50 protein-coding genes and 1 pseudogene (2 of these 51 cut by a window edge) are annotated in these 55972 nt (G+C 74.2%); 17 read left to right on the top strand and 34 right to left on the bottom strand.

Going from position 1 to position 55972, the window contains the following annotated elements; all coding sequences use genetic code 11:
* The 9 genes from ACLQ22_RS07925 to pcaF all read right to left on the bottom strand — a co-directional run.
* Positions 1-77 carry the beginning of a SpoIIE family protein phosphatase gene (locus ACLQ22_RS07925; protein WP_425691666.1) on the bottom strand. 3592 nt of this gene lie to the left of the window's left edge, so only the first 77 of its 3669 coding nucleotides appear in the window; its start codon is at positions 75-77; the stop codon falls past the left edge of the window.
* A gap of 317 nt (positions 78-394) precedes the next feature.
* Entirely contained in the window at positions 395-1108 is a 714-nt protein-coding gene (locus ACLQ22_RS07930; protein ID WP_425691667.1) for a gamma-glutamyl-gamma-aminobutyrate hydrolase family protein, read from the bottom strand.
* Positions 1105-1872: a 3-oxoacyl-ACP reductase gene (locus ACLQ22_RS07935; protein ID WP_425691668.1), complete on the bottom strand. Its 768-nt coding sequence runs from the start codon at positions 1870-1872 to the stop codon at positions 1105-1107. Before ACLQ22_RS07935 ends, ACLQ22_RS07930 begins: the two co-directional genes overlap by 4 nt.
* A 4-nt stretch (positions 1873-1876) precedes the next feature.
* Positions 1877-3232, bottom strand: coding sequence for an aldehyde dehydrogenase family protein (locus ACLQ22_RS07940; protein WP_425691669.1), 1356 nt, complete (start codon positions 3230-3232; stop codon positions 1877-1879).
* A gap of 78 nt (positions 3233-3310) precedes the next feature.
* Complete coding sequence (locus ACLQ22_RS07945) at positions 3311-4672, bottom strand: glutamine synthetase family protein (RefSeq protein ID WP_425691670.1); 1362 nt, start codon at positions 4670-4672, stop codon at positions 3311-3313.
* 690 nt (positions 4673-5362) lie between these two features.
* Entirely contained in the window at positions 5363-5863 is a 501-nt protein-coding gene (locus ACLQ22_RS07950) for a DUF456 domain-containing protein (RefSeq protein WP_121396062.1), read from the bottom strand.
* The gene (locus tag ACLQ22_RS07955; protein ID WP_425691671.1) at positions 5860-8034 is read right to left on the bottom strand and encodes a putative bifunctional diguanylate cyclase/phosphodiesterase; all 2175 of its coding nucleotides are present in this window, start codon (positions 8032-8034) and stop codon (positions 5860-5862) included. The genes ACLQ22_RS07950 and ACLQ22_RS07955 overlap by 4 nt, the downstream gene beginning before the upstream one ends.
* A gap of 4 nt (positions 8035-8038) precedes the next feature.
* Positions 8039-8857 (bottom strand): SAM-dependent methyltransferase, encoded by an 819-nt coding sequence (locus tag ACLQ22_RS07960; RefSeq protein ID WP_425691672.1) that lies wholly within the window; start codon positions 8855-8857, stop codon positions 8039-8041.
* A gap of 330 nt (positions 8858-9187) precedes the next feature.
* Positions 9188-10390, bottom strand: a complete 1203-nt coding sequence (gene pcaF, locus ACLQ22_RS07965; RefSeq protein WP_425691673.1) for a 3-oxoadipyl-CoA thiolase — start codon at positions 10388-10390, stop codon at positions 9188-9190.
* Between the two features lie 107 nt (positions 10391-10497).
* On the opposite strand from pcaF, the gene ACLQ22_RS07970 reads away from it, so the two are divergent.
* The 4 genes from ACLQ22_RS07970 (at position 10498) to ACLQ22_RS07985 (ending at position 14860) form a co-directional block, all read left to right on the top strand.
* Positions 10498-11463 carry a glutathione S-transferase family protein gene (locus ACLQ22_RS07970; RefSeq protein WP_425691674.1) on the top strand — a complete coding sequence of 322 codons (966 nt, stop codon included), beginning with the start codon at positions 10498-10500 and terminating at the stop codon, positions 11461-11463.
* The gene (locus ACLQ22_RS07975; RefSeq protein ID WP_425691675.1) at positions 11456-12091 is read left to right on the top strand and encodes a DUF998 domain-containing protein; all 636 of its coding nucleotides are present in this window, start codon (positions 11456-11458) and stop codon (positions 12089-12091) included. The genes ACLQ22_RS07970 and ACLQ22_RS07975 overlap by 8 nt, the downstream gene beginning before the upstream one ends.
* 260 nt (positions 12092-12351) lie before the next feature.
* Complete coding sequence (locus ACLQ22_RS07980; protein WP_425691795.1) at positions 12352-13656, top strand: dicarboxylate/amino acid:cation symporter; 1305 nt, start codon at positions 12352-12354, stop codon at positions 13654-13656.
* 136 nt (positions 13657-13792) lie between these two features.
* Entirely contained in the window at positions 13793-14860 is a 1068-nt protein-coding gene (locus ACLQ22_RS07985) for an NADH:flavin oxidoreductase/NADH oxidase (protein WP_425691676.1), read from the top strand.
* A gap of 170 nt (positions 14861-15030) precedes the next feature.
* On the opposite strand, the gene ACLQ22_RS07990 is transcribed toward ACLQ22_RS07985, so the two are convergent.
* The 9 genes from ACLQ22_RS07990 to ACLQ22_RS08030 all read right to left on the bottom strand — a co-directional run bounded on the left by ACLQ22_RS07990 (position 15031) and on the right by ACLQ22_RS08030 (position 25632).
* Complete coding sequence (locus tag ACLQ22_RS07990) at positions 15031-18633, bottom strand: ATP-binding cassette domain-containing protein (RefSeq protein WP_425691677.1); 3603 nt, start codon at positions 18631-18633, stop codon at positions 15031-15033.
* Between the two features lie 205 nt (positions 18634-18838).
* On the bottom strand, positions 18839-19678 hold the full coding sequence (locus tag ACLQ22_RS07995; protein ID WP_121396071.1) for a DUF4081 domain-containing GNAT family N-acetyltransferase: 840 nt from the start codon (positions 19676-19678) through the stop codon (positions 18839-18841).
* A 93-nt stretch (positions 19679-19771) separates the two neighbouring features.
* Complete coding sequence (gene ispG / locus ACLQ22_RS08000; protein WP_425691678.1) at positions 19772-20944, bottom strand: flavodoxin-dependent (E)-4-hydroxy-3-methylbut-2-enyl-diphosphate synthase; 1173 nt, start codon at positions 20942-20944, stop codon at positions 19772-19774.
* 9 nt (positions 20945-20953) lie between these two features.
* A complete protein-coding gene (locus tag ACLQ22_RS08005) occupies positions 20954-22204 on the bottom strand; it encodes a M50 family metallopeptidase (protein ID WP_416605511.1) in 1251 nt (416 codons plus the stop codon).
* The gene (gene dxr / locus ACLQ22_RS08010) at positions 22204-23418 is read right to left on the bottom strand and encodes a 1-deoxy-D-xylulose-5-phosphate reductoisomerase (RefSeq protein ID WP_425691679.1); all 1215 of its coding nucleotides are present in this window, start codon (positions 23416-23418) and stop codon (positions 22204-22206) included. Before dxr ends, ACLQ22_RS08005 begins: the two co-directional genes overlap by 1 nt.
* A 43-nt stretch (positions 23419-23461) precedes the next feature.
* A complete protein-coding gene (locus ACLQ22_RS08015) occupies positions 23462-24043 on the bottom strand; it encodes a Uma2 family endonuclease (protein WP_425691680.1) in 582 nt (193 codons plus the stop codon).
* A gap of 137 nt (positions 24044-24180) precedes the next feature.
* Positions 24181-24546 (bottom strand): hypothetical protein, encoded by a 366-nt coding sequence (locus ACLQ22_RS08020; RefSeq protein ID WP_425691681.1) that lies wholly within the window; start codon positions 24544-24546, stop codon positions 24181-24183.
* Positions 24547-24832: 286 nt separating this feature from the next.
* Entirely contained in the window at positions 24833-25264 is a 432-nt protein-coding gene (locus ACLQ22_RS08025; RefSeq protein WP_425691682.1) for an SRPBCC family protein, read from the bottom strand.
* Entirely contained in the window at positions 25261-25632 is a 372-nt protein-coding gene (locus ACLQ22_RS08030) for an ArsR/SmtB family transcription factor (protein WP_425691683.1), read from the bottom strand. The genes ACLQ22_RS08025 and ACLQ22_RS08030 overlap by 4 nt, the downstream gene beginning before the upstream one ends.
* Before the next feature lie 46 nt (positions 25633-25678).
* On the opposite strand from ACLQ22_RS08030, the gene ACLQ22_RS08035 reads away from it, so the two are divergent.
* A complete protein-coding gene (locus tag ACLQ22_RS08035; RefSeq protein WP_425691684.1) occupies positions 25679-26137 on the top strand; it encodes a DUF1579 family protein in 459 nt (152 codons plus the stop codon).
* Positions 26138-26269: 132 nt separating this feature from the next.
* Positions 26270-27586: a family 43 glycosylhydrolase gene (locus ACLQ22_RS08040; RefSeq protein WP_425691685.1), complete on the top strand. Its 1317-nt coding sequence runs from the start codon at positions 26270-26272 to the stop codon at positions 27584-27586.
* A gap of 86 nt (positions 27587-27672) precedes the next feature.
* Here the strand turns inward: ACLQ22_RS08040 and ACLQ22_RS08045 are convergent, their stop codons facing one another.
* Positions 27673-28227: a GNAT family N-acetyltransferase gene (locus tag ACLQ22_RS08045; RefSeq protein ID WP_425691686.1), complete on the bottom strand. Its 555-nt coding sequence runs from the start codon at positions 28225-28227 to the stop codon at positions 27673-27675.
* 51 nt (positions 28228-28278) lie between these two features.
* Here ACLQ22_RS08045 and ACLQ22_RS08050 point away from each other — a divergent pair, with 51 nt between their 5' ends.
* The gene (locus ACLQ22_RS08050) at positions 28279-29154 is read left to right on the top strand and encodes a YhjD/YihY/BrkB family envelope integrity protein (RefSeq protein ID WP_425691687.1); all 876 of its coding nucleotides are present in this window, start codon (positions 28279-28281) and stop codon (positions 29152-29154) included.
* Here ACLQ22_RS08050 and ACLQ22_RS08055 read toward each other — a convergent pair.
* Positions 29058-31256 carry an MMPL family transporter gene (locus ACLQ22_RS08055; RefSeq protein ID WP_425691688.1) on the bottom strand — a complete coding sequence of 733 codons (2199 nt, stop codon included), beginning with the start codon at positions 31254-31256 and terminating at the stop codon, positions 29058-29060. The two genes, ACLQ22_RS08050 and ACLQ22_RS08055, sit on opposite strands and share 97 nt — an antisense overlap.
* A gap of 103 nt (positions 31257-31359) precedes the next feature.
* Here ACLQ22_RS08055 and ACLQ22_RS08060 point away from each other — a divergent pair, with 103 nt between their 5' ends.
* Positions 31360-32088, top strand: a complete 729-nt coding sequence (locus ACLQ22_RS08060) for a TetR/AcrR family transcriptional regulator (protein WP_425691689.1) — start codon at positions 31360-31362, stop codon at positions 32086-32088.
* Between the two features lie 55 nt (positions 32089-32143).
* Here ACLQ22_RS08060 and ACLQ22_RS08065 read toward each other — a convergent pair whose 3' ends face one another.
* Positions 32144-32470: a hypothetical protein gene (locus tag ACLQ22_RS08065; RefSeq protein ID WP_425691690.1), complete on the bottom strand. Its 327-nt coding sequence runs from the start codon at positions 32468-32470 to the stop codon at positions 32144-32146.
* Between the two features lie 527 nt (positions 32471-32997).
* Between ACLQ22_RS08065 and ACLQ22_RS08070 the strand changes: the two genes are divergently transcribed.
* Positions 32998-34593, top strand: a complete 1596-nt coding sequence (locus ACLQ22_RS08070) for a phytoene desaturase family protein (RefSeq protein WP_425691691.1) — start codon at positions 32998-33000, stop codon at positions 34591-34593.
* Here the strand turns inward: ACLQ22_RS08070 and ACLQ22_RS08075 are convergent.
* Both ACLQ22_RS08075 and ACLQ22_RS08080 read right to left on the bottom strand, forming a co-directional pair.
* Positions 34574-35215 (bottom strand): TMEM175 family protein, encoded by a 642-nt coding sequence (locus ACLQ22_RS08075; RefSeq protein WP_425691796.1) that lies wholly within the window; start codon positions 35213-35215, stop codon positions 34574-34576. The genes ACLQ22_RS08070 and ACLQ22_RS08075 overlap by 20 nt on opposite strands.
* A gap of 112 nt (positions 35216-35327) precedes the next feature.
* The gene (locus ACLQ22_RS08080; RefSeq protein ID WP_425691692.1) at positions 35328-36920 is read right to left on the bottom strand and encodes a Rieske 2Fe-2S domain-containing protein; all 1593 of its coding nucleotides are present in this window, start codon (positions 36918-36920) and stop codon (positions 35328-35330) included.
* 272 nt (positions 36921-37192) lie between these two features.
* Between ACLQ22_RS08080 and ACLQ22_RS08085 the strand changes: the two genes are divergently transcribed.
* Positions 37193-37414 carry a DUF2631 domain-containing protein gene (locus ACLQ22_RS08085; protein WP_121396083.1) on the top strand — a complete coding sequence of 74 codons (222 nt, stop codon included), beginning with the start codon at positions 37193-37195 and terminating at the stop codon, positions 37412-37414.
* Between the two features lie 100 nt (positions 37415-37514).
* On the opposite strand, the gene ACLQ22_RS08090 is transcribed toward ACLQ22_RS08085, so the two are convergent.
* The 8 genes from ACLQ22_RS08090 to ACLQ22_RS08125 all read right to left on the bottom strand — a co-directional run bounded on the left by ACLQ22_RS08090 (position 37515) and on the right by ACLQ22_RS08125 (position 46492).
* Positions 37515-38918: a DivIVA domain-containing protein gene (locus ACLQ22_RS08090; protein WP_425691693.1), complete on the bottom strand. Its 1404-nt coding sequence runs from the start codon at positions 38916-38918 to the stop codon at positions 37515-37517.
* A gap of 31 nt (positions 38919-38949) precedes the next feature.
* Positions 38950-40101: a 23S rRNA (adenine(2503)-C(2))-methyltransferase RlmN gene (gene rlmN, locus ACLQ22_RS08095; protein ID WP_416605528.1), complete on the bottom strand. Its 1152-nt coding sequence runs from the start codon at positions 40099-40101 to the stop codon at positions 38950-38952.
* Between the two features lie 104 nt (positions 40102-40205).
* The gene (locus tag ACLQ22_RS08100) at positions 40206-41408 is read right to left on the bottom strand and encodes a phosphatidate cytidylyltransferase (protein WP_425691694.1); all 1203 of its coding nucleotides are present in this window, start codon (positions 41406-41408) and stop codon (positions 40206-40208) included.
* Positions 41409-41702: 294 nt separating this feature from the next.
* On the bottom strand, positions 41703-42260 hold the full coding sequence (gene frr / locus ACLQ22_RS08105; protein ID WP_089001534.1) for a ribosome recycling factor: 558 nt from the start codon (positions 42258-42260) through the stop codon (positions 41703-41705).
* Positions 42261-42336: 76 nt separating this feature from the next.
* Complete coding sequence (gene pyrH, locus ACLQ22_RS08110) at positions 42337-43104, bottom strand: UMP kinase (protein WP_091096741.1); 768 nt, start codon at positions 43102-43104, stop codon at positions 42337-42339.
* Between the two features lie 160 nt (positions 43105-43264).
* Positions 43265-44095 carry a translation elongation factor Ts gene (gene tsf, locus ACLQ22_RS08115; protein WP_425691695.1) on the bottom strand — a complete coding sequence of 277 codons (831 nt, stop codon included), beginning with the start codon at positions 44093-44095 and terminating at the stop codon, positions 43265-43267.
* A 135-nt stretch (positions 44096-44230) separates the two neighbouring features.
* Positions 44231-45154 carry a 30S ribosomal protein S2 gene (gene rpsB / locus ACLQ22_RS08120; protein WP_425691696.1) on the bottom strand — a complete coding sequence of 308 codons (924 nt, stop codon included), beginning with the start codon at positions 45152-45154 and terminating at the stop codon, positions 44231-44233.
* A gap of 426 nt (positions 45155-45580) precedes the next feature.
* A complete protein-coding gene (locus ACLQ22_RS08125) occupies positions 45581-46492 on the bottom strand; it encodes a hypothetical protein (protein WP_425691797.1) in 912 nt (303 codons plus the stop codon).
* Positions 46493-47209: 717 nt separating this feature from the next.
* On the opposite strand from ACLQ22_RS08125, the gene ACLQ22_RS08130 reads away from it, so the two are divergent.
* From ACLQ22_RS08130 to ACLQ22_RS08140, 3 genes are read left to right on the top strand one after another with little or no spacing between them, the layout of a single operon-like run.
* The gene (locus ACLQ22_RS08130) at positions 47210-47569 is read left to right on the top strand and encodes a YraN family protein (RefSeq protein ID WP_121396090.1); all 360 of its coding nucleotides are present in this window, start codon (positions 47210-47212) and stop codon (positions 47567-47569) included.
* A gap of 43 nt (positions 47570-47612) precedes the next feature.
* Entirely contained in the window at positions 47613-49133 is a 1521-nt protein-coding gene (locus tag ACLQ22_RS08135) for a YifB family Mg chelatase-like AAA ATPase (RefSeq protein ID WP_425691697.1), read from the top strand.
* Positions 49043-50338, top strand: a complete 1296-nt coding sequence (locus tag ACLQ22_RS08140) for a DNA-processing protein DprA (protein WP_425691798.1) — start codon at positions 49043-49045, stop codon at positions 50336-50338. Before ACLQ22_RS08135 ends, ACLQ22_RS08140 begins: the two co-directional genes overlap by 91 nt.
* 26 nt (positions 50339-50364) lie before the next feature.
* Here the strand turns inward: ACLQ22_RS08140 and ACLQ22_RS08145 are convergent, their stop codons facing one another.
* Complete coding sequence (locus tag ACLQ22_RS08145) at positions 50365-50700, bottom strand: hypothetical protein (protein WP_416605534.1); 336 nt, start codon at positions 50698-50700, stop codon at positions 50365-50367.
* Between the two features lie 494 nt (positions 50701-51194).
* Between ACLQ22_RS08145 and ACLQ22_RS08150 the strand changes: the two are divergent.
* Positions 51195-51398, top strand: a pseudogene (locus tag ACLQ22_RS08150) (site-specific integrase); the annotation flags it as partial.
* Complete coding sequence (locus tag ACLQ22_RS08155) at positions 51381-52325, top strand: tyrosine-type recombinase/integrase (RefSeq protein ID WP_425691799.1); 945 nt, start codon at positions 51381-51383, stop codon at positions 52323-52325. The pseudogene ACLQ22_RS08150 and the gene ACLQ22_RS08155, both read left to right, overlap by 18 nt.
* 124 nt (positions 52326-52449) lie before the next feature.
* Here the strand turns inward: ACLQ22_RS08155 and ACLQ22_RS08160 are convergent, their stop codons facing one another.
* On the bottom strand, positions 52450-53034 hold the full coding sequence (locus tag ACLQ22_RS08160) for a GNAT family N-acetyltransferase (protein WP_425691698.1): 585 nt from the start codon (positions 53032-53034) through the stop codon (positions 52450-52452).
* 146 nt (positions 53035-53180) lie between these two features.
* Between ACLQ22_RS08160 and ACLQ22_RS08165 the strand changes: the two genes are divergently transcribed.
* Positions 53181-54362, top strand: coding sequence for an aminotransferase class V-fold PLP-dependent enzyme (locus tag ACLQ22_RS08165; RefSeq protein WP_425691699.1), 1182 nt, complete (start codon positions 53181-53183; stop codon positions 54360-54362).
* Here ACLQ22_RS08165 and ACLQ22_RS08170 read toward each other — a convergent pair.
* Positions 54250-54978 carry a murein hydrolase activator EnvC family protein gene (locus ACLQ22_RS08170; protein ID WP_425691700.1) on the bottom strand — a complete coding sequence of 243 codons (729 nt, stop codon included), beginning with the start codon at positions 54976-54978 and terminating at the stop codon, positions 54250-54252. The two genes, ACLQ22_RS08165 and ACLQ22_RS08170, sit on opposite strands and share 113 nt — an antisense overlap.
* A 261-nt stretch (positions 54979-55239) precedes the next feature.
* On the opposite strand from ACLQ22_RS08170, the gene ACLQ22_RS08175 reads away from it, so the two are divergent.
* Positions 55240-55972 carry the 5' portion of a sulfite oxidase gene (locus ACLQ22_RS08175; RefSeq protein WP_425691701.1) on the top strand. It continues 374 nt past the right edge of the window, so 733 of the gene's 1107 nt are visible here — the first part of the coding sequence; it begins with the start codon at positions 55240-55242; its stop codon lies beyond the right edge, outside the window.

A 55972-nucleotide genomic window follows, 5' to 3' on the forward strand; every position in this document is an offset into this window, starting at 1 on the left:
AGCATCGGGGGGAACTCGACGCTCTGCCCTCCCTCGGACGGGCAACCCTCGTCCACGCCCCCCTGGGCCGAGCTCATAGTTCCTCCCGCTCCGGCCATCACCGCCTCGGCCCGGTGATCCGACCGGCCGTGCCCCGCTTGGTACCCCGACGGACGAGCAACGTAACGCATACCGCCCACCGTGCGCTGTTCATGTCCGCCACACCCGGTCGCCGCTCCCCGGCGGCGGCGTCGCGGGGCGGGATCCACACGGGACGGCCGGTCACCCGAATCCGGACCAGCGTGGCATTTCAGTCCCGTGCACGGGACGATGCGGCGCCGGTCAGGCGCCACCCGGCGGGCGACTGTGATCTGCGACACCTCCCTCGCCCGCCGGAACGGTGCGGGGAGGGGTGTCACCGACGCGCCGGGGCGGACCGGCCTTCCTGGGCGGCCCGGACCAGTGCGGCGATCGGCCGCGGGTCGGGCTCGTTCTCCGGGTGCCACTGCACGCCGAGCAGGAAGGGCCGGCGCGGATCCTCGACCGCCTCGACCACCCCGTCGTCGGACCAGCCCGTCGCCGTCAGCCGGCCCGGGTCGGCCACCGCCTGGTGGTGGTACGAGTTGACCCGCCCCACCCCGGCCATCACCGTCGCGGCCAGGCTGCCCGGGGCGAACCGCACGCCGTGCCCGCCGTAGACGCCGGGGGCGGGACGGTGCAGGTCGTGCCCCACCAGGTCCGGCAGGTGCTGGTGCAGCGACCCGCCGGCCGCCACGGCGAGCAGCTGCATCCCCCGGCAGACCCCGAGCACCGGCAGGTCCGTGTCGAGGGCGGCGGTGAGCAGGGCCAACTCGCCCGCGTCGCGCTCCGGGCGGCTCTCGGTGCGGGGCGCCGGAAGCTGGCCGTACCGGGCCGGGTCGACGTCCGCGCCGCCGGCCAGGACCAGGCCGTCGAGCACCCGCAGCACGTCCGCGTCACGGTCGTCCGGGGGCAGCACCACCGCCCGGCCCCCGGCCGCGGTAACCGCCCGGACGTACGCCTCGGGCACCAGCACCGCCGGCACGTCCCGCCACACCCCCCAGCCGACCGGCTCGACGTACGCGGTGATCCCGATCAGTGGCCGGCTCACAGCGGGGTGACGTACGCGCCGGTGATGCCGCCGTCCACGACGAACTGCGCGGCGGTCATGAACGACGAGTCGTCGCTGGCCAGGAACGCCACCGCCGCGGCGATCTCCTCCGGCTTCCCGAACCGCCCCATCGGCACGTGCACCAGCCGGCGGGCGGCCCGCTCCGGGTCGGCGGCGAAGAGTTCCAGCAGCAGCGGGGTGGCGACCGGGCCGGGGCAGAGCGCGTTGACCCGGATGCCCTCCCGGGCGAACTGCACGCCCAGCTCCCGGGTCATCGCCAGCACCCCGCCCTTGCTCGCCGTGTACGCGATCTGCGAGGTGGCCGCCCCCATCAGGGCCACGAACGACGCGGTGTTGATGATCGAACCCCGGCCCTGCCGGCGCATGTGCGGGATGACGTGCTTGCAGCAGAGGTAGACGCTCGTGGTGTTGACCCGCAGCACCCGCTCCCAGGCGTCCAGCCCCGTGGTCAGGATGGAGTCGTCCTCCGGCGGGGAGATGCCGGCGTTGTTGAACGCCACGTCGATGCGCCCGTGCCGCTCGGCCACCCCGTCGAACAGGTCCCGTACGGCCGCCTCGTCGGCGACGTCCGTGGCGACGAACTCGCCGCCGACCTCCTCGGCGGCCCGCCCGCCCGCCTCCGGGTCGACGTCCACGCAGACCACCCGGGCCCCCTCGGCGGCGAACCGCCGCACGGTGGCCAGCCCGATCCCGCTGCCCGCTCCGGTGACCACGGCCACCCGGCCCTCAAGACGACCCAGCACCTGATCACTCCTCCGTCGCGATGAACACGTTCTTGACGTCCGTGAAGGCGTGCAGCGCGTCCGGGCCCAGCTCGCGGCCCAGCCCGGAGCGCTTCATCCCGCCGAAGGGCGTCCAGTACCGCACCGAGGAGTGCGAGTTGACGCTGAGGTTGCCCGCCTCCACGGCCCGCGCCACCCGCACCGCCCGGCCCACGTCCCGCGTCCAGACCGAGCCGGACAGGCCGTACTCGGTGTCGTTGGCCAGCCGGATCGCGTCGGCCTCGTCGTCGAACGGGAGCACGGAGACGACCGGGCCGAAGATCTCCTCGCGCCAGTGCCGGTCCGCGGGCGAGTCGGCGAGCAGCACCGTCGGGGCGTACCAGAAGCCGGGGCCGTCGGGGCGGGAGCCGGCGAAGGCCACGTTCGCCCCGTCGACGTACCCGGCCACCCGGTCCCGCTGGGCCGCGGAGATCAGCGGCCCCATCTCGGCGGTCTCCCGGGCCGGGTCCTCCACCCGCAGCGCGCGCACCGCCGGTTCGAGCAGCTCCAGGAAGCGGTCGTACGCCGGCCGCTGGACCAGGATCCGCGACCGGGCGCAGCAGTCCTGGCCGGCGTTGTCGAAGACGGCGTACGGGGCGGTGGCCGCCGCCCGCTCCAGGTCGGCGTCGGCGAAGACGAGGTTGGCGCTCTTTCCGCCCAGCTCCAGGGTCAGCCGCTTCACCTGCGCGGCGCAGCCGGCCATGATCCGGGTGCCCACCTCGGTGGAGCCGGTGAAGCAGACCTTGCGGACGGCGGGATGGGTGACGAAGCGCTCCCCCACCACCGACCCGGCGCCCGGCAGCACGGTGAACACGTCGTCGGGCACGCCCGCCTCGCGCGCCAGCTCGGCCAAACGCAGCGCGGTCAGCGGGGTCAGCTCGGCGGGCTTGAGCACCACGGTGTTGCCGGCCGCGAGCGCCGGCGCGAACCCCCAGGCGGCGATGGGCATGGGGAAGTTCCACGGCACGATCACCCCGACCACGCCGAGCGGCTCGTGGAACGTCACGTCGAGGCCGCCCGGCACCGGGATCTGCCGCCCGGTCAGCCGCTCCGGCGCGCCCGCGTAGTAGTCGAGGACGTCGCGGACGTTGCCCGCCTCCCACCGCGCGTTGCCGATGGTGTGCCCGGAGTTGCGCACCTCCAGCCGCGCCAGCTCCTCCAGGTGTGCGTCGACCACCGCCGCGAACCGCCGCAGCACCCGCGCCCGCTCCCCCGGTGCCACCCCCCGCCAGCGCCGGAAGGCCGCGTCCGCCCGCGCTATCGCCGCATCGACCTCCCCGACCGACGTGGCGGGCACGAACCCCACGACCTCCCCGGTAGCCGGATCCACCACCTCACTCAAGCCCACCCCTCCCCTCTCCCTGCCGCCCCGCGGCGCCTGCGGCGTCGATCATGCAGTTGTGGTGCCTCACGGTGGGGGTCAGAGGCGTTCGAAGCCACGGATCAGTTCCCAGTCCGTCACGGCGGCGTCGAAGGCCGTCAGCTCGATCCGTGCCTGGTTGGCGTAGTGGGCCGTCACCTCGTCGCCGAACGCCTCGGCGGCCACCGTCGAGCCCTCCCAGAGGGCCAGGGCGTCGCGGAGCGTGGCGGGGACCCGTTCGGCGGCCGGATCGTCGTACGCGTTGCCGGTGCACTCCTCGCCCAGTTCCAGCTCCCGCTCGATGCCGTGCACCGCGCCCGCGACGAGTGCCGCGATCGCCAGGTACGGGTTCACGTCCGCTCCCGGCACCCGGTTCTCCACCCGCATGCCCTGCCCGTGCCCGACCAGCCGCAGCGCGCAGGTGCGGTTGTCGGTGCCCCAGCGCAGCGCGGTGGGTGCGAACGACCCGAGCTGGTAGCGCTTGTACGAGTTGATGTTCGGGGCGAACAGGAGGCTGAACTCGCGCATCGTGGCCAGCAGCCCGGCCAGCACCCGCTGCCCGGTCGTCGACAGGTGCGCCGGCCCGTCGCCGAGCATCGCCGAGCGGCCGTCGGCGTCGCGCAGCGAGAAGTGGATGTGGCAGGAGTTGCCCTCCCGCGCGTTCGGCTTGGCCATGAAGGTGATCGACATGCCCTCCTGGGCGGCGATCTCCTTCGCCCCGTTCTTGTAGATCACGTGGTGGTCGGCGCAGGCCACCGCCTCGTCGTAGCGGAAGGCGATCTCGTGCTGGCCGAGGTTGCACTCCCCCTTCGCGCTCTCCGGGGTGAGCCCCGCGCCGGCCATCTCCCGCCGGATGCGGCGCAGCAGCGGCTCCACCCGGGCGGTGCCGAGCAGGGAGTAGTCCACGTTGTACTGGTTGGCCGGGGTCAGGTCCCGGTAGCCGCGCTGCCAGGCGTCCTCGTACGAGTCGCGGAACAGCACGAACTCCAGCTCGGTGCCGGCGTACGCGGTCAGCCCGTGTGCGGCCAGCCGGTCGAGCTGCCGACGCAGGATCTGCCGGGGCGAGGCCACCACCGGGGACCCGTCCAGCCAGGCCAGGTCAGCCAGGAGCAGCGCGCTGCCCGGCTGCCAGGGCACCCGGCGCAGCGTGTCGAGGTCCGGCACCATGGCGAAGTCGCCGTAGCCGCGTTCCCAGCTCGACATCGCGTACCCGTCGACCGTGTTCATGTCGACGTCCACGGCCAGCAGGTAGTTGCAGCCCTCGCTGCCGTGCGCGGCCACCTCGTCGAGGAAGTAGGGCGCGTGGAACCGCTTGCCCTGCAACCGGCCCTGCATGTCGACCAGGGCCAGCACCACGGTGTCGATCTCGCCCTCGGCGACGGCGACCCGCAACTGTTCCAACGTGAGCGGAGCTTTCCTCATCGGCGGGCCTCCATCACCAAGGTCTACTGGCTAACCGGTTGACCGTCAATGCCCTGCCCGGCATCCCGGCAACCGCCCCCGGGGCGCCGGGTGTTGCCGGCAGCCCCTGTCGAGCTGCCCCGTCCATGAGACCGGCGCCCACCGTACGAGCCGGGCCGCAACAGTACAGACCAGAACGGGCCGGACCGGAACAGTACAGACCGGACCAGGCGAAGCCGGACCGATCCGGGCGGGCACGCCGGGAGGCGCGCACGGCGTCGGGCCGAGCGCCCCACCCGACGGGGCAGCTCGACAGGCGGTCGGCGGGTGCACGGCCCGCGACCGACCCGCCCGGCCCTCCCGTCGACCGACCGACCGGGCGGGCGAGCGGGGCGGGGCGGGGCGGGCGGGCGGGCAAATTGCGTTGCCGTGCCGGCGCGTGCGCCGCATGCTTGAGCCCGTGACCAGGCCCGATCGCGACGGGCCACCCGCCGGGCGCTCGGACCGCCCGGCACGCGGCGGCGCGGGGCACGTCACCTCTCTCTCACCTGTACGGCGCTGCGCCGTACCCGACGTACGCCCCGCGCCGCCGCCTCCCACCGCCCTGACCCGCACCACCGCGACCGCACCGCCGCGACCGCACCGCCCGACCCCACGCCGCCCTGGCCCGCACTGCCCCGCAGCGCACCGGCCCGGCCCGGCAGCACCGTCTCAGGTGAGCAGCAGGCCGGCGACCCAGAGCGCGGCGACGAGCAGACCGGCGAGGAACTCGACCAGCATGGACAGGCCGGCCGCCGCGACCGCCTGCTTCGTCGCCGGCCAGGCCAGCCGGGAGTCGCCCAGCCGCAGCCGCTCCGCCGCCCACACCCCGCCGACGAAGCCGAGCACCAGCCCGATCACCGGGATCACGAAGAAGCCGACCAGCCCCAGCAGGCCACCGGCGAGCAGCGACGAGGTGGGCACCCCGGTGCGTTTCAGGTTCCGCCCCGGCCAGGCGTACTTGACGACGGTGCCGCCGGCGGCGACCACGGTCGCGGCGGCGAGCACCGCCCAGCGGCCGGGCCCGGCGCCGCCGAAGATCGCCCAGACCAGCACCCCGCCCCAGCACAGCGGCAGCGCCGGCAGGCCGGGCACCACCACCCCGGCGAGCCCGGCGAGGATCGCCAACCCGGCGAGTACGGCGACCGCCGCCTCGCTGTCCGTCAGGCTCATGCCGTCGCTCCCCGCTCGTCGTCGCGCAGCCGGGCGGTGATCTCCGCCGCCGGGGCGGGCGGCCCGAAGAACCGCCCCTGCCCGGTGTCGCAGCGCAGCGCGCGCAGCCGCTCGGCCTGCACCCCGGTCTCCACCGCCTCGGCGGTGACCCACAGCTCCAGCGCGTGCGCCAGCCGGACCAGCGCGTCCACGATGCGTTCGTCACGGTGGTCGGGCACCGCCTCGGCATCCTCACCCCGGATGCCCTCGACGAACGGCCCGGCCAACTTCAGGCAGTGGATCGGCAACCGGCGCAGGTACGCCAGATTGGAGTAGCCGGTGCCGAAGTCGTCGATCGCCATCCGTACGCCGAGGGCGGCGAGCCGGTGCAGCGACCGCAGCGGCTCCCCGGCGGTGCCCATCACCGCGCTCTCGGTCAGCTCCAGTTGCAGCAGATCCGCCGGCAGCCCGGTGGAGGCCAGCGCGTCGGCGACGGTGTCCACGATCCCCGGGTCGTCGGCCTGCCGGGCGGCCAGGTTGACGCTGACCACCAGCTGCGCCCGGGGGAACTCGCGTCGCCACGCCTCCGCGTCCCGGCAGGCCTGGCGCAGCACCCACTCACCGAGCCGGACGATCAGGCCGGTCTCCTCGGCGAGCCCGATGAACCGGTCCGGCCCGATCAGTCCCAGCTCCGGGTGCTGCCACCGGACCAGCGCCTCAACGGCCAGCATCGAGCCCTCCAGCAGGGACACGATCGGCTGGTAGTGCACGACGAACTCGCCCCGGTCCAGCGCCGCCGGCAGCCCGGCGGCCAGGGCGGAACGGGCGATGTCCCGGGCGCCGCGCTCCGGGTCGTAGACCGCCCACCGGCCCCGACCCTCCGCCTTCGCCCAGTAGAGCGTGGTGTCCGCGGCCTTCATCAGTTCCGAGGCGCTCGTCCCGCCGACCGGGCACTCGACGATGCCGACGCTCGCCGACACCGCGAGCTGCTGCTCGCCGATGCGGACCGGGGCGGAGACCGCCGCCAGGGCCTCCTCGGCGACGCGTACCGCGTCGTCGATGCCGGCGCCGTCGTCGACCAGGATGACGAACTCGTCCCCACCCATCCGGGCGACGAGGTGGCCGCGGCCCGCGACACAGTCGGCCAGCCGCTTGGCGATCACCACGAGCAGCCGGTCACCGAGGTCGTGGCCGAGGCTGTCGTTGACCGCCTTGAAGCCGTCCAGGTCGAGGAAGCAGACCCCGACCCGCCGGGCCGCGTCGGCGACGTCGAAGACCCGGCCCAGCGTCTCGAAGAACAGGGTCCGGTTGGGCAGGCCGGTGAGCGGGTCGTGCAGCGCCTGGAAGCGCAGCCGCTGCTGGAGTTCGTGCCGCTCGGTGATGTCCTCGATCATCGCGACGGTGAACCGTGGCCGGCCGTCGTCGTGGCGGATCAGCGAGACGGACAGATCCGTCCAGACCACGCTGCCGTCCTTGCGGTAGTAGCGCTTCTCCACCCGGGCCCGGTCCTGCTTGCCCTCGATCAACTCCTGGTAGAGCTCCCACATCCCGGCCGCGTCGTCGGGGTGGAACAGCGCGGCCACGTTGGTCTGCCGCAGTTCCTCGATGGAGTAGCCGAGCATGTCCGCGAACGCCTGGTTGACGTCGATGATCTGGCCGTCGACGCCGGCGATGCCGATGCCCGTGGCCGCTCCCACGAAGACCGCCCGGAACCGGGCCTCGCTGTCCCGCAGGGCCTGCTCGACGTCGTCGCGGGCCTGCCAGGCCGAGCGGGCGATCCGCTCCTGCTGGGCGAAGGTACGGTCGCGCAGGGCGCGGGCGAAGCCGGCGGCGAGCCCGCCCTGCAACGCCGCGACCCGTTGCGCCGTCTCGTCCCGGTGGGTCCGGCCCGGCACCACCCGGGCGGGGAACCGGTCGCCGAGGGCCCGCACCGACCAGTCGAGCACCCGGGGCTCGGTCAGGTGCGCCTCGACCAGCGCGCGCCCCACCTCCTCGGCCGGCAGGGCCGAGAAGGGCTCGGCGAGCAGGGCCTGGGCCAGCCGGACGGTGTGCAGGTGCAGCAGGCGCTCGGTCTCGGCCGCGCTGAGCGGCACGAAACCGAGCCGGCGCACCGCCCGGGCCCACTCGGCCGCGTACCGCTGGGCGCCCGACCGGCTGAGGTCGTCGCCGCCGGGCTCCGGGACGGCGGCCATCGGCTCAGGCGGTGGGCTGGTCGTACCGGGCGACGCCGCCGAAGGCGCCGAACCGCTCCGGGTGCTCGTCGACGTCGGAGGGCGAGTCGGGGCGCCACAGCGGCATGTGCACCACGCCCGGCTCCAGGAGCGTCCAGTCGCCGAAGAAGCTCGTCACCTCGGCCCGGGAGCGCAGCGTGATCTCGGTGTCGGTACGCGCCGAGAGCCGCTGCGCGTCGAGCATCTCCTGCGGCTGGTCCTCGAACGTGGAGTGCGAGATGACCAGGTGGCTGCCCGGGGCCGCGGCGGCCCGGAGGGTGGCCAGGACGTCACCGGGGCGGTCGGCGTCCCCGACGAAGTGCACCACCCCGGCGAGCAGGATGCCCAGCGGCCGGTTGAAGTCGAGCAGCCCGAGGTCACGGGCCGCGGCCAGGATCCGCTCCGGCTCGCGCAGGTCGCCGTGGATCACCCCGGTCAGTTCGTCGCCGGCGAGCAGCTCCCGGCTGTGCGCCACCGCGACCGGGTCGATGTCGACGTAGACCACCCGGGCCTTCGGGTTGGCCGTCTGGGCGACCTCGTGCACGTTGCCCACGGTGGGGATGCCGGAGCCGATGTCGAGGAACTGGTCGATGCCGGCGTCGAGCAGCGTGCGTACGGCGCGACGCAGGAACTCCCGGCCGGCGCGCATGGTCGCCGCCAGGTTCGGGGTCATGCCGGCGATCTGCTCGGCCAGCTGCCGGTCGATCTCGAAGTTGTGCGCCCCACCGAGGAAGTAGTCGTACACCCGGGCCGCGCTCGGCCGGGAGAGGTCGATCTCGGCGGGAAGTCCGTCCGGCATCTGCACTGCTGCACCTCATGGTCGTCGCCGCGGTGCGGGAGGGAACCGGTGCCGGGGTGCGTGGGGCACGCGAGGCACCGGCCGACCCGCGGGTCGTGTGGTGCTCACCACTCTAGGCTGGGAACTCCCCGGTCCGGGAGGTCCCATGACCCACTTCGTCGGCCCGTCGGATGTCCGTCACGGACCGGACACCGCACCCGTAACGGCCCGGCCACCGCACGTCGATCGGGCGGGCCGGCGAACGGACTCCCTCCCGCGCACGCCGGTCCCGCTGGTCGGCTTCGCGCCTGGCCGGAGCGGGACCGGCCGGCTCCCTCGTGGAGCCCGGGCCACGGGTCAGGCGGACTCCAGCAGCAGCGAGATGCCCTGCCCCACGCCGACGCACATGGTGGCCAGCGCCCGGCGCCCGCCCCGGCGACGCAGCTCCAGCGCGGCCGTCAGCGCCAGCCGGGCGCCGCTCGCGCCGAGCGGGTGCCCGAGCGCGATCGCCCCGCCGTTCGGGTTGACGTGCTCGGCGTCGGTCGGCAGGCCCAGCTCGCGCAGCACCGCGACGGACTGCGCGGCGAACGCCTCGTTCAGCTCGATGACGTCGACCGCGTCGAGGCCGAGGCCGAGGCGCTCGAGCAGCTTCCGGGTGGCCGGCACCGGCCCGACGCCCATCACCCGCGGGGGTACGCCGGCCGCGGCGGCGCCGGCGACCCGGGCCAGCGGGGTCAGGCCGTAGCGGGCCACGGCCGCCTCCGAGGCGACCAGCAGCGCCACCGCGCCGTCGTTGACGCCCGACGAGTTGCCGGCGGTCACCGTGCCGCCCTCGCGGAACGGGGTGGGCAGCGCGGCGAGCTTTTCCAGCGAGGTCTCCCGGAGGTGCTCGTCGACCTCGACGAGCTTCGTCTCGCGCCGCCCCGCAGGCACGGTCACCGGCACGATCTCCTCGGCGAACCGGCCGTCGGCCTGCGCCTTCGCGGCCCGCTGCTGCGACCGGTACGCGAACTCGTCCTGCTCGGCGCGGCCGACGCCGTACTCGACGGCGACGTTCTCCGCCGTCTCCGGCATGGAGTCGATGCCCCACCGCTTCTTCATCAGCGGGTTGACCAGTCGCCAGCCGATGGTGGTGTCGTAGACCTCGGCGGTGCGGGAGAACGGGGTGGTCGCCTTCGGCATCACGAACGGGGCACGGCTCATGCTCTCCACCCCGCCGGCCACCACGAGGTCGGCCTCGCCGGCGACGACGGAGCGGGCCGCGGTGGCCAGGGCGTCCAGGCCGGAGCCGCAGAGCCGGTTGACCGTGCTGCCGGGCACCTCCTCGGGCAGCCCGCCGAGCAGCGCCGCCATCCGGGCCACGTTGCGGTTGTCCTCGCCGGCCTGGTTGGCGCAGCCCAGGATCACGTCGTCCACCCGCGCCCAGTCCACCGACGGGTGCCGGGCGACCAGTTCGCGGATCACGTGCGCGGCCAGGTCGTCGGGGCGGACGCCGGCGAGGGCGCCGGCGTACCGGCCGATCGGGGTGCGGACACCGGCCACCAGGTATGCCACGGTCATCAGCGCGATCCTTCGGGGGGTGGGAAGGGGCGGGGGGCGGGCGGTTCCGGGTCGCGGGGACGCCCGGCCGCCAGGATATCCGCGCGCGCAGCGGATAGGTTGGCGGCATGGCCCGGGCCCAGTTCAGCGCAGAGACCAGCGGCGGCGGCGAGTTCGTCCGCCAGCCCAACCGGTTCACCGGTCGGGTCACCCCGGACTCCGACTCGCCGCCCGGTGGCGGGCCGGACGCGCAGGGCCGGTGGCCGCTGGAGCCGGGCCGCTACCGGCTGATCTGGTGCCGGGCCTGCCCGTGGGCGCACCGGGCCCGGATCGTACGCGGCCTGCTCGGCCTGGAGGACGCGATCTCCCTCGGCACGGTCGACCCGATCCGCGACGAACGGGGCTGGCGGTTCGCCCTCGACCCCGACGGCTTCGACCCGGTGCTCGGCATCGGCTTCCTCTCCGAGGCGTACCTGGCCACCGATCCCGACTACACCGGGCGAGTCACCGTGCCGGCGCTGGTCGACACGCGCACCGGCCGGGTGGTCACGAACGACTATCCGCAGCTCACCCTGGATCTGTCCACCCAGTGGCGCAGCCTGCACGGGCCCGGGGCGCCCGACCTCTACCCGGAGGCGCTGCGGCCGGAGCTGGACGCCCTGATGGCGGAGATCCACCGGGACGTCAACAACGGGGTCTACCGGTGCGGCTTCGCCACCTCCCAGGCCGCGTACGACGAGGCGTACACGGCGCTGTTCGCCCGGCTCGACGCGCTGTCGGAACGGCTGGCGGGCCGGCGCTACCTGATGGGCGACACGATCACCGAGGCCGACGTGCGGCTGTTCACCACCCTGGTCCGCTTCGACGTGGCATACCACGGGCACTTCAAGTGCAACCGACAGAAGCTCACCGAGCTGCCGGTGCTCTGGGCGTACGCGCGGGACCTGTTCCAGACCCCGGGCTTCGGCGAGACGGTCGACTTCGACCACATCAAGCGGCACTACTACGGCACCCACGCGGCGATCAACCCGACGGGGATCGTCCCGCTGGGCCCCGACACCTCCGGCTGGACCACGCCGCACGGGCGTGGCTGAGCCGCGCCGGGCCGGCCCGCGTACCGCCCCGCCCCGGGCCGCCGCCGCGTCGGCCTCCGCCGCCTGCGTAGTCGGGGGCGCGCTCGCGGTGACCGTCGCCGTGGTCGCCGGTCCCGGGCCGGGTCTGACCGGGTACGTCAGCGAGGCGGGCGTCACCGACAGCGCGTACGCCCCGGCGTACCGGATCGGGGTCTTCGCCCTGGCGGTCGGGTTGCTGCTGCTCGCGGCGGCGCTGCCCCCGGTGCTGCGGGCGGCGGCCGGGCTGCTCGCGGCCGGGAGCGTCTTCGCGCTGGTCTCCGGGGCGGTGACGTGCAGCGCCGGCTGCCCGCTGCCGCCGTTCGAGCGGGCGACCGCGGCGGACCTGGTGCACGGCGCGGCGAGCATCCTCGCGGTGGCGGCGGTGGTCCTCGCGATGCTGGCGGTCACGCTCACCCGGGCGGCGCCGCCGGCGCTGCGCCGGCTGGCCGCGGCGGCCGTGGCGGTGGCCCTGCCGCTGGCGGGCGCGACCGCCGTGGCCCTGGTCTTCGTGGGGCGCGGCGGCCTGATCGCGGTCCTGGAGCGGCTGCTGCTGCTGGTGGCCGTCCTGTGGGGTACGGCCTCCGCGACCGCCGTCGCCCTCCGCCGGTGAGCGGGGGCACCTGCGCCGCCGGGGATGGGGGAACGGTCCGTTCTTGCACCTGCTGTAAGGGGCGTCACCACGGAGACTCCTTCCGCAGCATCGACGGCCGGCGTTATCCTCGGCGGCGATGACCAACGTCTGGCACCTGACCGTGCGCCTGTATGTCGACCTCCGACTGCAGGCCAGCGGCGTCTGTCCGGCGCAGCCGCTCTCCTGACGCTGCCCGTTCCGACCTCCAGACCCTGGGACACACCCTGATGGCTTCCGCCCTGCGCAAGATTCCCTTCTCCGTGCAGATCCTGCTCGGCCTCGTCCTCGGCGTGGCGCTCGGCTTCCTCGCCCGCGCCAACGACCTCAGCTGGCTCACCAGCACCCTCGACACCGTCGGCGGCCTCTTCGTCCAGCTGCTCAAGCTGGCCGTTCCGCCGCTGGTCTTCACCGCCATCGTGGTCAGCGTGGTCAGCCTACGCGGGGTGGCCAACGCCGCCCGGCTGGCCCTGAAGACCCTGCTCTGGTTCGGCGTCACCGCGCTGATCGCGGTGGGCGTCGGCATCGGGCTCGGTGTGCTGACCGACCCGGGCCGCGGCGTCACCCTCGACACCGCCGGCGCCACCGCGCCCACGAGGACCGGCTCGTGGACCGACTTCCTCACCGGCATCGTGCCGACCAACCCGGTCGGCGCCTTCGTCGACGGCAACGTGCTCCAGATCGTCTTCCTGGCCCTCGTCGTCGGCGCGGCGGCGCTGCTGGTCGGCGAGCCCGCGGAGCCGTTCGTGGCGATCAACCGCGCGCTGCTGGAGATCGTCCAGAAGGCGCTGTGGTGGGTCATCCGGCTCGCCCCGATCGGCACCCTCGGCCTGATCGGCAACGCCGTCGCCTCGTACGGCTGGGACCTGGTGGCCCCGCTCGCCAAGTTCACCACCGCCGTCTACGTCGGCTGCGCGATCGTGCTGTTCGTGGTCTACCCGCTGCTGCTGGTCGGCGCCGGCCGGCTCAACCCGCTGCGCTTCTTCGCCGGCGCCTGGCCCGCGATCGAGCTGGCCTTCGTCTCCCGCTCCTCGGTGGGCACGATGCCGGTGACCCAGCGCTCGGTCGAGCGCCTCGGCGTCCCCCGCGAGTACGCCTCCTTCGCGGTGCCGTTCGGCGCCACCACGAAGATGGACGGCTGCGCGGCGGTCTACCCGGCGCTGGCCGCGATCTTCGTCGCCCAGGTCTTCGGGATGGACCTCGGGATCACCGACTACCTGCTGATCGCCTTCGTCTCGGTGGTCGGTTCGGCGGCCACCGCCGGCCTGACCGGCGCGATCGTGATGCTCACCCTGACGCTGAGCACGCTGGGCCTGCCGCTGGCCGGCGCCGGCCTGCTGCTGGCGATCGACCCGATCCTGGACATGATCCGCACCGCCACCAACGTCGCCGGCCAGGCACTGGTGCCGACCATCGTCGCCGCCCGCGAGGGCACCCTGGACCGGGCCGCGTACGACTCGGCGGGCCGGCGCTCGCCGCTCGCCCTGGCGGACGCCGACGCCGACGGCCCGCGCCGCCCGGAGGAGCTGCGCCCCGTCCCGGCCTGAGCCGCCCGAAACGCTCGCGGGCGCCCGGGCGGGCCTGGACCGCCCCGGCGCTCGCGGGCGAGCCTGCCCGGCGCGACCCCGACGAGTCGGGAGGGCCCCGCCCCGGGGTCCTCCCCGCGTCCGAGAGGATGACCGCATGAGTGTCCTGTTCACCCCGCTCACCCTGCGCAGCGTGACCCTGCCCAACCGGATCGCCCTGGCGCCGATGTGCCAGTACACCGCCGGCCCGGACGGCCTGCCCACCGACTGGCACCTGGTGCACCTGGGCGCCCGGGCGGTCGGCGGCGCGGGCCTGGTGATGACGGAGGCCACCGCCGTACTGCCCGAGGGGCGGATCAGCCCGCAGGACACCGGGCTCTGGTCTGGGGCGCACGTCGACGCCTGGCGGCCGGTGACCGCGTTCGTCGCCGCGCACGGCGCGGTGCCGGTCGTGCAGCTCGCGCACGCCGGGTTCAAGGCGTCGACGTACCGGCCGTGGGCGTCCCGGCGGGGCGGGGTGCCCGACGCCGAGGGCGGCTGGACGCCGGTCGGCCCGGGGTCCGCGCCGTTCGTGCCCGACTACCGGGTGCCGACCGCGCTGGACGAGGCCGGCATCGCCGGCGTCATCGAGGCGTTCGCGGCGGCGGCCGGCCGGGCGGTCGACGCCGGGTTCGCGGCCGTGGAGATCCACGCCGCGCACGGCTACCTGCTGCACGAGTTCCTCTCGCCGCTGACGAACCACCGCGACGACGGCTGGGGCGGGGACCGCTCCGGCCGGATGCGGCTCACCCTGGAGGTGGCGCGGGCGGTGCGCGCGGCGGTCGGCGAGGACGTGCCCGTGCTGACCCGCATCTCGGCCACCGACTGGGAGCCGGCGGGCTGGACGGCCGAGGACAGCGTGGTGCTCGCCGGCGAGCTGGCCGCCGCCGGGGTGGACCTGGTCGACTGCTCCTCGGGCGGCGCGTCGGCCAGCGCGACCATCCCGGTCGGCCCGGGCTACCAGGTGCCGCTGGCCGCCCGGGTGCGCCGGGAGGCGGGGGTGGCCACCGGCGCCGTCGGCCTGATCGTCGAGCCGGAGCAGGCCGAGGAGATCGTCGCGTCCGGCGACGCCGACCTGGTCCTGCTCGGGCGGGAACTCCTGCGGGACCCGTACTGGCCGCACCGGGCCGCCGCCAAGCTCGGCGCCACCCCCACCTGGCCCGACCAGTACGCCCGCGCCACCTGACCCCCGACCCCACCCCTCCCCCGCTCCCTGCCCCGCCACCCGCCCACCCGCCACGTCGATCATGAGGTTGGCGGCGATGTCGATCTCCATCCGTGCCGCCAACCTCATGATCGACGTGGGCGGGGCGGGGCGGGAGTGGGGGTGGGGGCGGGGGGAGTGGGGGTGGTGGGTCAGCCGGCCAGGTGGGACCAGTGGGGTTCCAGGTCGCGCCAGGGGCCCTGGGCGGCGACCGTGCCCGAGCGGAGGACCACGACGTGGTCGGCCCGGACCAGGGCGGCGCGCTTCGAGGTCGAACCCACCACGGTCACACCGTGCTCGCGTAGCGCCTGCCACAACGCCAGCTCGGTCGTGACGTCCAGCGCCGAGGAGACGTCGTCGGCCACCAGCAGCTCGGTACGCGGGGCGAGCGCCCGGGCCAACGCGAGGCGCTGCAACTGCCCGCCTGAGAGCCGGGTGCCCTTGTGCCCGATCAGCAGCCCGAGCCCGCCCCCGGCCGCGGCCAGGTCGTGGTCGAGCTGGGCGGTCGACACCGCCGCCGCGGCGTCCACCTGGTGGCCGAGGGTGATGTTGTCCGCGACCGTGCCGGAGAGCACCCGGGGCAGCTGGCCGACGTAGCCCACCTGGTGGGGGCGCAGGAACAGTTCCGGCTCGGTGACCAGGTCGCCGTTCCAGGTCAGCCGGCCGGTGTGCGGCGCGATGCCGGCCAGCGCCCGCAGCAGCGACGACTTGCCCGAGCCGACCGGGCCGACGACCAGCACCAACTGGCCGCGTTCCACCGTCAGGTCGACGTCGCGGACGGCCACCGTCCCGTCGGTGTGCCGGACGCCGAAGCCGGTCAGCTCCAGCCGGCGCAGCGGGTGCCGGGGTGGCACGACGGGCGCCGGGGCGGTCCCCGCGCCCAGGTCCACCTCCGGCACCGCCGCCGAGTACGCCTCCACGCCGGTCATCGCCACCGTCCGCCGGGTCCACACCCGCGCCGACGGGATCTGCGAGATCAGCGACGCCGTCGTCCAGGCGAACCAGCGGGCGGCGGCCAGGGTGGCGACCGCCACCAGCGTGGCGCCGGCCGACAGCTGCCCGGCCAGGAACAGCGCCCACGCGCCGATCGGCAACAGGCCGCTGACCAGCGACGGGGTCGACCGGGACCAGACCTGCACCGAGATCTCCCGGCGTTGCCGGTCGCTGCGGACCACGTCGAGGTCGGCCAGGTGGGTCAGCACCGGGCGGGTGGCCCCGGCGAGTTTGACCGTACGGGCGGCCGACAGCGAGGAGACCAGCGCGGTGGCGAACGCGGCCCGGGCCGCGACGGTGGCCCGGGCGGAACGTTCCAGCTTGGGGCCGAACAGCGTCGCGGCCAGCCCGGAGACCAGCATCGTGCCCGCGAAGAAGAGCCCCGGCACCACGCTGCCGGTGACGGCGGTCATGGTGACCAGGAGCAGGAGCGAGATCCCCTGGTCCATCACGTTGTCGGCGAGCTGCACCACCCGCTCGGTGTCGCCGCCCTGGGCCACCACCTCGGCCGGGGTGTGCCCGCTGACCCGGCGGGGCCCGGTCTGGCCGTGCACCAGGCGCAGGCTGATCCGCAGCATCTGCCGGACCCACCACTGCGGGAACCGCAGGCCGGTGAGGTACGGCACCGGCAGGGTCACCAGCAGGCCGAGGACGATCCCCAGCGCCGGCTTCCACGGGTCGCCGGTGCCGTCGACCAGGTCGGCCCAGAGCCAGGGCAGCACCGGCCCCTCCAGCCCGAGAAGCACGAGCAGCAGGAACAGCGAGAGCGAGGCGAGTCCGTACCGCGCGTCGTTGACGCACAGCCGCAGGATCTCCCGGAGCCCCCGTAGCCCACGCAGGGCCGGCTCGCCGGCCTCCTCGGACGTGCCAGTACCACCGCCGGCCGACCCGACCGGGGGCGCGGCCGACGACTCCGTCGGGGTCGCGGCGGACGACCCGTCCGGGGGCGCGACGGCCAGGAGCGTGACCGGCGGGACAAGCGGGGGCGCGGCCGGCGGGAGGGCCTCGTCCGGGTCGGCGGGCGGCCACGGGTCCGACGGACCGGTCAGCAGGTCCACCCCGCCGGAGCGACCCGGCGCCGCGTGGGCGTACGCGGTGGCGTGGCTGGTGGCGAGCAGCTCGGCGAAGCGTTCCGAGGAGTGCAGCGGCCCGGCCTCGACGACCGCGCCGTCGGCCATCACCACCACCTCGTCGCAGCGGCGCACGGAGGAGAGGCGGTGCGCGATGACGATGCCGATCCGGTCATGCAGCAACCGCTCGGTGGCCTGCTGCACCCGCGCCTCGGTCACCGGGTCGAGGCGGGCGGTGGCCTCGTCGAGGATCACCACGTGCGGGTCGCGCACCAGGATCCGGGCGAAGGCGACCAGCTGCTCCTGGCCCGCCGAGAGCACGTGCCCGCCGTCGCCCAGCCGGGTGTCCAGGCCGGCGGGCAGCTCGGCGATCCAGCCGTCCAGCCCCAGCTCGCGCAGTGCCCGGGCGGCGGCGTCGAGCAGGTTCGGATCGAACAGCGCGACGTTCTCGGCGAGGGTGCCGGCGAGGATCTCGGTGCGCTGGGGCACCACGGCGATCCACCGGCGCAGCGCCTCGACGTCGAGGTCGCACACGTCGTCGCCGGCCAGGAAGACCGTCCCGGGCGGCACGTCGACGGCCCGGGTGAGCACCTTGGCCAGTGTCGACTTGCCGGAGCCGGTCCGGCCGACCAGGGCGTACGAGCGGCCCCGCGTGAAGGTCAGGTCGACGTCGCGCAGCGCGGGCCCGCGCCCGTCGTCGGCACCCGCGTAGCGGAAGGTGAGGCCCCGCACCACCAGGTCCCCCTCGGCCGGGGCGGCCCCGCCCTCGGGTTCCTGGGGGGAGTTCGCCAGCAGCTGCACCCGTCCCCACGCGCCGAGGGCGTACTGGAGTTCGGGCACCATCCGGCTGACGTGCTCGACGGTCATGCCGAAGCCGACGGCGAGCAGCCAGATCGCGGTGAGGCGGGCGCCGTCGACCCGGCCGGTGACCAGCGCCCACGCGCCGCCGAGCACCACGGCCGCGATCCCGGCCCGGATGACGCCGGCGGCAACGGTGGTGACCTGGGCCGACATCCGCCACACCCGCACGCCCCGGGCGAGCACCTCGGCGGCCCGGCGGGCGTAGAGGCGCAGCACGTACGGCCGGGCGAGGCTGGTGCGCACGTCGTCCTGGCCGTGGATGGCCTCCTCCATCACGGCGGCGAGGTCCGACCAGGCCTCCTCCTCGGCCATCCGGGCCGGACCGATCCGCGCGGTGGGTTTGCGCAGGCCGACGGCCAACAGCACGGTGAGCAGCAGCATCCCGACGCCGGCCGGCCACCACACCGCGAGGGCGACGGCGGTCGACAGCACGCCCGCGGCCAGCCCCTGCGCGATCCGTACGCCCTGGTTGCGCACCGCGGCGGCGACCTGGTAGACGTCGCCGTCGATGCGGTCGAGCAGCTCGCCGACCGGGGTGGTCTCCAGGGTGGGCAGGTCCTGCCCGAGCGCCACCCGGCACAGCCGGCGCCGCACGTCGGCGGACCAGTCGGCGGTCAGTCCGGCCATCAGCAGGCTCACCGCGAGGTCGGTCAGGACTGCGGCGACCAGCGCCACGGCGAGCAGCGCGAAGAACCCGGCGGCACGGTGCACCAGGACGGGGCCGGCCAGCGCGGCGGCGGCGGCCTGACCGCCGGCACCGAGCACGATCAGGCAGGTCACGATCGTCATTCGGCGGGGCGAGGTGGCCCACATGTCCCGGAGCAGACGCATGACGGAGTCCCTTCGGGCGGTACGGGGCGGAGCATCCAGCCTGGTCGGTGGAGCCGGCCGGCTCAACGCATTTACCCGCCGTTCACCTGGCCGGAGGCCGGTGGCGGAGCCGCGCCAGCAGGGGACCGTCCCGCGCGGACGCCGCAGCCGGTGGCGTGGGCCGCGCCGGCAGGGGCCGCACCGTGCGGGCGCCGCGCGGGGTGGCTCAGAAGAGCACGGTGGCGAGCGTGCCGACCGGGCGGAATCCGCAGCGCTCGTAGACCCGGCGGGCCGGCAGGTTGAAGTCGTTGACGTAGAGGCTGACGGTCGGGGCGACCCGCAGCAGCGCGTCACGCACCACCGCCGCCATCGCCGCCGACGCGATGCCCCGGCCCCGCCAGTCGGGGGCCACCCAGACGCCCTGCACCTGGGCGGTCCGGCGGGTCACCACCGCCAGCTCGGCCTTGAACACCACCTGGCCGTCCACGAACCGGGCGTACGCCCGCCCGGTCCGGACCAGGTCGGTGACCCGCCGCCGGTAGCCGCGCCCGCCGTCGTCGGCGAGCGGCGAGACGCCCACCTCCTCGGTGTACATCGCCACCGCCGCCGGGAAGAGCCGGTCGACCTCGCTGGCGCGCACCCGCCGCACCTCCGGGTCCGCCCGCAGCGCCGGCAGCGCGTCGGTCGCCAGCAACGGCTGGTTGGGGCGTACGTCCCGGGCCGGCCCCCAGACGGCGGAGAGGCGGTCCCAGAGCCCGAGCACCGCGTCGGCCCGACCCACGATCGACGAGCAGAGCCGCTCCTCGCCGGCGAGCAGGTCGGCGTAGGCGGCGACGGCCGGCTCGGTGGCGAGCACGGGGGTGAGGTTGCCGCCGAGCCAGCAGATCGACTCCAGGTTGCGGCGGCTGCCGTAGCCCAGCACCCGCCCCTCGGCACGCCACCAGGCCAGGCCTCGCGCCGTGATCCGCTCGGCGACCTGCGCGCCCGCGAACGGGTCGAGGTCGAGCAGCCGCTCGACCGCGCGGCGCTCCGACTCCCCCAGTTGCCGTACCGGCACCGTCAGCACGGTTACCAGCCTGCCAGATCCGCCCCGTGCCGCGCGGGCCGAGTGACGAGTGGGACCACGACACCGTGACCGCCCGGCCGGCGGCGCGACGGGTCAGTGCACGGTGACGGTGGCGCCGGGGAGCAGGCTGCGCAGCTCGTCGGGCAGCTCGGCGCCCATCTCGTCGGCGATGCGCAGCGCCTCCTCGATCAGGGTCTCCACGATCTGCGCCTCGGGCACGGTCTTGACGACCTTGCCCTTGACGAAGATCTGGCCCTTGCCGTTGCCGGAGGCGACCCCGAGGTCGGCCTCGCGGGCCTCACCCGGACCGTTCACGACGCAGCCCATCACCGCGACCCGCAGCGGCACCGGCAGCCCCTCCAGGCCGGCGGTGACCTCCTCGGCCAGCTTGTAGACGTCGACCTGGGCGCGACCGCAGGACGGGCAGGAGACGATCTCCAGGCCCCGCTCGCGCAGCCCGAGCGACTCCAGGATCTGGTTGCCGACCTTGATCTCCTCCACCGGCGGGGCCGACAGCGAGACCCGGATCGTGTCGCCGATCCCCTCGGCCAGCAGCGCGCCGAAGGCGACCGCCGACTTGATGGTGCCCTGGAAGGCCGGTCCGGCCTCGGTGACGCCCAGGTGCAGCGGGTAGTCGCACTTCTCGGCGAGCTGGCGGTACGCCCGGATCATCACCACCGGGTCGTTGTGCTTGACCGAGATCTTGATGTCGCGGAAGCCGTGCTCCTCGAACAGCGAGCACTCCCACAGTGCCGACTCGACCAGCGCCTCGGCGGTGGCCTTGCCGTACTTGGCGAGCAGCCGCTTGTCCAGCGAGCCGGCGTTGACGCCGATCCGGATCGGCACGCCCGCGTCGCCGGCCGCCTTGGCGATCTCCTTGACCTTGTCGTCGAACTGGCGGATGTTGCCCGGGTTGACCCGGACCGCCGCGCAGCCGGCGTCGATCGCGGCGAAGACGTACTTCGGCTGGAAGTGGATGTCGGCGATCACCGGGATCTGCGACTTCTTCGCGATCGCCGGCAGCGCCTCCACGTCGTCCTGGCTGGGCACGGCGACCCGGACGATCTGGCAGCCGGACGCGGTCAGCTCGGCGATCTGCTGGAGCGTGGCGTTGACGTCGGAGGTGAGGGTGGTGGTCATCGACTGGACCGACACCGGCGCGCCTCCGCCGACCGGGACCGAGCCGACCATGATCTGGCGGCTGACCCGGCGCGGGGCGAGCGGCGGGGGCGGCACGGAGGGGATACCGAGACTGACAGCGGTCACTTCAGGCACTCACCTTGAGAAGAGCGTGATCGGGTTGACGACGTCCGCGGTGATGGTCAGCAGCGTGAACACGCCACCGATCAGGATCACCGCGTACGTGACGGGCATGAGCTTGAGGTAGTCGACGCGCCCGGGGTCGGCGCGGCCGATGCGGGCGTAGAGCCAGGAGCGGGCCCGCTCGAACCAGGCGATGGCGATGTGCCCGCCGTCGAGCGGCAGCAGCGGCAGCAGGTTGAACACGCCGATGAAGAAGTTCAGCGAGACGAACAGCATGAAGAACAGCAGCCAGGCGTTGTTCTCCACCGCCTCGCCGCCGAGCCGGCTGGCGCCGACCACGCTGATCGGGGTGTCGATGTCCCGCTCGCCGCCGGTGATCGCCGTCCAGAGGGCCGGGACCTTCTGCGGGATGCGCTTCATCGCCTCGAAGGTGTTGACGGCCATCTCGCCGGTGAAGTCGGCGGTCGCGCCGAACGCGCCGACCGGCCCGTACGTGATCCGGGTCGGGGTGCTGGGCACCAGGCCGACGCCGAGCGCGGCGACTGCGGTGACCTGGCCCTTCGGGTCGTCGAGCGGGGGCCGCTGGGTCTGCGCGAGCACGGTGCTGGCCGTGGCCGGCTGGCCGTCGCGGACGTACGCGATCTGCGCCGTGTCGCCCGGCTTGAGGCTGCGCAGGGTGGTGAGCAGCTGCCCGTAGTCGTTGATCGGCGTGCCGTTGATGGCGGTGATCCGGTCGCCGTCGCGCAGCTGCGCCTGGGCGGCGGGGCTGGCCGGGTCGGCGGTGGTGCACTCGCGCAGCGTGTTCTCCGGGACCACGCACTTCGACAGCGCGATGACCGCCGGCTCCTTGCGGATCTCGGCCTCGGTGCTCGGGAACTCCGGGTTGGGCAGGCCGGCGGAGACCGCGATGATCCAGAGGGCGATCAGGGCGAGGGCGAAGTGGGTGATCGAGCCGGCGGACATCACGATCGTCCGCTTCCACACCGGGAACCGCCACATCGCGCGCGGCTCGTCGGCCGGGTCGACGTCGTCGTCCTGCGGGGTCATCCCGACGATCTTGCAGAAGCCGCCGAGCGGGATGCCCTTGATGCCGTACTCCGTCTCGCCCCGCTTGAAGGACCAGAGCGTGGGGCCGAAGCCCACGAAGTAGCGGGTGACCTTCATGCCGAAGGCCTTGGCGGTGAGCATGTGCCCCGCCTCGTGCAGACTCACCGAGATGAGGATCGCGAGGGCGAAGAGCACCACCCCGAGCAGGTACGCCATCAAGCTCCTTCCACCGAACCCGCGATGATGATCTCCTGCGCGTGCGCGCGCGCCCACGACTCCGCCGCGAGCACGTCCTCGACGGTACCCGGTTCGTCGAAATCGGGAGCGTCCTCCAGCACCCGCCGGAGGGTGTCGACGATGCCGAGGAAGGGCAGTCGGCCGGCCACGAACGCGGCCACGCACTCCTCGTTCGCCGCGTTGTAGATCGCCGGCCGGCAGCGGCCGGCCTCGCCGGCGGCCTTGGCCAGCGCGACCGCCGGGAACGCCTCGTCGTCCAGCGGCGCGAACTCCCAGGCGTGGGCCTTCGTCCAGTCGACCGCGGCGGCGGCGTCGGCGACCCGGTCGGGCCAGCCGAGGCCGAGCGCGATCGGCAGCCGCATGTCCGGAGGGCTGGCCTGGGCGAGGGTGGACCCGTCGGTGAACTCGACCATCGAGTGGATCACCGACTGCGGGTGCACCATCACGGCGATGTCGGCGTACGGCACGTCGAACAGCTCGTGCGCCTCGATCACCTCCAGCGCCTTGTTGACCATCGTGGCGGAGTTGATCGTGACGACCGGCCCCATGTTCCAGGTCGGGTGCGCCAACGCCTGCTCGGGCGTGACCTGCGTCAACTCGTCGCGCCGCTTGCCCCGGAACGGGCCACCGCTGGCGGTGACGACCAGCCGCCGCACCTCGCCCCGGGCACCGCCGCGCAGGCACTGGGCCAGCGCCGAGTGCTCCGAGTCGACGGGGACGATCTGCTCCGGCCGCGTCACGGCGGCCTTCACGAGAGAGCCGCCGGCGACGAGGGACTCCTTGTTGGCCAGCGCGAGCGTACGCCCGGCGCGCAGCGCGGCCAGCGTCGGCGCGAGCCCGAGCGAGCCGACCACGCCGTTGAGCACGACGTCGCAGGGCCACTGCGCCAGCTCGGTCATCGCGTCCGGGCCGGCCACGATCTTGGGAAGCTTGAAGTCCCCGCTGGCCCACCCGCGCCGGCTCGCCTCGGCGTAGAACGCGAGCTGGAGGTCCTGCGCGGCGGACGCCTTCGCCACGCCGACCGCGTCGACGCGCAGTTCGAGGGCCTGTGCGGCGAGCAGCTCGACGTTGCCGCCACCGGCGCCGAGCGCGACCACCCGGAACCGGTCCGGGTTACGCCGCACGATGTCGATGGCCTGTGTGCCGACCGAACCGGTGGAGCCGAGCAGAACAAGATCGCGTGGGGAGGTCACCGGGCCATTCTTCCCCACCACCGCTGTGCCCCCGCTGGGAGCCTCAGCCTTCCGCGTCGGCCTGCTCTTCCGATGCCTCCGCCCTTTGCTCCGGCGCCGCCTCGTCGAGGAGGTCCGCCGGGTCGACCGCGAACGCGAAGGGCTCAGTCATGGTGAAGGTGCTGCCGGCGGCGGCGTACTCGCGCGGTCGGTCGATCACGTCCTTGCGCCGGTTACCGGGTGACACGATCTCGCCCAGCAGGACCGCCTGCCCGATGTCGACGGCTGGCCGGCCCCCGCCGGAGGAACGGAGCACGGCGACGTCGGGAATGAAGAGGTCCTTGCCCGAGATCACGTTGATCTCGGGGTAAGCCCACAGGCCCGCCCTGCGGGCGGCACGGTGCAGCAGATAGGGCAGTTCACGTTCCACCGACTGGTGGTCGATTCCGGCGTGCGGGGTCACGATCACGCTTCCGCTCAGGACCTCAACCTTGGGGCCGTTGGTCTCCGGCAACAGGTCGAGGGCGAGCTGGGCGGTCCACGGCTCGTCGCGCCACCGCAGCGCGTCGAACGACGGCTCGGTGGGCTGCGGCGCAGGTTCGGCTTGCTGCGGCGCCGGCTCGGGCGCGGAAGCTGCCTGGGCCATCCGGGCTCACCCCCTCAGCGGACATTCTGCGCAGTCCAGCCTAGCCGCCGCAGCCCCCGCCGCACGGGACCGCACACCTGGTCCGACGCCAGGCGCGCAGGCGATCGACGAGCCCGCCACTCGACCAGTCGACGCCGTCAGCGGTGTTCCGGCACCGCCATGCCGACGGCGGTGAACGGCTCGGTGAGCACCTGGTACTGCTCGCCGGTCAGCTTGCTTCGGGCCTGAATCGCGCGGGCCACGCTGCCCGTGGCAGCTATGGCGTCCGAGAACAGGCCCGGCGAGTGGGCGTCGAGGTCTGCCAGCCGCGCCCGCAGCCCCGACCGCACCGCGTTGTCGATCTCCGAGTTCTGTGCGGCGGAGACCCTGACAGCGCTGCGTGCCGCCCGCCCACCCTCCGAAAGCAGATCGAGCAGACGTTCCCACGCCTGCGCGAGGACCTCGGGCGGCAGCACCACGGCCTGCTGCACGAACCGCCGGGTCGCCTCGTCGAGCACCGTCATCCGTAACCCCTCGCAAACCCCTCGGAAGCCCCGCGAGGGTAGCCCGGCGATCCGACAGAATCCTGGGCCGTCAGGTGGCAACGGAAAACTGGAACAGTGCGCCGGATCCGCGCCCGGGCACGTCGGCGATGCGACGTGTGCCGTCGCCCGGCATCGCCAACAGACCGATGCACAAGCCCCGCCGGCGGCAGTCGTCCTGCAGACGGAGGGTTCGTGCGCCAGGCGTCGAGGTGAGACCCCACGCCGGGATCTCCCCGTCAAGCTGGACGAACATGGCCAGCAGGTGTCACGCGGCCATCTCGGACGGCGCCTTCTCCGCGAGGTGGTGGAGCGCGTGGCCCCACCCTTCGCCGGTCTCCCCCGTCAGGGTGAATGGCAGGCCGCTGTGCCGCAGGGTCAGCGTCACGCCGTCACTTTCCGGTGTCAGCGTGATCTCCACCCTGGAGGCGCCGGCCGGGATGGCGGGCGCGCCGGGGGTGGCTTCCCAACCAAAGGTGAAGATCATCCGCTCGTACGGCTCCAGCTCCACGAACCGCCCGCGCATGATCGGACGCGGACCTTCCTGCATCCGCACCACCAGGTTGCCTCCGGGACGGGGATCCACCTCGGCCTCTCCCCACCACCGCGCCAGCCGTACCGGGTCGGTGAAATGGCGCCAGACGGTTTCCGGCCGGGCTCGGATCCACACCGTCTGCTCGATCGTGCTGTCGGTGCTCACCGTGGCTCCTCCACGTCTTCGGGTCTGCGTTCTTCCTCTTCGGCGAGCTGCTTGAGGCGGTTGAGCGGCGCCGACCACATCGTCTCGAAGAATCTCGCCGCCTCGGCCAGCCCTTCGTGACGCATCCGGTAGAACCGACGGTTGCCCGCCCGGTGGACATCGAGCAGGCCGGCCGAGAGCAGTATCCGCAGGTGCTGGGAGACCGCGGGGCGGCTGATGCCGGGGAAGTGGCGGGCGATGTCACCCGCCGACACCTCCCCCTCTCGCACCAGGACAAGGATCGCGCGACGCGTCGGATCGGCGACCGCCCGCAACGCCTCGTCCATCACCCACCGCCCTTCATCGGTTGCCTGCCGTCCCGGATCCATGTAAGCATTTAAGCAACATCTTACATTCCTAAGAGGGGTGAGTGCCATGGCCCGGAACCCGACGCCGCCGATCGAGAACAGGCGCCTCAACGCGCTGGTCGGCCGCTGGCATTCCCGGGGGCAGACGATGGCGGCCGATCCGTCCGCCCCGACGATCGAGATCGCCGGGGCGGACACCTACGAGTGGCTGGCTGGCGGGTTCTTCCTGGTCCACCGGGTCGACGTGCGGATCGACGATGATCACGTCGAGGTCATCGAGATGATCGGCCCCTACGACCCGTCCACGGGCACCTACCCCATGCGCTCCTTCGACAACCAGGGCGCCTTCGTCACCATGCGGGCAAGTGTCGCCGACGACGGCGTGTGGACCTTCTCCGGCGACACCGAACGCGCCACCCTCGTCATCGCCGACGACCACGCCACCATGTCCGCGACCTGGGAACGCACCGACGACACCATTACCTGGCAGCCCTGGATGACCATGTCCTTCACCCGGCCTTCCTGACTCGACCGACGACGGGGAGGCCTGGACAGCAACCTGTCCAGGACCGTCGCCGTCCCCGACACCGAGCGGCACAGCAGGCGATCCGCTCGCAGGAAACTTTCAGTACATCGATGACTGTGGTTGACTTCCGTCATGCGGAGAGCTCTCGTCTGGCTGGCGGCCGTGCTGGTCGCCGCCCCACTGCTCGTCAGCCCGGGAGTGGCCCAGGCTGCCACCACGACACCGTCGCTCGTCATCGCCAGCGACTTCCCGGACCCCGACGTCGTCAAGTTCGGCGGCACCTACTACGCGTACTCGACGAACAACGGCCACGGCAACGTCCCGGTCGCCACGGCCACCTCGCTGACCGGAGCGTGGACCAGGCGGCCCGACGCGATGCCGACCCTCGGCGCCTGGGCCAACGGGGGCCTGACCTGGGCGCCCGACGTGTCCCAGCGGGCCGACGGGCGTTACCTGCTCTACTACACCGCCCGCAGCCGGGCCACGGGCCGGCAGTGCCTGGGCGCGGCGCTGGCCACGTCGCCGCTCGGCCCGTTCACCTCCGTCGGCACCCAGCCGCTGGTGTGCAACGCCGGCGAGGGCGGCGACATCGACGCGGCGAGCTTCACCGACAGCACCGGCCTGCGTTACCTGCTCTACAAGGACGACGGCAACGCCATCGGCCAGCCGACGAGCCTCTGGCTGCAACGGGTCGCGGCCGACGGGGTGACCCTCCAGGGCGCCCGGGTCGAGTTGCTGCGCAGCGGTCGCGCCGAGGAGGGCGGCATCATCGAGGCGCCGGTGCTGACCAAGGTCGGCGCGCAGTACGTGCTCTTCTACTCCCTCGGCGGCTACGGCGGCGACGGCTACCAGACCAGCTACGCCACCTCTGCCTCACTGACCGGCCCTTACACCAAGGCGTACCGCTCGCTGATGACCACGGCGTCGCTGGACTCGGCCGTGCGGGGGCCCGGCGGGGCGGACGTGGTGCGCGAGGCGGGCGGCGACCACATCGTGTTCCACGGCTGGATCAACAACTACTCCGCCCGGGGCATGTACGTGGCGGCGCTGGGCTGGGCCGGCGGGAACCCCGTGGTGCGGGGCAGCCGGGTGCGGTACGAGGCCGAGCGCGGCGGGCTCAACCGGTGCGCCGTGCGCGCCGCCCCGAACACGTCCCAGGGACAGGTGGTGGCGTACATCGACCACGCGGACAGCTGGGTCGAGGTCACCGTCTTCGCGCCCCGGGCCGGCGGCTACCGCGCCCACGTCGCCTATGCCGCCGGCTACGGCGACGCCCAGCACACGCTGACGGTCAACGGCGCGAACCCGAAGGTCGTCACCTACCCCAACACGGGCTGGGACGTCTGGCGCCAGGTGGGCGTCGACGTCACGCTCAACGCGGGCTTCAACACCCTCCGGTTCACCCACCTGAGCCGCTGGGCGGAACTCGACTTCGTCGAGGTGGCGTAGCCCGCGCCGGGAACGCGTGGAGATCTTGGTGGAAAGGTGCCCCTCCAAGGGCCGTTTCCTACCAAGATCTGCATGCGGAGTGGGGTTCAGGCCCCGGCGGCAGGGGCGGTCAGCACGAAGGTCTCCAGGGATTCGCCGCCGTACCAGTCCGTGCGGCGGCCCACGTGGGTCATGCCGAGCCGGCGGGCCACCGCCATCGACGCCTCGTTGCCGGGCGCCACGACGGCGTACACCTCCCGCGTGCCGGCGGCCAGCTCCCGCGCCGCCGCCGCCCGGGCCGCCTCGGTGGCGTACCCGTGGCCCCACGAGTCGGGGTGCAGGTGCCAGCCCACCTCGATGTCCTTGGTCGGCACGTTCTCGTCCCGGCCGGGCAGCGGCTTGAGCAGCACCGTGCCCGCCACCACGCCGGTGTCGCGGACCTCGACCGCCCAGGTGCCGTACCGGCCGCCGTGCCCCGCGTGCCGCTCCCGCCACATCGCGAGCCGGTCGGCGGCCTGCGCCGGGTCCGTCAGCGGCAGGCCGGGCGCGCCCAGCCAGCGGGTGACCTCGGGCCGGGAGTAGATGTCGAAGAGCCGGGCCAGGTCGGCCGGGTCCGTGGTCCACTCCCGCAGTGCCAGGCGCTGGGTGGTGAGAACGGTCATGGCCCGTGATCATAATGAGTGACGCGGGACGGTACGGGGAAAGAAGCCGCGATGGGCGGCGGATGGCGACGGGCGAAGCGGATCACCAGTGCGGCGTTCCGCCCGCTGCGGGGCCGGGACCTGTCCCTGCACGCCGCCGCCATCACCTTCTACGGGGCGATCGCCGTGGTGCCGGTGGCCCTGCTCGCGATCTGGCTGACCTCGCTGCTGGCGGGGGCCGAGCGGGTGCGCCGGCTCACCTCGCACGCCGTGGAGACGCTGCCGGACGCGATCGGCGCGCCCCACGCCGTGCAGGCGCTGGTCGGGGCCGGGGTGGGGCTGACCCCGCTGCTGGCGTTGGCGTCGCTGCTCCCGGCGTCGCTCTACGGCGAAGGGCTGCGCCGCGCCTTCGTCTCGGTCGCCGTGCCGCGCAGCGAGGAGTCGCTGGTCGGCTGGCGGGGCCGGCTGCTGCTGTTGCCCCTGCTGGCGCCGGCCCCGGCCCTGCTGCTGTCGATCCTGCTCGCGCTGCCCACGACCACCGGGTTGGTCCGGCAGGGCGGCTGGGCCGGCGCGCTGGGGGTGGTGCTGTCGTTCCTGGCGGTCTGGCTGGTGCTCACCCCGGTGCTGCTCTGGCTGTTCCGGGTGGTCGGCCCGGCGTCGCCGGACTGGCTCTCCGCGCTGGCCGTCGGGTCGTTCACCGCCGCGAACCTCTCCGGTTTCCTGCACGGCTTCGTGCTCTTCGCCTCGCTCCCGATCGACCTGGGGGTGCCGTTCGGGGGCTTCGACGAGATCGGCGCGGGGGTGGCGGTCCTGCTCTGGCTCTACCTCTTCCACGTGATCGTGCTGGCCGGCTACTCCGCCACCCTCGCGCTGTCCCGGTGGCGCAGCGCCCGCTCCGGGGCCGCCGGCCCGGGCTCGTCGGACTCCTTGATGCCGAAGCGGCGGTAGACCCGGGCCAGCGGGCCGGGGGCCCACCAGTTCCAGCGGCCGAGCAGCCGCATCGTGGCCGGCACCAGCAGCGCCCGGACCAGCGTCGCGTCCACCACGATCGCCACGATCATGCCGATCCCGATGAGCTTGATGTACGCCATCTCGCCCGTCGCGAAGCCGGCCACCACGATGATCAGCAGCAGCGCGGCGGCGGTGATGATCCGCCCGGTGCGCTGGAGCGCGACGGCCACCGAGGCGGTGTTGTCGCCCGTGCGGTCCCACTCCTCGCGCACCCGGGAGAGCAGGAACACCTCGTAGTCGGTCGCCAGCCCGAAGAGCACGGCGAGCATGAGGATCGGGTTGCTCGGCTCGATGAACCCGGTCGGGGTGAAGCCGAGCAGGTCGGCGAAGTGCCCGTCCTGGAAGATCCAGACCACGACGCCGAACGACGCGCCGATCGACACCAGGTTCATCAGCACCGCCTTGACCGGCAGCACCACCGAACCGAAGGCGAGGAAGAGCAGGACCAGGATCGCGGCGGCCATCAGCAGGGCCATCCAGGGCAGCCGCTCGGCGAGACCGTCGATCAGGTCGAGGTCGACGCCGGGCCGGCCGCCGACGAGCACCTCGGCGTCGGCCGGCGGCGGCAGGTCGCGCAGCGCCCGGACCACGTCGTGCGCCGCGTCGCCGGTCGGCTCGCCCGGGTAGGTCACCGTCAGCAGCGTCGACGCGCCCCGGTTGGCCGCCACCTGCACCCCGGTCACGCCCGGCACGGCGGCCACCCGGTCGGCGAAGGGCTGCACCTGCTCCGGGGACGCCCCGGAGACCAGCACGTCGATCGGCGCGATCGTGCCGCCGGGGAACTCGGCGGCGATCCGCTCGGAGACCACCCGGGGCTCGGCGGTCGCGGGCAGCACCCGGTCGTCGAACCCGCCGAACTCCATCCGCAGGATCGGCGTGGCCAGCAGCAGGAGCAGCACGGTCACCCCGACCAGGTAGCGCACCGGGCGGCGCATCACGCTGTGCGCGATCCGGGCCCAGGCGCCGCCCGTCCCACCGTTCGCCGGCCGCGCACCGCGCGCCCCACGCCGCCACGGCAGCGGTACGCGCAGCGCGTCGATCCGGTGGCCGAGCACCGCGAGCAGGGCCGGCAGCACGGTCAACGCCGCCAGCATGGCGACCAGCACGGCGGCCATCCCGCCGAGCGCCATCGAGCGCAGGAACGCCTGCGGGAAGATCAGCAGGCTGGCCATGGCGGTCGCGATGGTGAGCCCGGAGACCAGCACCGTCCGACCGGCCGTGGCCATGGTGCGCCGGATCGCGGCCGGGGTGTCGTGCCCGGCGGCCAACTCCTCGCGGAACCGGCTGACCACGAAGAGGGCGTAGTCGACCGCCATGCCCAGGCCGATCAGGGTGATGACGTTGATCGCGAAGACCGACACGTCGGTGACCATGTTGACCAGCCGGACGGCGACGAACGCGCCGAGGATGGCGAGCCCGCCGATCAGCAGGGGCGTGGAGGCGGCCACCAGCCCGCCGAAGATCAGCACGAGCAGCACCAGGAGCACCGGCATGGAGAGCAGTTCCGCGCGGGTGATGTCCTTGGTGGTCTGGGTGTTCGACTCCTGAAGGGCCGCCGTGGCGCCGCCGACCTCGGTCCGTACGCCGGGCGCATCGAGCGCCGGCCGCAGCTCCTCGTACGCGGCGGCCTTGTCGTCCTTGTCGGCGGCCCGGAGCTGGACCAGGGCGTAGGTGGCCCGGCGGTCGGTGGAGAGCAGCACGGGGGCCTGGGTGTCGTACCAGGTGGTGACGCTGGTGATCTCCGGACGCTCGCGCAGCCGGGCGACGGTGGCCGCGACCGGGTCACGGAAGGCGGGCTGGTCGACGGTCGAGGCGTCGCTGGACCAGAGCACGACGAGGTCGGCCCCCTGCGGCCCCAGCTCCCGGGTGATCCGCTCGGCGGCCCGACTGGACTCGCTGGCCGGGTCGTCGAAGCCGCCGCCGGTCAGCTGCCCGAAGACCCCGACCCCCCAGGTGGAACCGACCGCGACGAGCACCAGGGCGGCGGCCAGCACCGACCAGCGCAGCCGCACGACCATCTGTCCCCACCAGGCGAACATTCGCCTCCCCCTCCGACGACGGCTACGCTGTGACCATCGCTTATTTGAGTGAACGCCGTTAACTATCGCAACGGCGGTCGTTTCGGTCAAGGGAGTCAGCCGGATGGGCGCACCGAGCCGACGGGAACGCCTGCGCTCGGCGACGGTCGCCGAGATCAAGGACGGGGCTCGGCGGCTGCTGGTGACGGGCGGGGTCGACGCCGTGTCGCTGCGGGCCATCGCCCGCGACATGGGCATGACCGCGCCGGCCATCTACCGCTACTTCCCCAGCCTGGAGGCGCTCGTCGCGGCGCTGGCCGGCGACCTCTACGACGAGCTGCGGCTGCGGCTGGAGGCGGCCCGGGACGACGCCGGGGGCGAGCCGGTCGACCAGCTACTGGCCATGTCCCGGACGTTCCGCGCCTGGTCCGTGGCGCACCCCGCCGAGTTCGGGCTGATCTTCGGCGCCCCGACCCCCGGGCGCAACGCGCCCGTCGACAACGGCGCCGATCCGGACCACCCCGGCGCCCGCCTCGGCGCGGTCTTCGTCCGACCGATCCTCGACCTCTGGCGCCGCTCCCCCTTCCACACCCCGCCGCCCGAGCTGCTCCGGCGGCACCTGGGCGGGCGGCGGCTGGAGCCGCTGCGGCTCAGCCACGGCGAGGTGCCCGTCGAGGTCGCGTACGCCTTCCTCTCCGGCTGGACCCGGCTCTACGGGCTGGTGGCCATGGAGGTCTTCCACCAGTTCGACTGGGCGGTCACCGACGCCGAGGCGCTCTTCGAGCTGGAGCTGGAGACGTTCACCGCCCAACTGCTGGCCGACCCACCCACGGGCGACGACGGGCCCTCCTGAGGGACAGGGCCGGCGTCTCCGGCGGCCTCTGGGGCCGGCAGATCGGCGGGACGGGCTACCGCCGGAGCGCCCGGGTCCGCTCCCGGTGCCCGGCGCGGTCGGGCCGGCCGATGTGGCTGCGCTCGCGCCAGGACTCACCGAGCCAGAGGTGCGGCGCGTAGTGGCGGACCGCCGCCACCGCCATGGGCACGTCCGCGGCCTCGACCCGGAGCCGGTGGCGCAGGCGGGGCAGCCCGGGACGGAACGGCTCCTCCTCGCGCACCAGCGTCCACAGCACCGGGTCGTCGCGGTCGACGGGGCCCGCCGGGTACAGCTCCAGGGAGTGGAAACTGGACCTGTGCCCTGGCTGTGGAACAGGCCGACGCCGGCGAGCGTGCGCCACGGTATGACCTGGCGCCGGGTGCCCGTGTCGAACCACATGCCGGCGTGGTCGACGAGGATCCTCGTCCGCCGCTGCCGCCAGAACGCCACGAGGAGCAGGCCGCCCGGCACACCGAGGGCCGCGAGCATGCCCGCCGCGACGAGCCCCGCCATGGGTGACCGTGGCTGGTGGCTCCCGCCGATGACCGCGACGGCCGCGACGAGCCCGCCGACCCCGGCCAGGACGAGGAGCAGGGCGATGGGCAGCCCGATCCGGGCGCGACGCCGCCCGGTGGGTATCACCGCGGCGTTCGGGGCGGGGGCGGGCGCGGTGCAGGGTGCTGCCATGGCAGGCAAGCCTAACGGGACCTACCTGCCCTTCCACCTGCCCTTCGTCATGATCCACACTGTGGGCCCACGGCGCACCTGTGGGCCACACGGTCGCCCCCGGGGCACCGGGCTCACCGGTCGAGGGGCCGCCGACGACGAGAGGCCGACAGGCGGCGAAGGGCTGACCGGTGGCGGCTGCGGGCAGTAGGCTCCCCCGGCATGGGTGACGAGCTGCCGCCCCGGGCCGACGTGGTGATCGTCGGCGCCGGGCACAACGGTCTGGTGTCCGCGATCCTGCTCGCCCGCGCCGGGCTGGACGTGCTGGTGCTGGAGGCGGCGGACGTGATCGGCGGGGCCACCCGCACCGAGGCACCGTTCCGCAGGGTGCCGGGGCTGCGCCACTCCACCGGGTCGTACCTGCTCGGGCTGATGCCGCCGGAGCTGCTCGCCACGCTGGACGTGCGGATCCCCGTGCTGCGCCGCGACCCGCACTACTTCCTGCCCACCCCCGGTGGCCCCGGCTCGCCGTACCTGCTCTTCGGCAGCGACACGGCGGCCACCCGGGCGCAGCTCGCGGAGTTCTTCTCCCCCGCCGACGTGGCCGCCGACGACGCCCTCCAGGCCGAGCTGGCCGCGCTGCGCGACGACCTCGCCCCCGCCTGGCTGGCCGGGCCGCTGCCCGTCGAGGAGACCGCCGAGCGGCACGTCCGGCCGGCGCTGCGACAGGTCTTCGTCGACCTCGTCCGCGGCTCGGTCGCCGACCACCTGGCCCGCTTCGACTTCCGCTCCGAGCTGCTGGTCAGCATGTACGCGGTCACCGACGGCCTCTCCGGGCTCAACGCCGGCCCCGACGACCCCGGCACCGGGCACAACTTCCTCGTCCACAACATGTGCCGGCTGCCCGGCTCCGACGGCACGTGGATGATCACCGAGGGCGGGATGGGCACCGTGTCGCGCGTCTTCGCCGACGCCGCCCGGGCCGCCGGCGCGACGATTCTGACCGGCACGCCGGTCAGCGCGATCACCCTGGACGGCGGCGCGGCGGGCGGGGTGGTCCTCGCCGACGGGCGGGAGGTCGCGGCCCGGGTGGTGCTCGGCGCCTGCGACCCGTACCGGCTGATGGACCTGCTGCCCGACGGCGCGCTCCCGGCGCCGCTGGCCGACCGGATGGCGGCGGTCCGCCGACCCGGCACCACGCTCAAGCTCAACCTGGCGCTCACCGGCCTGCCCCGCTTCTCCTGCCTGCCCGGCGACGCGGCGAGCCCGTTCGGCTCGACGATCCACCTGCTGCCCGGCTCGGACTCGCTGACCGGCGGGGGCGGCGAGCCGCCGATGGCGGCGCTACGCGCCATGTGGGCGGACGTGCAGGCGGGGCTGCTGCCCGACGAGCCGACCATCGAGTGGTACCTGCACACCACCGTGGACCCGTCGCTGTCGGACGGCCGGGGGCACCACTCGTCGGCGCTCTTCGTGCAGTCGGTGCCGTACGAGCTGGCCGGCACCACCTGGGACGAGGCGCTGCCCGGCTACGTGGACCGCCTGATCGGGATCTGCGAGCGGTACGCCCCCGGCACCGGGGACCTGATCGCCGACGCGGTGCCCCTGCCGCCGCCCGGCATCGAGGCGCACTTCGGGATCACCGGCGGGCACATCCACCACGTCGACAACACGGTCTCGTTCACCGACCGGATGCCGTACGCCACGGGGGTCGACGGCGTCTACGCCGGCAGTGCCGGCTGCCACCCGGCGGGCAGCGTCATCGGCGCCGCCGGCCACAACGCCGCCCGCCGCATCCTCACCGACCTCGGCCGCTGACCTCGCCGCCGGCGGGGGGCAGGTCGCCGGGACGGTGCACGAGGGAGAGACCGAGGAGCAGCAGGTAGAGCAGCAGGCTGAGGATCGCGTTGACGAAGACGAAGGCGAAGGCGATCAGGTAGAGCAGTGGGCGCAGCAGCAGGCGCCGCGCCACCGCACGGGCCAGCCGGGGATCCAGATCGGGGTGGAGCAGCCCTCGCCGCCGCGCCCACCACCAGCTCAGGTTGAAGCAGACCGACTCGCCGAGCACGGTGCCGAAGTAGAGCGCGGCGGTCAACCGCTGCTCGGGCGGCTCGCCGCGCAGGTTGTCCGACAGCAGGTCGGCGGTGAACGGGATCGCGGCCACGAAGAGCAGCACGAGCAGGTTGAGCACCAGCAGCAGCTGATCCACCCGGACCACGTACCGCCACATGTTGTGGTGGCCGATCCAGATCTGGCCGGCGATGCCGAAGGTGATCACATACGCCAGGTAGGACGGCCAGGCATGGGCGAGGGCGTCGGGAAGCTCCCTCCCACCGGCCCTGGCCGGGCCGTTCTGGAGCAGTTCGACGGCCATCACCGTCAGCACGACCGCGAAGACGCCGTCGCTGAACGTCTCCACCCGGGAGGCGTCCCGGGCCATCTCCCGGTCACGTCGGTACCGGTACCCGCTCCTGCCCACTCCCTCGGCCACGCCGCCCCCTCTTCGACCTGATGGTCACCCGGCGGGGGCGGCGGGCGCGGGGAAATCGCCGTTAGCTGGCCGCCCCGCCCGCCGGGGCGGGGGTCTGCTGCTCGCCGGCCCGGTGCGCCCGGACCTTGTGGCCGACGCTGGTCAGGCAGCGGCCGCTGGGCAGGTCGAACTTCCAGCCGTGCAGTTGGCAGGTGAGCTGGTCGCCGTCGACGATGCCGAACCGGGTCAGGTCGGCCTTCAGGTGCGGGCAGCGCCGCTGCACCACCCAGTCGCCGAGGGTGATGTCCTCGCCGTCGCTGGTCCGCTCGTGCTCGTCGTACCAGCCCTCGGCGTACTGGAGGCGCTCCGTGGAGAGGCACTTGAAGAAGGCGTAGACGAACTCGTTGTACTGGCCGATCCGGGCCGCCGAGAAGCGGCAGGAGAGGAAGAGGGAGTTGACCCAGTCCACCTCGCCGATGTGCAGCAGGTGCTCGATCAGCGCCCGGTCGGTACGGAACCGGTAGCGGACCTTCTCGTCGGCGTACGGCCGGACCTGCTTGCCGGGGAAGTCCACCACGATCGACTCAATCGTCTCGCCGCCCGAGTCGTCGGTGCCCACCAGGTCGAAGCGGACCGGGCCGCCGACCCCCTTGGCCAGGTAGATCGACTCCTCCAGCAGGGGCTCGACGCGGCGCTGCATCTCCTTGAGCACGTCCACCTCGGGGTGCCGCCAGGACGCCTTCTCGGCCTCGATGACGGGCCGCTTGCGCTCGCGCATCTCCTCCAGGTGGGCGACCTTGTTCGCGAAGAACTCCTCCACCGGCACCGGGTGGCTGGTCTCGCAGCTCTCCGTGGTGACCTCGGCGACGCTGCCCGGGAGCAGCACGACGCCGTTGGTGCCGCCGACCTTGGCGTACTCGCTCAGGAAGACCGACTGGTCGGGGAAGATGTTGCCCTCGTCGCCGTGGATGTCGTTGAACTGCCACAGCTCGTCGTCGAGGAAACAGGGCGGCCCGGCGATCGGGAAGACGTGGTCGGCCTTCAGGTCGTCGATGTAGCGCCAGGTGCGGTCGAACTGCCGGTCCCGCTTCTGCTTGCCGAACGCCGTCTTCGCCGCCTGCGGCAGCTCGTAGACCATCGGGTACCAGATCGCGCCGGAGAACTGGAGCATGTGCGCGTGCACGTGACCCAGCTCGGCGAAGACGCTCAGGTCGGTCGGGCGGGCGTCGTTCTGGTTGAGCAGCCGGACCCCGTCGTACTCCACCCACAGCGAGGAGTCGCCGATCGGGCCGTCGGTCGGGCTGGTCAGCGCCTGGATCATGATCTTCAGGCCGCCGTCCAGCTCCACGACCTGCTCGTTCGGCGCCTTCAGGAACTTGGTGAAGCCCAGCTCCCGCAGCTCGTCCTCCATCTCGGAGGTGGGGAACGCGGGCAGCAGCACGGTGGCCGACTTCGACACGAAGCGCTTCAGGTGCGCCGCGTCGAAGTGGTCCCGGTGGAGGTGGGAGACGTAGAGGTAGTCGACGTCGCCGAGCGCCTCCCAGTCGAGCAGGGAGTTGTCCGGAAACGGGAACCAAGAGGCGAAATAGGCCGGATTGACCCACGGGTCGCACAGGATGCTGCCCGCGGCCGTGTCGATCCGCATGCTGGCGTGCCCCGTACCGGTCACTCGCACCGCAGTTCCCCCTCAAAACGACAAACAAGGTGTACGCCAGAAACGCTACCGGAGGGAGTCTGGCGACCTACCCGCGACGCCGGTAGTGCCGATGCGCCCGGGTGGAGCCGGGCCCTTGGTCCCGACCTGCCGGCCCTCGTACGTCCTCCGGTCCGACGCCCGCCTCGCCCGGTCGGATCGTGCGGTCCGCCCCATCGGTCGGACCCAGCGCCGGGCCCGGCGCGGGGCGTGCCAGACTAACCGGAGATCCGATCGCGAGGGAAGGACCGACAGTGGCAGGAAGCGAGCCGGTAACGTCGCCAGACCAGCACAAGCCCGGGCACCGCAAGTCCGGGCGGATCGGCGCGGTGGTCTCCGCGCTGGCCCTGCTGGCGATGCTCTGCGGCAACCACGAGGGCAGGGTCGAGAACATCTGGCTGATCGGCCTGGCCGTGCTGCTGCTGCTCATCGTCATCGGCGACACCGTGCTGCGGCGCAACGGCCTGCGGTCCTGACCGCACCCGCGTCAGCCGGCGTCGCACCGGTCCGCGCGCCGGAGACCACACGCACGAGGGCCCGCCCCCGACCGGGGAGCGGGCCCTCGCCGTACGCGGATCAGCGGCCGAACAGGATGTCCTGCACGTCCTTGAGCGCGGCGTCGACCTCGGCCTCGAAGTAGCCGCCGGGCACCAGCCCGAAGCGCAGCGTGTCCAGTTCCTTCGGGTTCACCGGCATCGGGTTGCGCCCCTGCATGCCGCCCAGCAGCGTGTCGAAGAACCGGTCGACCTGGTCGGGGTCGTACCCGCTGCCGAACCGGCGCACCTGGAAGCTGCGCCGGATCTGGTCGACGCGGTAGAGGTCGCTGCCGGGCGGGCCGGCCATCGGCGGGCCACCGACGGGTGGGCCACCCACGGGTGGGCCACCGACCGGCGGACCGCCGACCGGCGGGCCGGCGTGCGGTGGGCCGGCGTGCGGTGGGCCGGCGTGCGGTGGGCCGGCGTGCGGTGGGCCGGCGTGCGGTGGGCCGCCGAAGCCCGGCTGCGGAGGGGGCCCGGCCGGGCCCCGGCCCCGCAGTTCACGCAGGTCCCGCTCGGGCATCCGGATCTCGGCGGTCATGTCGGCGCGAGCACGCCGGCCGGCCTCGAACCCGTCGAAACGCGGCTCGTCGCCGTAGCCACCGGGGCCGTCGCCGTAGCCGCCCGGACGGTCGCCGTAGTTACCCGGGCCGTCGCCGTAGCCGCCGCCCGGACCGTCGCCGTAACCACCGCCCGGCGCGTCGGCGTACTTGCCCGGACCGTCGCCGTAGCCGCCGCCCGGACCGTCGGCGTACTTGCCCGGACCGTCGCCGTAGCCGCCGGGGCGGTCGCCGTAGTTGCCGGGGCCGTCGCCGTAGCCGCTGGGGCCGGCGGGCAGGCCGCGCGGCGGCGGGGCGCCGTGGCCCATCGGGGCGCCCGGTCCCATCGGGCCGGGGCCGCCGGGGCCGCGCGGCGGCTCGTAGCCGCCCCGGGGGGCGTCGTAACCACCGGCGAAGGCGCCGGTGGGCTCGTCGTAGCGGCCGTAGCGGTCGCCGGGCGGACCGGCCTGCGCCGGCATCGGCCGGGGCGGCATCGGCTGCGGGACCGGCGACATGCCGCGGTCGTCGCGCACCGGCGGGCCCATCCGGTCCGGGGGACCCATCCGGTCGGGCGGACCCATGCGGTCGGGCGGGCCGAGGCGGTCCGGCGGGCCCAGGCGATCGGCGTCGCGGGGGTCGCCGCCGCGGCCGCCGGCGCCACCGCGCTCCTCCAGCTCGGCCAGCTGCCGCTCGACCCGGTCGAGGTGCAGGTCGACCTGCCACTCGTCGTAGCCGTTGAAGCGGACCCGGAAGACGACGTCGTGGACCTCCTGGGAGGCGACGGGGGCACCCACCGGCCGGCCGTCGAGCGTCGCCTCGACCCGGTCCAGGAAGGCGTCGACCTCGTCGACCTTGTATCCCCGGCGGAGCGCCTTACGCCGGAAACGCTGACCCTGACTCGCCACTATGTCTCCTGGTCTCGTTCGCTACGCCCGGTCACGCCTTCTCCCCGGCCCGGTCGGTGTCGGTGTCCATGTCCTCGGCGGCGGCGAGCTGCCCGCACGCTCCGTCGATCTCGCGACCCCGGGTGTCCCGCACGGTCGTCGACACCCCGGCCTCGCGCAACCGCCGGACGAACTCCCGCTCGACCGGCTTGGGGCTGGCGTCCCAACGGCTGCCCGGAGTCGGGTTGAGGGGGATGAGGTTCACGTGGGTCAGCTTCCCGGCCAGCAGCCGCCCGAGCAGATCGGCTCTCCACGGCTGGTCGTTCACGTCTCTGATCATCGCGTACTCGATCGACACGCGACGCCCCGTGCGGGCCGCGTAGTCCCACGCCGCGTCCAGCACCTCGGACACCTTCCAGCGCTGGTTGACCGGCACGAGTTCGTCGCGCAGCTCATCATCGGGGGCGTGCAGCGACAACGCAAGGGTCACCGAGAGGTCTTCGCTGGCCAGTCGGCGGATGGCCGGGACCAGGCCGACCGTGGAGACCGTGATGTGACGCTGCGACAGCCCGAGCCCCTCGGGCGCCGGGGCGACCAGCCGACGGATCGCCGCGACCACCCGGGAGTAGTTGGCCAGCGGCTCGCCCATGCCCATGAAGACCACGTGCGACAGGCGCGGCGGAGAACCCGCCACCGCTCCGGAGGCGGCCACCCCGGCCAGGTAGACCGCCTGGTCGACGATCTCGGCGGTGGAGAGGTTGCGGGTCAGCCCCGCCTGGCCGGTGGCGCAGAACGGGCAGGCCATGCCGCAGCCGGCCTGGCTGGAGATGCAGACCGTGACGCGGTCCGGGTAACCCATCAGCACGCTCTCCACCAGCGAGCCGTCGTGCAGCCGCCAGAGCGCCTTGCGGGTCGCGCCGTCGTCGCAGGCCAGCTCGCGGACCGGGGTGAGCAGCCGGGGCAGGAGCTGGTCGGCGAGCTTCTCCCGGGTGGCGGCCGGCAGGTCGGTCATCTGCCCCGGATCACGCACCAGCCGACCGAAGTAGTGGGTGGAGACCTGCTTGGCGCGGAACGCCGGCTCCCCCAGCTCGGTGACCAGGGCCCGGCGGCCGGCGAGGTCGAGATCGGCGAGGTGACGGGGAGGCATCGCGGGCCGCCGCCCGGGGGCGTCGGGGTCTGCGGGGATCAGGGGCAAGCTCGTCATGGCGCGTCCAGTCTGTCACGCCGGACGGCCGACACACCCGTCCGGAGGTGCCGAATCGCCCCCCGCCGCCCGGGCGGGACCACTGACGACGGGTGATTCACGCCTCACTCCAGCACCGGGACGAAGACCGCCAGGAGCAGGTACGCGGTCGGCAGCGCGAAGAGGATCGAGTCCAACCGGTCCATCAGGCCGCCGTGCCCCGGGAGCAGGTTGCTCATGTCCTTCACCCCGAGGTCCCGCTTGATCATGGACTCGGCGAGGTCACCGAGGACGGCGGCGCCGGAGACCGCCAGCCCGAAGAGCGCGCCCCACCACGGGGCCACGTCGAGGAGCAGCCAGAGCAGCAGGGCGCTGCCCAGCGCCGCGGCGGTGACCGAGCCGGCGAAGCCCTCCCAGGACTTCTTCGGGCTCACCGAGGGGGCCATCGGATGCTTGCCGAAGCTGACGCCGGCGGCGTACCCGCCGGTGTCGGAGAGGACCACCGCGGCCAGCGTCACCAGCACCCGCAGGTCGCCGTCCTCGGGCACCGCCGCCAGCAGCGCGGCGAAGCCGCCGAGGAACGGCACGTACACCGCGATGAGGGTGGCGGCGGTCAGGTCACGCTGGAAGCCGCCCGGCCCGTCGCCGAGCCGCCAGACCATGGTGCCCAGCACCGTCACCAGGAGGCCGAGGCTGAGCGCGTCGGGACCGGAGAACCAGGCCAGCCCGACGGTGAGCACCCCGCCGGCGATCAGCGGCACCAGCGGCGGATGCGCGCCGCTGCGGCGTACCGCCCGGGCCATCTCCCACATGCCGACGGCGACCGCCGCGGCCACCACCACCAGGAAGGCGGTCCGGTAGAAGAACAGCGGCACCACGATCAGGGCGCCGAGGCCCACGCCGACGGCGATGGCCGCCGGCAGGTTGCGCCCGGCCCGGCTCGGGGCGGGCTGCTGGGTCGGGGGCCGGTCGGCACCGGCCCGGCGCCGACCGCGCTGCCGGCGGCCCGGGGGCCGCGCGGGCTCCGGCTCCGGCTCGACGTCCCGGACCGGTTCGAGCTGGGTGGTCGGGTATTCGGAGTCGTCGGGATGGTCGCGGTGGCCGTTCATCGCCGCCGGGTCACCGGCCGCCGCCACGTCGGCCTGCGGGCGGGAGCGGGCCGGCGCCTCGGCGTACGCGTCGGGGAGCACGGCGGGCCGGCGGTGCCACTGGCCCGGATCGATCTCGGGCTCCGGCCAGGGGAGGGCGGGCGCCGGTGCGGGGGCGGGGGCTTCGGGGCGGTCCCAGCCGCGGGGCTCGGCGCTGCCGTGGGGATCGAGGTGGGACATCACGCACCGAGCGGGACCGCTACGAGATCCACCAGATGACGCACAACCACAACCATTCCCCTACCCGCGCGACTGTTCCGTCCGGTCGACCCGCCCGACGGCCGGCCGATCCCCAGCGTTCACCGCAGGGTGGCCGGGAATCCTGCCGAGCCTACTGCACCCACCGATCCCTCACGTCGGACCGGCCCCGTGCCGGCCCTTCTACGACGGTGGCACCGGGCCCGCCGCCCGGATCGGACGGTGGAGCGCCGGTGCCACGATGCCGTCGTCGCCGGTGGAATGCCGGCGTACGGCTCACACCTCGAGAAGCTCGTTCTCCTTGTGCTTGACCAGGTCGTCGACGGCGGCGACGAAGCGCTGGGTCAGGTCGTCGAGTTCCTTCTCGGCGCGGCGGCCGTCGTCCTCGCCGACCTCGCCGTCCTTGACGAGCCGGTCCAGCTCTTCCTTGCCCTTGCGGCGGATGTTGCGGATGGCCACCTTGGCCTCCTCACCCTTGTGCCGGGCGACCTTGATCATCTCTCGGCGGCGCTCCTCGGTCATCTGCGGGAGCAGGATGCGGAGCTGGTTGCCCTCGTTGTTCGGGTTGGCGCCGAGGTCGGAGTCGCGGATCGCCTTCTCCATGGCGTTGATCTGCGAGTTGTCGTACGGCTTGATGATGACCATGCGCGGCTCGGGAACCCCGATGGACGCCATCTGGGGCAGCGGCGTGGGGCTGCCGTAGTAGTCGATGATGATCTTGGAGAACATGGCGGCGTTGGCGCGACCGGTGCGGATCGCGCCGAACTCCTCCTTGGCGTGCTCGATCGCACGCTCCATCTTCTCCTCGGCCTCGAGGAGGGTGTCGTCGATCACCGGTCTCCTCGCCTCCTTCTGTGCTCGTCGTGGGCTTGTCGTGTCGGAGGGACCGCTGAGGTCGGGGTCAGACCGCTCAGGCGGTGATCAGGGTGCCGATCTTGTCGCCACCCACGGCCCGGATGATGGTGTCGTCGCCCTGCGCGCCGAAGACCAGCATCGGCAGGCCGTTCTCCATGCACAGGCTGAACGCGGCGGCGTCGGCGACCCGCAGGTTACGTCGCAGCACCTCGGAGAAGGTGATCGAGTCGAACTTGCTGGCGGTCGGGTCGACCCGCGGGTCGGCGGTGTAGACGCCGTCCACGCCGTTCTTGCTCATCAGCACCACGTCGGCGCGGATCTCCAGGGCCCGCTGGGCGGCCACGGTGTCGGTGGAGAAGTAGGGCATCCCGGCGCCCGCGCCGAAGATCACCACGCGGCCCTTCTCCAGGTGCCGGATGGCGCGCAGCGGGATGTAGGGCTCGGCGACCTGGGCCATCGTGATCGCGCTCTGCACGCGCGTCTCGATGCCCTCCTTCTCCAGGAAGTCCTGCAACGCGAGGCAGTTCATCACGGTGCCGAGCATGCCCATGTAGTCGGCCCGGGCCCGGTCCATGCCGCGCTTCTGCAACTCCGCGCCCCGGAAGAAGTTGCCGCCGCCGACCACCACCGAGACCTGCACGCCGCGGCGGACCACGGTGGCGATCTGCCGGGCGATGGCCTGCACGACGTCCGGGTCCACCCCGATCGCGCCCCCGCCGAACACCTCACCGGAGAGCTTCAGCACCACCCGGCGGGCCCGACCGGGGGGTGGCGCCGTCGGATCGTCCGCCGCCAGACTCCGGTCACTCACAACCTGCGTCATCCGCCCCGCCCTTCCCCATGCGCACGTCCCGTACGCCCCGTACCGCGAAACTGCCGTAGCCGACCCTATGTGACGAGGAGGCCGCGGTGCCTGTCACGTACACCGGCGGCCTCCTCGTCGACGTTTCCCTGCCCGCGGCGCGCGGAGCGCCCGGGGCGGCTCAGGCCTGGCCGACCTCGAACCGCACGAAGCGGGTGACCTCGATGCCGGCCTCGGCCAGCAGCTGCTTCACCGACTTCTTGTTGTCGGCGACCGAGGCCTGCTCCAGCAGGACGTAGTCCTTGAAGAACGCGTTCACCCGACCCTCGACGATCTTCGGCAGGGCCGCCTCGGGCTTGTTCTCCTCGCGGGCGGTCTGCTCGGCGATGCGCCGCTCGGACTCGACGACGTCGCCCGGCACCTCGTCCCGGGTGAGGTACTTCGGCCGCATGGCGGCGATCTGCATCGCCACGCCCCGGGCGTCCGAGTCGGACGCCTCGTCGCCGGCCGTGCTGGTGTACTGCACCAGCACGCCGACCGCCGGGGGCAGGTCCTGGCTCTTGCGGTGCAGGTAGACGGCGGTGGTGCCGTCGAGCTTGGCGAAGCGGTTGAGCACGAGCTTCTCGCCGATCTTGGCGGACTGCTCCTGCACCAGGTCGGCGACGGTCTTGCCGTCCAGCTCGGTGGCGAGCAGTTCCTCGGCGGTGCCGACGCCGCTGCGCTCGCCGTGCTCCACCAGCTGCTGGGCCAGCTCGATGAAGGCGTCGGTCTTGGCGACGAAGTCGGTCTCGCAGTTGAGTTCGAGCAGCGCCTTGCCGGAGTGGGCGATCAGACCGTTGGCGGCCGTACGGCCGGCCCGCTTGCCGACGTCCTTGGCGCCCTTGACGCGCAGGATCTCGACGGCCTTGTCGAAGTCGCCCTCGGCCTCGGTCAGCGCCTTCTTGCAGTCCATCATGCCGGCGCCGGTGAGGTCGCGGAGCTTCTTGACGTCCGCGGCGGTGAAGTTGGACATGGCTCTCTCTTCGGTGTTGAGACTGCGGGTGGGTTGGTCCTGGTGCCGGTTACCCGGATCCGGGCGCGACGTGCCCGGCGTACCTGCCGCTCCCCGCCGCCCGGGAGAACGGGCGGCGGGGAAGCGGCGGTGCGGTCACTCCGCGGCGGCGGTCGCCGGCTGCTCGGCCGGCTGAGCCTGCTCGGCCTGCGGGGCCTGCTCGGCCTGGGGAGCCTGCTCGGCCTGCGGGGCCTGGGGAGCCTGCTCGGCCTGCGGGGCCTGCTCGTCGGCCTTCTTCGGCTCCTCGAGCAGCTCGCGCTCCCACTCGGCCAGCGGCTCGTCGGAGGCGACGCCCGGCTCCGGCTTCTCGTCGCTGCCACGACGACGGCCGGAACGGGCGATCAGGCCGTCGGCGACGGCGGCGGCCACGACCTTGGTCAGCAGCTCGGCCGAGCGGATCGCGTCGTCGTTGCCCGGGATCGGGAAGTCGACCTCGTCCGGGTCGCAGTTGGTGTCCAGCACCGCGATCACCGGGATGCCCAGCTTGCGGGCCTCGTCGACGGCGATGTGCTCCTTCTTGGTGTCGACCACCCAGATCGCGGCCGGGAGCTTCTGCATGTCCCGCAGACCACCGAGCGTGCGGGTCAGCTTGATCTTCTCGCGGGAGAGCTGCAGGGTCTCCTTCTTGGTGTAGCCGGCGGCGGTGCCGCTCAGGTCACCCAGAGCCTCCAGCTCCTTCATCCGCTGGAGCCGCTTGTAGACCGTCTGGAAGTTGGTCAGCATGCCGCCGAGCCAGCGGTGGTTGACGTAGGGCTGACCGACCCGGGTCGCCTGCTCGGCGATGGCCTCCTGGGCCTGCTTCTTGGTGCCGACGAAGAGGATGCTGCCACCCTCGGCGACGGTCCCGCGCACGAACGAGTAGGCCTTCTCGATGTAGTCGAGGGTCTGGCGCAGGTCGATGATGTAGATACCGTTGCGCTCGGTGAAGATGAAACGCTTCATCTTCGGGTTCCAGCGCCGGGTCTGGTGCCCGAAGTGGACACCGCTCTCCAGCAGCTGACGCATGGTCACGACGGCCATGGTGGGGTACTCCTCGTGGTCCCTGGTTGTCCCGCCCGGCCAGGCGGCCGGGCGTCCTGGCGCCCGGTCGGCGGCCATGGCGGGCCCGACCAAGATCGGGACCAGGGAGGCCGTCGCCCCACGACGGCTCGTGGAGAGGGCGCGCGAGGTCGACCGCGCGAGGCGGTCGCCAGTCGACCAGTGTACGCCCCTTCCCCGCCCCCGATGCCTCGGGTGCGGGGAAGGGGTCGGAACGCCCATTTCCGGCACTCGGCGCGCCCGCCCGGGCCGGTGCTCGCCGCCAGGCGGAGTGCGCTCGGATGGCCTCAGGCGGAGCGCTCTTCGAGGGCGTCAGGCGCGGCGTCGGACCCCGCCGGCGTCAGGCCCCGAGGGCGTCAGGTCCCGACGGCGTAGGCCCCGAGGGCGTCAGGTCCCGACGGTCGAGGGTCAGCCGACCGCGAGGGCGGCGGCGACGAAGAGCACCAGGCCCACGGTCAGGTACGCCGTCGGCGGGCGCAGCCAGCCCCGGCTCCCCTCCGCCAGCGACAGCCCGCCGGTGCGCAGCCCGTACAGGCCGATCGCGAAGATCGGCAGGCCGCAGACCAGGAAGATCCCCACCACGACGTCGGCGGCCGAGACCGGGTCGCCGGTCACGCCGCTGATCAGCACCCGCATCGCGGGCACCTCGAACACCAGGACCAGCAGGGTGAAGAGCGCGGCCAGCGCCGGCCGCCGGGTCCGGTAGACCCCGTCGCCCGCCGGCGCTCCCGGGTGCGGGGCGACCACCGGCGGGTACGCCGGCAGTTCCCCCGGCGCGAGGTCGCCGCGGGGCGCGATCGGCGGCATCGGCCCGGTCGGCATCTCCAACGGGTTCGGGGGCGCGACCGGCCGGACCTGCTCGTCGACCGGCGTCTCCGCCGGGTTCGCGGCCTCGGCCACCCGACCTGGCGCGACGATCGGATAGCCGCCCAGCGGGGCCGGGCGGGTGGGCTCCGCGGTCCGCTCCACGGGTCCCGCCCCGGCCAGGGCGTCGACGCCCGACGTCGACAGCGCGTCGCGGGTCTCCCTCGATTCCCGGGCGGCCCGCCGGCCCGGACGGTCGGCGGGCAGCTCACCGGAGACGTCCGGGTCCGCCTCGGCCCGACGCGAGCGGCTCGCCCGGTATCCCTCGGTCTCCGACCGGGCGTCCCCGAGCGGCGGCACCGCCGCGAAGCGCCCCGAATCGCCCTCGCCGAACCTTCCGGGCTCCGATCCCGTGACGGCGAACCGGCCGGAATCCTCGGGGCCGGTGACGGCGAACCGACCGGAATCCTCCGGTCCCGTCACGGCGAACCGGCCGGAATCCTCCGGTCCCGTCACGGCGAACCGGCCCGGGTCCTCCCGTCCCGTGGCCGCGAACCGGCCCGAGTCCTCCGGTCCGCCGAAGCGCCCCCGGTCGGTGTCGACGGCCCCGAAACGCCCCGAGTCGGGCTCGACGGCCGCGAAGCGCCCGGAGTCGGGCTCGACGGCTGCGAAGCGGCCCGAGTCGGGCTCCGCCGACGCGCCGAAGCGTCCTGGTTCACCGCGCCGGGTCCCCCTGGAGTCGCCGTAGCGGTCGTCCTCCGCGGCCCGGCGCTGCTCGGGGGCGTTCAGGTCGTCGTCCCGGTATCGGCTCTCGGCCGGACCGCGCCAGTCCGCCTCCCCGTAGCCGCTCTCACGGTCACGGTCACGGTCGCGGTCGCGGTCGGCCGGATACCAGCGCGACTCCTGATCTTCGACAAAGTTCCGTCCACGTCCGTCCACGTCCGGCACCGTATGCGACCGGCTCCACGGGCGCCATTCGCCCCCCGGGACACCCGCGCTCCCGCGCGCGTCGGTCACCGCGTGGCGCCGGTCGCAGACGGCGACGGGCGGGGGCGGCGGCGGGCAGACCCAGCTCAGCGAGTGCACCGCGTGGCTCCTGGCGGCGGTCCAGCGGGGCGGGCCGCGTAGCACGACGAGGGCATGATCGTCCGTCCGTCCACAGTGCCCCCGTCATCCACAGTTTCCGGGGCGCGGGGCGGCGGCTGCCCGCCCGCCGGGTGCACCGTGCCGGACATGACGAAGCGGAACCAGGCGGTCGGCGCGTACGGGGAGCGGTGCGCCGTCCGGCACCTGATCGGGGCGGGACTGCGCCCGGTGGCCCGGAACTGGCGCTGCCCGGCCGGGGAGATCGACATCATCGCCTGGGACGGGCCGGTGCTCGCCTTCTGCGAGGTGAAGACCCGCCGCACCGACGAGTTCGGGCCGCCGGCGGAGGCGGTCGTACCCGCCAAGGCGCGGCGGCTGCGCGGGCTCGCCGCCCGGTGGCTCGCCGACACCGGCACCACCGCCGACGAGGTGCGCTTCGACGTCGTCTCGGTACGCCTCACCGGCGCCGGCGCCGCCCGGGTCGAGCACCTCAAGGGGGCGTTCTGATGGCCGGGCCCGGGTCCGGCGTCGAGCGACGGCGGGCGGCGTCGTGAGCTACGCGAAGGTGCTCTGCGTGGGCCTGGTGGGCGTCACCGGGCACCTGGTGGAGGTCGAGGCCGACCTGGCCGCCGGCCTGCCGGCGGTGGTCATCTCGGGGCTGCCGGACACCGCCCTGCACGAGGCCCGGGACCGGGTCCGCGCGGCCGTGGTCAACTCCGGTCAGCGGTGGCCCAACCGGCGGATCACCCTCAACCTGCTGCCGGCCGACCTGCCGAAGTTCGGCTCCGCGTTCGACCTGGCGATCGCGGCGGCCCTGCTGGGCGGTTCCGGCGAGCTGCCGCTGCTGCCCCTGGAACACGTGGTGGTCCTGGGCGAGCTGGGCCTCGACGGCGCGGTCCGGCCGGTGCGCGGTGTGCTGCCGATGGTCGCCGCGGCCGCCCGGGCCGGCGTCGGAAAGGTGATCGTCCCGGCCGGCAACGCCGCCGAGGCGGCGGTCGTCCCCGGGGTCCGGGTCCGGGCGGTCGACACGCTGCACCGGCTGGTCAGCTTCATCCGCGACGGCTCGCCCCTGATCGAGCCGGAGTCCGACGGGCCGCCGCCGGCCGGCGGCGGGCCCGACCTGGCCGAGGTCGCCGGGCAGGGGCTGGGCCGCAGGGCGCTGGAGGTGGCCGCGGCGGGCGGGCACCACCTGGCGCTGGTCGGGCCGCCGGGAGCCGGCAAGACCATGCTCGCCGAGCGCCTCCCGTCGATCCTGCCCGAGCTGGACGACGAGGCCGCGCTGGAGGTCACCGCGCTGCACTCCATCGCCGGGCTGCTGCCGCCGGGCGGCCGGTTGCTGCGCCGCCCGCCCTTCCAGGCACCGCACCACACGGCGACGGTGCCGTCGCTGGTCGGCGGCGGTTCCGGACTGGCCCGCCCCGGCGCGATCTCGCTCGCCCACCGGGGCGTGCTCTTCCTCGACGAGGCGCCCGAGTTCAGCCGGGGAGCGCTGGAGGCGCTGCGCCAGCCGCTGGAGAACGGCCGGGTCCGGCTGGCCCGCAGCCGGGGCGGCGCCGAGTACCCGGCCCGTACGCAGCTGGTGCTGGCGGCCAACCCGTGCCCGTGCGCCAAGCCGGCCGGGGACGCGTACTGCGAGTGCCCGCCGCAGGCCCGGCGGCGCTACCTCAGCCGGCTCTCCGGGCCGTTGCTGGACCGGATCGACGTACAGGTGAAGCTACCGCCCGTCCGGGCGGCCGAGCTGATGGAGGCCACCGTCGACAGCGAGGCGTCCGTCACCGTCGCCGCGCGGGTGGCGGTGGCCCGGCGGGCGGCGGCCGCGCGCTGGGCGGTGCTCGGCCACCGGCTCAACGCCGAGATACCCGGCCCCTACCTGCGCCGCCCGCCCTGGCGGTTGCCCGGGCCGGACACGGCCGAGCTGCGGGCCCGGCTGGACGCCGGGTCGCTGTCGGCCCGCGGCTTCGACCGGATCATCCGCCTCGCCTGGACGGTCGCGGATCTAGACGGTCGGGACCGCCCCGACCGGGAGGACGTCCGGGAGGCCATCCAACTGCGAACGGGGGACGCGACGTGAGCACCGACGAGGAGACCCTGGCCAGGGTGGCACTCACCTGGCTCGCCGAGCCGGGCACCTGGTCGGTGCACCGGCTGGTCGACCGGCTCGGCCCGACGAGGGCGCTCGACCTGCTGCTCGACGGGGGCGCACCGGAGGAGACGCTGCGCAACACCGTGGCGGCCCGTTGCGCGGCCGGCGACGCCCGGGCCGTCGCGGCCGAGGCGCTGGCCCGCACGGACCGGCTCGGCGCCCGGCTCGTCGTCCCCGGCGACGACGAGTGGCCCGTCCGGGTCGACGACCTGCGCCGGCTCCGGCTGCCCGGCGCCTACCGGCGGGTGGACGTCGAGACCGCCCCGCCGCTCTGCTTCTGGGTACGCGGCTCCTGGCCGCTCGCGGAGGCGTTCGACCGGTCCGTCGCGGTCGTCGGCGCCCGCGCCGCCACCGGGTACGGCGCGCACGTCGCCACGGAACTCGGCTACGGGCTGGCCGACCGGGACTGGACCGTCGTCTCGGGCGGAGCCTTCGGCATCGACGCCGCGGCCCACCGGGGCGCGCTCAACGCCGGTGGGCTCACCGTGGCGGTGCTCGCCTGCGGGGTGGACCGCCCCTACCCGATGGGCAACGCGGCACTGTTCGACCGGATCGCCGACACCGGGCTGCTGGTCAGCGAGTGGATGCCGGGAGCCGATCCGCTCCGGCCCCGGTTCCTCATCCGCAACCGGGTGATCGCGGCGGGCACCCTCGGCACGGTGCTGGTGGAGGCGGCCGCCCGCAGCGGCGCGACCCAGACCACCCACCGGGCGCTCGCCCTGGACAAACCCAGCATGGTGGTGCCCGGCCCGGTCACGTCGGCGATGTCCGTCGGCGCGCACGAGACGCTGCGGGACTATCCGAAGGCCCGGCTGGTGACCGGCGTCGCGCAGGTGCTGGAGGAGGTCGGGCGGATCGGCGACCTGGCGCCCGTACCGCGCGGCCCGCAGCAGCCGGCCGACCTGCTCGACGACGACGCACGGGCCGTCGTCGAGGCGTTGCCCCGCCGGGGCGCGGTCGGCGTGGACGTCCTCGCCGCGCGGGCCGGGGTGCCCGTCCGTACCGCGCTGCGGAAGCTGTCGATGCTCGAGGAACTGGCCCTGGTGCTCCGCCGCGACGACGGGTACGCCCTCGCGCCCCCACCGGCCCGGAACGCGGCCGCCGGGCGACCGGCGACGCCGGACAGACCGTGAACCGCCGGACGGGCCGCGAACCGCCGTCAGTCCCCCTCGAAGCGGATCTCCATCGCGCGGTCCTGCCGGCAGCGCCGCGCCAACCGGTCCAGCCGGCGCACGTGCGTCAGCTCGGGCGTCGACCGGGCCACCTCGGCGAGGCAGCGCACCTCGGCGAGGAGCTGCGGCGTCTGGCCGGCGGGGACCACCAGCTCGCCGACCGGATCCACCCGGTCGAGCAGCGGGGTACGCCCGGCGCCACGGACCCGCCGGACGAGGTTCAGCAGCACGTCGTCGGGGTCGGGCAGCACCTCGGCCGGCACGAGGCGACGCCGGTCGGAGCCCACCCCGACCACCCGGTAGAGGACGACGTCCACCCCCATGTCCGGCCCCCCTTCGTCGAGCCTGATCCCGTCGCGCGGCGACCACGACCAGGGCCCTCACCCGTTGGTACGACAAGTCTGCGCGCACCGGCCCACCCGATCCACCACCCGGGCCGCGCGTCCGTGCCGGAAGCACCCACGAGCGAGCCGGGCCGGTCACCTCCCGGTCGCCCCGGCACCCTGCCGGTGACGCCGGGCGACCGGTGCCCGGCCACGGCCCGGTGCCCTGCCGGTGGCGCCGGCCGGCCGTAGGCTGGTCCCGTGCCGCCCGAGGATCCGCCGCCCACCGACGCCACGGCCTCGATCCGCGCCAAGGTGTACCGAGGAGTGCGGCTTCCCGTGCGGCCCGGCCAGGCGGCGCGCTTGGCCCGTCCTGGCGGGGCGGCAGGGCCCATGCGAGGCATGCCGGGCACCCGGCGGGCGGCTGCGAGGGGATCGCGGTGAGCCGGGAGGCGAACGGCACCCGGGCGACCCACGAGGCTCTCCCACCGGCGATGCGGGAGGCGGTGGACGACTTCGCCGGGCACCTCGCCGCAGTGCGCAACCGGTCCGCCCACACCGTCCGGGCGTACGTCGGCGACGTGGTGTCGCTGTTGGACCACGCCCACCGGATGGGCTGCGCCGGACTGCCGGAGCTGGACCTCGCCGTGCTGCGCAGTTGGCTGGCGAAGCAGCGGACGATGGGTGCCGCACGGACGTCGCTCGCCCGCCGGGCGGCCTCGGCGCGGACGTTCAGCGCGTGGGCGCACCGCGCCGGGCTGCTCCCCGCCGACGTGGCCGGCGCCCTGTCCAGCCCGCGCGCCCACCGGGACCTGCCGACCGTGCTGCGCGCCGACCAGGCGGCAGCCCTGGTCGAAGCGCCGGGCCGCCTCGCCCCGGCCGGGCCGCCGTCCCGACCCGCCGAGGACGACTCCCGACCCTCGTCACCCGCCGAGGGCGACTCCCGACCCTCGTCACCCGCCGGGGAGGACTCCCAGCCGTCGTCGCCAGACGGAAAGGGCCCCCAGCGGTCGTCGCCGGACGGGAAGGGCTCCCGACCGGCGTCGCCCACCGACGACGGGTCCGGGCCGGCGTCGCCCGGGTCGTCGGGTCCTCCCCCTGCGGCTGACGGCGGCGCCGAGGCGGTACTGCTGCGGGACCGCGCGCTGCTGGAGCTGCTCTACGGCACAGGGGTGCGGATCGGCGAGGCGTGCGGCCTCGACGTCGCCGACGTCGACCACGCGCGACGGGTCGTGCGGGTGTTCGGCAAGGGTGGCCGGGAACGCGCCGTGCCGTACGGGGTGCCGGCGCAGCGGGCGCTCGACGAGTGGCTGCGCCACGGCCGGCCGGCGCTGGCCGCACCGCACTCCCGCGACGCGCTGCTGCTCGGCGCCCGCGGCGGACGGCTCAACCCGACGACGGCACGGCGGATCGTCGGCGGGTACGCGGCGGCGACCGGCCTGCCCCCGATCAGCCCGCACGGGCTGCGGCACTCGGCGGCGACCCACCTGCTGGAGGGCGGCGCCGACCTGCGGGCGGTGCAGGAGTTGCTGGGGCACTCGTCCCTGGCAAGCACCCAGATCTACACGCACGTGTCCGTGGAGCGGCTCCGCGCCGCCTACCGCCAGGCCCATCCCCGCGCCTGAGTCCCGCCGTCGCGGGTCACCCCGCGCCCCGCGTGGCACGGTCGGCGGCCGGACGCCCGTGGGGTGGACACGGCCGAGTTCCGCAACCGGCAGACGACGACCTGTCAGGCAGGAGGCCGGGTGCTCAGGCCCGGCGCGGCGACGAACCCGGCCCGTCGGGGGCCGAGCCCCGGAGCACGACGTGCGGCTCGCGCCCGAGGTCCAGGCACATCCGCACGTCGTCGTAGCGTTCGTCGCCCACCTCGATGACGTTCGGCAGCCGCCCCCACTCGCGGAAGCCGAGGCGCTCGTACAGCTCGATGGCACCGTGGTTGTTGCCGCGCACGCCCAGCGCGAGGGTCTCGATGCCGGCCTCGCGGGCGTCGTCGATCAGCGCGCCGGTGACGAGCCGACCGATGCCGCGGCCACGGGCGGCGGGGTGTGCGGTGACCTTCTCCAGGTCGGCGTAGTGGGTGAAGATCGGCTTCGGACCGCGCCGCCACGTCCCGGTGCCCACCACCCGCTCGTCGAGCACGGCGAGGACCAGCGCGGCGTCGCCGGCCGCGACGAGACCGAGCACCCCGTCCAGCCATGCGTCGGTCTCGGCGCGGCCGGGCGGGACCGCGTACCCGATCGCACCGCCCCGCTCGGCCACCGCGTGCAGCACCCGGTGCACCTCGGCGCGGAGCTGCCGGTCGGCGGCGGTCGGCCAGCGCAGTTCGACGTCCATGACCAGCGATTCTCCGGGATCGAGGACGGTCTACCGGCATCGGCTCGATGAAACCGTGTCCCGGACGGGCGTCCCGACCGCCGTGCCCGACGGACCGTACCCGGCGGAACGGCGGCGGGAGATCGACCGGTCGCTACGATCACCGGGTGAGCCTCCCGCAGCCGCCCGAGCCGATCGCGGCAGCCCGCCTGCTCTTCTCGCTCGACCCGGCGGTCAGCCACCTGAACCACGGTTCGTTCGGCGCGGTACCGATCGCCGTGCAGCGGGCCCAGCAGCGGCTGCGCGACGAGATGGAGGCCAACCCGCTGCGCTTCTTCACGCAGGGCCTGGTCGACCGGATCATCCACACCCGCCGGCACCTGGCCGGCTTCCTGGGCGCCGACCCGGACGGCACCGCCCTGGTCCCGAACGCGACCACCGGCGTGGCGGTGGTGCTCCAGTCGCTCGGCCTACGCCCCGGCGACGAGGTGCTCGCCACCGACCACGGCTACGGCGCGGTCGGCCTCTCCATCGCGCGGGAGTGCCGGCGTACGGGGGCGGTCGCCCGGGTGCTGCCCGTCGGGTTGACCGCCTCGAACGAGGAGATCGTCCAGCTCGTCCGCGCCGGGCTGCGCCCCGGCCGGACCCGGCTGCTCGTCGTGGACCAGCTCGCCTCGGCCACCGCCCGGTTCTTCCCCGTCGCCGCGATCGTCGGCGTCGCCCGGGAGCACGGGATTCCGGTCCTCGTCGACGCCGCGCACGCCCCGGGCATGCTGCCGACGCCGGTCAGCGACGTCGGCGCCGACTTCTGGGTGGGCAACCTGCACAAGTGGGCGTACGCGCCGCGCGGCACCGCCGTGCTGGTGGTCGCCCCGTCGTGGCGGGAACGGATCGAGCCGCTGGTCGTCTCGTGGGAGCAGGAGTCGGGGTTCCCCCGCCGGGTCGAGTGGGCGGCGACGCAGGACTACACGGGCTGGCTGGCCGCGCCGGTGGGCCTGTTCACGCTGCGCAGCCTCGGCGTGGACCGGGTACGCGGCCACAACGCCGCGCTGGCGGCGTACGGCCAGCGGGTGCTGGGGGACGCGCTCGGGGTGGCGCCCGCCGACCTGCCGGACCCCGGCGGGCCGGGGGTCGCCATGCGGATCGTGCCGCTGCCGGCGGGCCTGGGCAGCACGTTCGAGGCGGCGCGGGCGCTGCGGGAACGGATCGCCGAGCGGCTCGCCACCGAGGTCGCCGTCATGGCCTGGAACGGACGGGGCTGGCTGCGGCTCTGCGCCCAGGTCTGCAACACGCCGGACGAGTACGAGCGGCTCGCGGTGCGGCTCCCCCCGCTGCTCGCCCAGCGCTGAGGGCGGGGTCGGCGCCGTCGAGCCCGCCCTCAGCGGGGTCGGCGCCGTCGAGCGGCAGCAGGCGCACGGGTCCCAGGCCGAGCAGGGCCAGCGGATCGAGGTAGTCGGCGCCGCGTCGCAGCCCCCAGTGCAGGCAGGCGGGGGCGGGGCAGCCGGGGTGACCGGCGAGGAGGGCGCCCAGCGGCGCCCCGGCGGTCAGGTGGTCGCCGGGGCGGACCGCCGGCGACACCGGCTCGTGGGTGGTCCGCAGACCGTCGGCGTGCCCGACAGTGACGACGGGGCGGCCGGCGACCAGGCCGGCGAAGAGCACCGTGCCGGCACCGGCGGCCCGCACGGTGGCGCCCGGCGCGGCGGCCAGGTCGACGCCCCGGTGTCCGGGCAGCCACGGCCGGGGCGGCGGGTCGAACCGGCGCACCGGGCGCGGGACGCCGTCGAGCGGCCACCGGAACCGCGCCGCGCGGGACGGCGCGGCACCAGGGGGCGACGCCGCGGCGCTTGCGGAAGCGGGCGGCCGGACCGCCGCCGACACCGGCGGGGAGGCGGGCGCGGCTGCCGGCCCGAGGGGCAGCAGGGCGGCGCAGAGCACGGCGGCGCCGGTACGCGTGGCTGGTCGCATGGGGCGCAGCCTGCCCGGCGGGTGTCCGCCCCCGCCACCCCGCGACGCCCGCGCCTGTGGACGGCGGGTGTCCTGTGGACGGACCACCGGAGGGCGGTCCGACCTGCTACGGGCCGGCGGCCGGCCGACCACGGGGCGGCGCGACCGCCGACGGACGCCGGGCCCGTCGGGCGGGCCCGGGAGCGGCGGCGGGCACCGCCGAGGCCCTAGGCTGGGACGGGCGACACGGCGGAGCCGCCGCCGTCCCACCGGGAGGCCTCGATGACCACTGTGGACGACGTCAGCCGGCCCTCCCGCGTGGCGGATCCCGGCGAGGGGATCACCGCCGAGGAGTTGCAGCTCGCCGCCCGCAACCACGGCATCCCGCTGGAGGCGCTGCGCTACGACGTGACCCCGGCCGGCCTGCACTACCTGCTCATCCACTACGACATCCCGGATGTCGACCCGGCCACGCACGCGCTGACCGTTGCCGGCGCGGTGGACCGGCCGCTGACCCTCGACCTCGCCGCGCTGCGCGAGCGGCCCCGGGTCACCCGCCGGGTCACGCTGGAGTGCGCCGGCAACGGGCGCGCCCTGCTGCACCCCCGACCGGTGAGCCAGCCGTGGCTGGTCGAGGCGGTCGGCAACGCGGAGTGGACCGGCACCCCGCTGGCGCCGCTGCTGCGCGAGGCGGGGATCGCCGCCGACGCCGTGGACGTGGTCTTCACGGGCGCCGACCATGGCGTGGAACGCGGCGTCGAGCAGGACTACCAGCGGGCGCTGCCGGCCGCCGACGCGCTGCGCGAGGAGGTGCTGTTGGCGTACGAGATGAACGGCGCTCCGCTGCTGCCGCAGCACGGCGCCCCGCTGCGGCTGATCGTGCCCGGCTGGTACGGCATGGCGCACGTCAAGTGGCTGCGCGCGATCGACGTACGCACCGAGGCGTTCGACGGCTACCAGAACGCGGTCGCCTACCGGCTGCGCCGGGACGCGGACGACCCCGGGGTGCCGGTGA

Source organism: Micromonospora sp. DT178, from assembly GCF_049841695.1.
In the GTDB taxonomy this organism is placed as follows: Bacteria; Actinomycetota; Actinomycetes; order Mycobacteriales; family Micromonosporaceae; genus Micromonospora.

Excerpts from the sequence above, each read along its gene's own strand:
- ACLQ22_RS07950 (WP_121396062.1), bottom strand. The coding sequence starts at position 5,863 with ATGAGCCTGACGGACAGCGAGGCGGCGGTCGCCGTACTCGCCGGGTTG.
- ACLQ22_RS08020 (WP_425691681.1), bottom strand. The coding sequence starts at position 24,546 with ATGACGGTGCTCGACGAGGCGACCCGGCGGTTCGTGCAGCAGGCCGTG.
- ACLQ22_RS07990 (WP_425691677.1), bottom strand. The coding sequence starts at position 18,633 with ATGCGTCTGCTCCGGGACATGTGGGCCACCTCGCCCCGCCGAATGACG.
- ACLQ22_RS07970 (WP_425691674.1), top strand. The coding sequence starts at position 10,498 with ATGGCCCGGGCCCAGTTCAGCGCAGAGACCAGCGGCGGCGGCGAGTTC.
- ACLQ22_RS08050 (WP_425691687.1), top strand. The coding sequence starts at position 28,279 with ATGGGCGGCGGATGGCGACGGGCGAAGCGGATCACCAGTGCGGCGTTC.
- ACLQ22_RS08055 (WP_425691688.1), bottom strand. The coding sequence starts at position 31,256 with ATGTTCGCCTGGTGGGGACAGATGGTCGTGCGGCTGCGCTGGTCGGTG.
- ACLQ22_RS08160 (WP_425691698.1), bottom strand. The coding sequence starts at position 53,034 with ATGGACGTCGAACTGCGCTGGCCGACCGCCGCCGACCGGCAGCTCCGC.
- ACLQ22_RS07985 (WP_425691676.1), top strand. The coding sequence starts at position 13,793 with ATGAGTGTCCTGTTCACCCCGCTCACCCTGCGCAGCGTGACCCTGCCC.
- rlmN (WP_416605528.1), bottom strand. The coding sequence starts at position 40,101 with ATGACGAGCTTGCCCCTGATCCCCGCAGACCCCGACGCCCCCGGGCGG.
- ACLQ22_RS07955 (WP_425691671.1), bottom strand. The coding sequence starts at position 8,034 with ATGGCCGCCGTCCCGGAGCCCGGCGGCGACGACCTCAGCCGGTCGGGC.
- tsf (WP_425691695.1), bottom strand. The coding sequence starts at position 44,095 with ATGTCCAACTTCACCGCCGCGGACGTCAAGAAGCTCCGCGACCTCACC.
- ACLQ22_RS08170 (WP_425691700.1), bottom strand. The coding sequence starts at position 54,978 with ATGCGACCAGCCACGCGTACCGGCGCCGCCGTGCTCTGCGCCGCCCTG.
- ACLQ22_RS08060 (WP_425691689.1), top strand. The coding sequence starts at position 31,360 with ATGGGCGCACCGAGCCGACGGGAACGCCTGCGCTCGGCGACGGTCGCC.
- ACLQ22_RS08040 (WP_425691685.1), top strand. The coding sequence starts at position 26,270 with ATGCGGAGAGCTCTCGTCTGGCTGGCGGCCGTGCTGGTCGCCGCCCCA.
- ACLQ22_RS08070 (WP_425691691.1), top strand. The coding sequence starts at position 32,998 with ATGGGTGACGAGCTGCCGCCCCGGGCCGACGTGGTGATCGTCGGCGCC.
- pyrH (WP_091096741.1), bottom strand. The coding sequence starts at position 43,104 with ATGACGCAGGTTGTGAGTGACCGGAGTCTGGCGGCGGACGATCCGACG.
- ACLQ22_RS07945 (WP_425691670.1), bottom strand. The coding sequence starts at position 4,672 with ATGAGGAAAGCTCCGCTCACGTTGGAACAGTTGCGGGTCGCCGTCGCC.
- ACLQ22_RS08155 (WP_425691799.1), top strand. The coding sequence starts at position 51,381 with ATGGGTGCCGCACGGACGTCGCTCGCCCGCCGGGCGGCCTCGGCGCGG.
- ACLQ22_RS08035 (WP_425691684.1), top strand. The coding sequence starts at position 25,679 with ATGGCCCGGAACCCGACGCCGCCGATCGAGAACAGGCGCCTCAACGCG.
- rpsB (WP_425691696.1), bottom strand. The coding sequence starts at position 45,154 with ATGGCCGTCGTGACCATGCGTCAGCTGCTGGAGAGCGGTGTCCACTTC.
- ACLQ22_RS08045 (WP_425691686.1), bottom strand. The coding sequence starts at position 28,227 with ATGACCGTTCTCACCACCCAGCGCCTGGCACTGCGGGAGTGGACCACG.
- pcaF (WP_425691673.1), bottom strand. The coding sequence starts at position 10,390 with ATGACCGTGGCATACCTGGTGGCCGGTGTCCGCACCCCGATCGGCCGG.
- ACLQ22_RS08100 (WP_425691694.1), bottom strand. The coding sequence starts at position 41,408 with ATGTCCCACCTCGATCCCCACGGCAGCGCCGAGCCCCGCGGCTGGGAC.
- ACLQ22_RS08130 (WP_121396090.1), top strand. The coding sequence starts at position 47,210 with ATGACGAAGCGGAACCAGGCGGTCGGCGCGTACGGGGAGCGGTGCGCC.
- ACLQ22_RS08030 (WP_425691683.1), bottom strand. The coding sequence starts at position 25,632 with ATGGATCCGGGACGGCAGGCAACCGATGAAGGGCGGTGGGTGATGGAC.
- ACLQ22_RS08075 (WP_425691796.1), bottom strand. The coding sequence starts at position 35,215 with ATGGCCCGGGACGCCTCCCGGGTGGAGACGTTCAGCGACGGCGTCTTC.
- ACLQ22_RS08005 (WP_416605511.1), bottom strand. The coding sequence starts at position 22,204 with ATGGCGTACCTGCTCGGGGTGGTGCTCTTCGCCCTCGCGATCCTCATC.
- ACLQ22_RS08015 (WP_425691680.1), bottom strand. The coding sequence starts at position 24,043 with ATGGCCCAGGCAGCTTCCGCGCCCGAGCCGGCGCCGCAGCAAGCCGAA.
- ACLQ22_RS08145 (WP_416605534.1), bottom strand. The coding sequence starts at position 50,700 with ATGGGGGTGGACGTCGTCCTCTACCGGGTGGTCGGGGTGGGCTCCGAC.